Origin of the sequence: Allomuricauda sp. ANG21 (assembly GCF_040705235.1) — a bacterium.
GTDB classification, from domain to species: Bacteria; Bacteroidota; Bacteroidia; order Flavobacteriales; family Flavobacteriaceae; genus Flagellimonas; species Flagellimonas marina.
In genome coordinates this window covers 115,343-172,345 of sequence record NZ_JBFCVT010000004.1, presented here as the reverse complement: position 1 = coordinate 172,345, position 57,003 = coordinate 115,343, and the positions used below count along the sequence as shown (strand labels likewise).

The window sequence follows — 57,003 nt, the reverse complement described above, 5'->3', positions numbered from 1 at the left end:
TCCACCATCCCACACGGGTCCTGTCCGGGTAGTAGACCCCTGCAATATAACTGCCCTGAAACGTTTCTCCGGAATAGTGTTCTTCAAAATTGGCACGTTGGCCCATGGCCCCGTTCCCCAAACTGAAAAGGCTTTCAGAAGATTCTACCTGTTCGCTGCTAAAACCCTCCTCTATAATGGACCAAGGGTCCGGTTTTATATAACTCTGATTCATATTTTTTGTATTAATTGATTGATGAAATTTATTTGTATTTCAGTAAAATCATTAAACCTATAGTGAGCTTTGGAAAGCTTATTGGATTTCCCAATCGCAATACTGGTCATCCCTGCCCGGTTTGCGGCCTCTATACCCGCCATAGAATCTTCAAAGACTATACAATCCTTAGAATCCATTCGAATCTGTTCGGCAGCAATCCTAAAAACTTCAGGGTCTGGTTTTGCTTCACTGACAACATTCCCATCCACAATAGCATCAAAAAAAGTATCGATACCAACCTGTGACAAAATTCTTTTGGCGTTTTTACTTGCCGATCCAATCGCCATTGGAATGCTCTCCGATCTCAAAAAATTCATTACATTCATAACCCCTGGAAGAATTACCGTTTCATCAACTCGGCTAATCAGCTCAAGGTATATCTTGTTCTTTTCTACAAGCCACTTTTCGAATTCATAACTTGTAAACTCATAATTGGAATTCAAGAGCAAAATTTCAAGGCACCTCACACGGCTCACCCCTTTAAATTGTTCAATAAGTTCGTTACTAAATCCGATCCCTAGTAGTTCTGCAAGTCTTTTCCATGCCATAAAATGATACTTTGCAGTATCCACAATAACTCCGTCCAAATCAAAAATAAACCCCTTACTAGTCATAATTAACTTGATATGAAATTGCCTTTTTATTCTTAATAGTTAGATTTAAAAGACCTGAAATAATCAAACTAATACCAGCGATAACCATAGCATTTATAGCATTGTCACCCAGTAATTTGTACAAAAAATTAATTCCCCCAACTGCTGCAATAATTTGCGGTATTACAATAAACATGTTGAATAAACCCATCATCATACCCATTTTTTGGGGATTTACCGAACTTGACAACATAGCGTAGGGCATTGACAAAATGCTACCCCAAGAAATCCCAACCAATGCGAAGGATAAGATTAGATAACGAGGAGAGGGAACAAAGTACATGGAAATAAAACCAATTCCGCCTAATATCAAGGATATCATATGTACTAGCTTCCTGTTCAATCTGCTTTTAGAAGTATAGTATGCCAACAGCAAAGCAAAAATCATGGATGAAAGCCCGTAAACCCCCATATACGAACCAACCGAATCGGCTGCGCTCTGATACTTTCCATTGGCAATTTCAAATGTAGAAACCTGCCCTGTACTGGATTCAAGAGCAGTGCCTTGAACAGGAATAGGTGCATCAAACACATGCTCAGTAAGTGCTGGTGTTGCAAGGCTCCACATTGTAAAAAATGCAAACCAGCTAAAAAACTGTATTGCACCAAGCTTCCGCATTGTAGGGTTCATATTCCTTATGGAGTCAACAATCTCATGAAAAAAATCAAACTTTCCTTTCCCTATTGATTTATCCCCTTTTTCAGGAGGGTATTCAGAAGTTGTAAGAATCGTATATAATATACTAGCTATGAATACAAATGCTCCTATTGAAAATGCGACCTTGACCGATGGAGGAACAACGCCGGGAGGGGCGTCGTTGGGAACACCCAGATTCGTAACCAGCCAAGGCAGATTACTTGCCACCCATGTGCCAACCCCAATTATCAATGTTTGGACAACAAATCCAAAGGAACGTTGTTCATCAGGTAACTTATCGGCCACCAAGGCCCTGAAAGGTTCCATTGAGATGTTGATGGACGCATCCAATATCCATAGAAATCCTGCCGCCATCCACAAATGAGGAGAATAGGGAACGAAGAATAAAGCCGTTGAACTTAGAATGGCACCAATCAAAAAATAAGGCTTTCTTCTTCCCCATCGGGGGCTCCAAGTATTGTCACTCAAGTACCCTACAATTGGTTGGACCAGCAGACCGGTAAGGGGTGCGGCCAACCAAAGAAAAGGTATTGATTCTTGATCGGCTCCCAATGTTTGAAACACCCTGGACATGAATCCACCTTGTAGGGCCATCCCAAATTGAATCCCAAGAAATCCGAAACTCATGTTCCAAATTTCCCAGAAACTTAGTTTCTGACGTTTCATTAAAAAGAAATTATATATGCTTAGAAAAAAAGCGAGAAAAGAATAATCTTCCCTAGCAAAACTTAATATGGGTGAGAAGAAAAATTAAGTTCTGACATAGCAAATATAAATTTTTTATTTAAATGTTGAAATTTTTGTTGATTTTGTTGTTTCCCGTTCTATGATTGAAGTTTTGACAATTTGCGTAGAAAAACCGTCAGACGATATTTCATCATCCAGCCTATTAATTAACATCTGAGCCGCTATTCTACCAATCTGAACAGCGTGTTGGGTCACTGTTGATAATGCAGGCGTAACAGATTTTGATAAAATACTATCGGTAAAAGCAATGAAAGAAATATCCTCCGGTATTTTGCGCCCTTGTCTTATAGCATTCCGCATACCCAAAACCGCAAATAGTTCATTTACTGAAAAAACGGCATCAAAGGTCTGGTTTTCAAATAGTTTCTGTATTTCCTCTTCACAGTTATCAATGTCTTCTATTTTAAGAATCAATTCTTCGACAACCGGAATATCATTTTCAGCTAATGCCTTTAAATACCCATCGGTTCGCATCTTGCCAACGTTTATATAGTCAACCGTAGTTAAAATGGCAATCCTTCTACAGCCTGTCTCCAAAAGATGGTTGACCGCATAATAGGCCCCCATCAAGTCGTCGACCACAACCTTATCACACAACACATTTTCAACAACTCTATCAAACATTACCAAAGGCATTCCTTGGTCAATCACTTCATAAAAGTGATGGTAATCCTTCACCTTCATGGTTTCCTTAGCTACAGCCACAATGAACCCATCTATACTCCCGTTGGCCAACAACTCCATATTCACAACCTCCTTGGAGAAGGATTCATCTGATAAACAAACAATTACGTTGTACCCTCTTTCTTCAGCCAATTCTTCCACCCCTTTGACAACAGTAGAAAAAAAGTGGTGGACTATTTCGGGAATGATAACACCAATATTCTTCGTTTTTCTGTTTTTTAGACTAATGGCTATACTATTGGGTTTATAGTTCATTAGTTTGGCAAATGCTTGTATTTTTTGGGTTGTTTCCGGTCCAATCTCCTTCATGTTTCTTAGAGCTTTTGAAACAGTTGATATGGAAACATCCAACTCCCTGGCTATATCCCTTATGGTTACTTTCTTACTCATTCTCGTTTACCGTTTCATAACATTGCATTGGACAATCCAAAAAGTAGGTTTTTTCTTACTATAGTAATGTTTTAATAAAGGTCTTGTTTTTTTGCGTAAAACTCAATTTTATAACAGATATATTGCCTTTTTATTAAAAAACTTATCCACACGAAAACGGTTTTCTAGTGTTTCGAAAACGGTTTTCTTCAATTAGCGGGTCAAAATCGCTTTCTCTTAACACTCTCTTTACATACTTTTAGACCGTGAGAAGACAAATTAGTAAGGCAAAAATTAACTAACCCTAAACAAACTAAAATGATTAAAAAAATTAGAAATAAGTTATTTCTACTTATATTTTTTACCTCCTCTTTGGGATATACCTTAAGTGCCCAAAGTACGGTATCAGGTACGATTACCGACGAATCTACAAACCAACCTATTCTAGGAGTAAATATTGTTGTCAAAGGCAGTTCAACAGGTACTACTTCAGATTTTGATGGCAACTATGCCATATCTGCAGAGATTGGTGACATACTCATTTTCTCCTACATAGGTTATAGGACGCAAGAAATCAGTGTATCAGATGAAACACTTAATGTAGTCTTACAGGAGGATACCGCCAATTTGGACGAAGTTGTTGTTATTGGCTATGGAACCACTACAGTTCGTGATGCAACAGGAGCCATTGAAAAAGTAGATACGGATGAATTCAATAATGGAGCTATAACCTCTCCTGAACAATTGATTACTGGAAAAACTGCTGGGGTAAGTGTAATCCCTCCTGGAGGACAGCCCGGACAAGCAGGTACCATTAGAATACGTGGGGGTAATTCTTCACTCTCCGCCAACAACAATCCTTTGGTAGTAATTGATGGTGTTCCTGTGGACCAAGGTACAACAAGAGGCAGTACAGTATCTCCTTTGAATACAATAAATCCAAATGATATAGAGAGTTTTGTTGTTTTAAAAGATGCATCATCGACGGCCATCTACGGTTCCCGAGCATCTGCAGGTGTAATTCTAATTACTACCAAACAGGGGGCTGTGGGCTCCCCCCTTCGTGTCCAAATAGATGCTAATGGTTCTGTAGGAACAGTTGCAAGAACTACAGATGTACTATCCGCACAAGAATATAGAGAAGCGGTTCAGCAAAGCAATAGCCCAAATGCAGCATTGGCCCTCCCCTTATTGGGTAATGCCAATACAAACTGGCAAAATCAGATTTTTCAAAAAGCTATAGGGACGAATACCAACTTGACCTTATCAAAGGGATACCAAAACTCATCCATACGCACTTCCATCGGGTACACCACTCAGGAGGGCCTTGTAAAGACCTCTAAATTCGAACGGACCTCTGGATCCATCAACTATAGACAATTTATGTTTGATCGCAGTCTCTCCATTGAAATGAACATAAGGGGAGCTTTGACGCAGGATGACTTTGCCAATCCAGGTGCCTTGGGAACCGCAGCCCAATTCGACCCAACACAACCTGTGTACAGTGGATCGGAGAACTATGGTGGGTTCTATGAATGGCTACAACCCAATGGAGATCCAAACAATTTAGCTCCACGGAACCCTTTAGGTCTATTGCTTCAATATGAAAACATTTCAAAGACTAAAAGAGCCATTGGAAATGTCAAATTTAACTATAATGCCCCCTTTTTAAAAGGTCTAAACGCCAATGTGAATCTTGGGTTTGATTATAGCGAAGTGGATGGAAATACGGATACCCCGGCATCTTCAGCTGCTGGATTTCTTGCCCAAGGAACAGTTACAAATTATGGAAGTCTCCGTAGGAGTGTTTTGGCCGATTTCTTTTTGAATTATGATCTGGAACTTGAAAAGCTTAAAAGCAAAATAGAAGTTATGGCTGGACACACGTTCCAAAAGTTCTATCGATTTAATTTCAATAACAATCAGCCTACTTTAGGGACTCCAACTTCATTCGAATTCGCCACACATAATGCGATAGAGTCCTATGTTGGGCGGTTGCGTTATTCTTTTGATAGTAGGTATCTTTTTAATTTCACCTTCAGAACTGATGGGTCTTCCCGGTTTGGTGGGGACAACAGATGGGGTGATTTCTATTCTGGAGCTTTTGCATGGAACATCTCAGAGGAAAAATTCCTTGAAAATTCCAAGGTTATTTCAAACCTTAAACTTCGATTGGGGTATGGGCAGACTGGCCAGCAGGAAATAGGCGTTGACTTTGGATACTTACCTGCTTATGTGAACGGTGCTGACGATCAGAGGTACCCTTTGGGAGATACCTTTTATAACACGGTCAGACCTTCTGGGTACGACTCAAATATAAAATGGGAAGAATCAGAAACCTATAATATTGGTTTGGATTACGGTTTTTTTGACAATAAAATTTCTGGAAGTATCGAATACTTTACCAGGGAAACAACAGATGTTTTAAACCTAATACCTGTAGCATCTGGAACAAACTTGACAAATCAGTTGACAACTAACATCGGGGATTTGGAAAACAATGGTGTTGAATTTACCCTTAGCACCTTATTGGCAAATAAAAAAGATTTTAGTTGGACTGTTGATTTTAATGCATCTTATCTAACCAATAAGATTTTAAAACTAAATATTGTGGACGACCCAAGTTTCATTGGCGTTCCAACGGGGTTTATTGGAGGAGGAATAGGCAACTCAATACAAATCCATCGAGTTGGCCACCCGCAAAGTTCATACTTGGTCTACAAACAGGTCTACAACGAAAGTGGAGTGCCAATTGAAGGCGTTTATGAAGATCTTAACGAAGATGGAATAATTGATAGTAATGACCTCTACATTAAGGAAAACCCTGCAGCAGATTATCTCATGGGACTATCCTCCTATACAAGGTACAAGAATTGGGATTTGAGTTTTACGCTTCGAGCAAGTATCGGAAATTATGCTTACAATAACGTTGCATCATCGTCTGGGAATGCATTCGGGTTACATTCATTAAATTCCAACAGAAATGTCCATGTTTCGTTTTTAGAAACTGGTTTTCAGAACAACCAATTATTTTCGGACTACTACGTACAGGAGGCATCGTTCTTGAAAATGGACAACATTACTTTGGGCTATGATTTTGGTGAATATCTCGGAGATGATATTGGACTGAGAATCAACGCAACGGTGCAGAACGCATTTACCATTACAAACTATGATGGCATTGATCCTGAAATAGCCAACGGAATCGACAACAATTTTTTCCCAAGGCCAAGAACCTTCCTTCTTGGATTAAACTTGAATTTTTAAAAAAACTATGATGAAGAATCTTATAATTAATTCCAAATATAAAATAGTATCAATACTACTATCACTTTTTCTAATAACAGTTTCTTGTGAAAATGAGCTTGATTTACAACCTCTGAGTTCACAGACAGGTGACATTACATTTGAGAATCCTGATGCTTATAAGCAGTTTTTAGCAAAAATTTATGGCGGTTTTTCATTAAGAGGACAGAATGCCAGTGGTAATCTTGATGATATTTTAGGTATTGACGGTAATTTCTCCAACTACCTTAGATTACTTTTCACAGTCCAACAACTGTCTACGGATGAAGCAATTATTGCTTGGAATGACCAAACCATACATGATATTCACAACCATGTATGGACATCTTCCGATATTTTCCTTACGGCTACCTATGCTAGGATATATTTCCAGATTGGACTGGTTAATCAGTTTATGAGAGAAACAGAAGAAGGAGTACTGGATAGCAGAGGTGTTGACGAAACCTTAAGACAAGAGATTGCAGGGTTTAGGGACGAAGCAAGGTTTTTAAGAGCATTCAGCTATTGGCATGGTATAGACATGTTTGGTGATTTACCACTTGTAGATGAAACCGACCCAGTGGGAGCCTTTTATCCTGAGCAAACCTCAAGGTCCGATGTATTTGACTATTTGGAGTCTGAACTGTTGGACATCGAAACAAGACTTCCAGCGCCAAGACAAAACGAGTATGGCCGGGCAGACAAGGCATATGTTTGGATGTTGTTGGCCAAATTATATTTAAATGCGGAAGTGTATACTGGCACCTCACGATATGAAGAAGCCATGGAATACACGAACAGGATAATCTCCTCAAATTATTCTCTGGCTCCTGAATACAGATATTTATTTCTTGCGGATAACGATAGTAACGGAGCCCAAAATGAAATCATATATCCTTTCCGGTTTGACGCAAGTACCAATGGAGCATTCGGAGGAACCACCTATTTAGTACATGCTGCAATCGGTGGTGATATGGATCCGGCAGCCTTTGGGGTCAATGGAGGTTGGGGAGGTATTCGAACTACCAGTGCCTTTGTGGACAAATGGGATGATATTTCAGGCTCAACGGATTCGAGGGCTATGTTCCATACAAGTGGACAGACCCTGGAAATCAACAACCCATTTGATTTTACTGAAGGATATGCTGTAACAAAGTATAAAAACATTGACATCAACGGAAATCAAGGCTCAGATGAATCAGGCAATTTAGTTGATGTGGATTTTCCAACATTTAGATTGGCCGATGCCTATTTGATGTATGCAGAAATATTTCTACGTGGTGGTGGCGGTGATGGCACAACGGCACTAGGCTATGTAAATGATTTAAGGGAAAGAGCTTTTGGCAATTCAACGGGAAACGTTACTTTATCCGATCTTACTTTGGAATTCATATTGGATGAAAGATCTCGTGAATTATATTGGGAAAACCACAGAAGGACAGATTTGATTCGGTTTGGCCAATTTTCAGATCAAGGAGTCTGGCCATGGAAAGGAAACATAGCCTCAGGGAGGACGACCGAGAAATTTAGGGACCTCTATCCGATACCGAGCGCTGAAATCAATGCCAATCCGAACCTCATTCAAAATGAGGGATATTAAACTTCAAAATTGTTTTACAATGAAAACTATTCATACAAAAATACTTGTTATACTTTTTGCAGTGGCGGCTCTTTCTTCTTGTGAGGATGACTCAGCAATTACAGTGATGAACGATTCAGCTGAAACAGGTCCTGCTCAATTATCTATTTCTAACCTGGTTTTACAAAAGGAAAGTGAAGATGAAACCGCTTTGACCATTGACTTTTTGGAACCTGATTTTGGTTACAATGCCGGTTCAATTGGTTATCAACTCCTATTCGATTTGGAAGTAGGTGATTTCAGTGCTCCAGAAATAGTTGATGGAGGCAGCGAATATTCCGTTAGTCTTACGCATGCAGAATTAAATTCAATTGCATTAAATCTTGGTGCTGAGCCTGGGACTGAAACTTCGCTTAAAGTAATGATTGAGACAGTTCTATCGACGGATTCAAGTCTTTATTCAGAACCAAGCGCATTAACCTTAACACCCTATGCCTCCATTTTGGATCTCTCATCTATTTGGGGCCTTGTAGGTAGTGCAACAGTCAATGGTTGGGACGGTCCTGACATGCCATTTTACAAAACAGAAACTACTGACGAATTCGTGGCATATGTCACTTTGGTCGACGGGGCTATTAAAATAAGAGCAAATAATGATTGGACAGTCAATTATGGTGACAATGAATCCGACGGAACATTGGACTCTGGAGGTAATGATATTTTGGTTACTGCTGGAACTTATAGGATTCTCTTTAATGCATCAACGTTATCTTATTCCATTGTATCCTATTCATGGGGTATTGTGGGTTCTGCCACTACAAATGGATGGGATGGTCCGGACATGCCATTGACCTATGACTCATATTCCGATCAATGGCGGGCCATTGTAAAACTTAGTGCGGGAGAAATTAAAATTCGGGCGAATAATGATTGGGTAACCAATTACGGTGATGTAGAACTTGACGGAATATTGGACACTGAAGAAAACAATAATATATCGGTAAGCTCCGGAAACTACATAGTTACGGTTAACTTTAACGATTTGACCTATTCCCTTGAGCCCCTAGATAACATATGGGGGTTGGTAGGTTCTGCCTATAACAATTGGGGGGAAACACCTGATGCTCAATTTACTCGGGATTGGAGCACTGAAAATGATATTTGGGTATTAGATTCAGTCACTCTCTTGGAGGGAGATTTCAAAATTAGGGCAAATAATGACTGGGCCATAAGTTATGGTGATGCCGAACCCGATGGTATTCTAGATACTTCTGAAAACAACAATATTTCAGTAGTTGCAGGAACATATACTATTACATTGGATTTTTCAAACCCCAGTAATCCGACTTACACTATTGAATAAAAATAAGACGGATGATCATCATCTGTTTTTACTTGAGTTAGTTTAGTTATTTAGCAAGATTGGGGTTGCATGTAATTGTGCAGCCCCTTTTTCTTGTCTCAACTTTGCTTTTTTTTGTATTTTTAATTCAAAATAACCGTACACGTTTTTTGGCAAAATACACCCTAAACAGCATAAAATGAGGGGTTTGGTGGAACTCATAACCCGAAGGTCACTGGTTCGAGTCCAGTCCTCGCTACAATTAAGAAAAAGCTTCGTCCAATAGATGAGGCTTTTTTGTGTAATACGACTGTACTAAACTATCAGACTGTATTCTAGGCAAACAGGTTTATCCAGAGTAAAGTTGAAAGGATTCCAGCTGCCATCAGTATTAAACAGCTAATCTTTATCATATCTCTTCTCGCTCTGCAATCATTACCATACCATTTTGAGGTCAAGTACAGAGTGATTCTTTTTTCTTTTTTCGTTCCTCCGCTCTTTGAACATATAGAATGGCGATTCCAATACAGGCTCCTGTAAAAGCCAATATTGCACCAACCACACTCGCATAGGTAACTGAAAATCCAAAAATCATAGGAACTCCACCTAAATAAGCTCCAGAAGCATTTGCCATATTAAAGGCGCTTTGATTCATTGAAGAGCCGAGTTTCTCCGCTCCTTTTGCCGCCCTAATAATTGATATCTGAATAGGGGCTGCCAACGAAAAAGTGATAATCCCAACTATAAAACTAACGATAAAGATGGCAATGTTGCTACTGGCCAAAAGGGAGTTGATCAAAAGTATGGCGGCCATGCTTAATAAACTAATGACAACCGATTTTTGCGCTGTGAAAATTTCTACCATCCGGGCTCCCAGAAAATTTCCGAAGAACATACCCACTCCTGCAACAATCATTACATACCCTACATAGGCTTCAGGCAGCTTGGTTACATTGATGACCAAGGGTGCTATATAACTGTACCAAGCAAAGAAGCCGCCCGTTCCAATGGTGGTCAATGCAATTAAGGCCCATAGTTTTTTACTTTTTATCCCAGCTGACGGTTCCTGATTTTCATCGGGTTCTGATTCTTCCAAAGACTGTTTCGGCATCCAATAGTACAAACTTGTCAAGGTAGCAATGCCTGCAATACCAACAAGCATAAAGGAATAACTCCAATGCCATTCTTGGCCAATATATGTGCCAAGAGGAACACCTACCACATTGGCAACGGTAAGCCCAGAGAACATAACGGCCATGGCTTGGGCAGCCTTTCCAGGTTTGGCCAAGTACCCTGCAACCACCGCACCGATACCAAAAAAGGCCCCATGGGGCATCCCTGATAAAAACCGGAACAACAGCATAACCCAATAGTTCCCCGAAAATGCTGAAAGTGTATTGAAAACCGTAAACCAAATCATCAAGAACAGTAGTGTTCTCTTTGGAGGCAATTTTGAGGTCACCTTCGCCATAAAGGGAGCACCAATCACCACACCTAAAGCATAAATAGCAATAAAATGCCCTGCTTTGGGGATGGAAATTGCCATGGAATCAGCAATATTGGGCAGAATCCCCATAATCACGAATTCTGTTAGGCCAATACCGAAACCACCTACGGCTAAGGATAACAAGGCTTTGGTGTTTGTTGAATTGGAAGGTGTATTCAATTGTTTCTCTTTTTTGGTCTTAATTAAATAAGCCACAAAGGTACAGGGTAATGCTTGTTCAAGATGCAAGTATTTTTACATAAATCTATTTGGATTTATCTACCTGATCCGTATGTGGCCTTCCTCACCCTTCCATCCTGTCCCATTATCATTGTATCAGGCCTTGTTTTCCCTTGCGGATGTAGCATAAAATCTCTAAGTAACTTCATAAAATACAATGAAACACATCAGTACTAAATTGATGAAAACCAACCGTTCAACACTCTTTAACCCCATAAAACCGAAATCCTTGACCTTAAAAAGATGACATTTGTTACATTTGGTTATATACACTAAAAACATCATGAGACACACATTATCAGCCTTCTTCTTCTGCTGCTTTTTACAGATTTCCATGGCTCAAGAAATCTCCGTTGAAAAATTGGAGGACGCCCTTTCTGACTACACCTCCAAAATTGAACATGCAGCCGTGCTCCAAGATTGTGGGCATGCTTTTGACGGGCCTGCCTTTTTTTATAAGCAAGTGGAAAACAACTGGTTGGATTTTGCGCTAAACATTTCCAGTGATTCCAAAAAAAACATTGGAAGGGATATGTACAATAGATATGCTGCCCTTGGTCAATTGGACAACTCTCATTTTGCCAAGCCAAAAGTTGAAGAAATATTGCAACGTATTGTTAAAAACGTGTCCCGCAAGGATGTATCCTATCGGATAAGCATCTTAAAATCTGAAGAAATCAATGCATTTGCTACTTTGGGCGGTTACCTATACATTACCACAGGTTTACTTAATTTTATTGATTCGTATGATGAATTGGCATTCATCATAGGACATGAAGTGGCCCATGAGGACAAACTCCACACGCAAAGAAAAGTTACTAAACTTACACTCTCAACAGACCTTGAAGGAATGACCCGCATGGAAGGTTTCACCGATATCGCCAATAAAATAAATAGAACCTTTTCACCCCCTTTTGATCAGATTGATGAGTATGAAGCTGACAAAGTTGGGTTTGAATTGGCCAAAGCTGCTGGATATGATGTAAACAGATTTGCAGATTTCTTCAGGAAATTGGAACGTTACCAAAAGCAAGACCTCCTTAAGAAGTTAACTTCCACACACCCTTTTGCGGAACATCGCAAAAAATGTATCCAATCTTACATCACTCAATAAAATGACATCCGAAATGTACCTCATCTGTAAAGGAAAGGCCATTCCGCTGCCTAAAAATGAAATTGTTACCATTGGAAGAAAGGGCCATGGCGCCCATGTTGAGATAGACAGCAGACTTGCTTCCAGAAAACATGCACAAATTGAAGCAAGGACGGACGGGATCTATATCATGGACCTTGAAAGCTCAAACGGAACCTTGGTCGGTCAGCAGCCAATAGCCACCAACACTTGGGTCAAGATTTTACCTGAAGAAGTTTTCAGTGTCGCATCGCAAAAGCTACAGGTTGTTACTGATGTTCCAAAAGAGAAGACGCCAAAATCCTCAGAACCCCATAAAGAGTTCAAGGGTTTCAAACAAAAAATTGTTGCTAAAGGGGCTTACAAAATTGGCCGCCTTGAAAATAACGATATTGTTCTGGACGATCCTACGGTAACACGGGAACACGCCATAATTTCCTATTCGCAAGGTGAATTTTGGATTGAGGACCTGGGTTCCACCAATAAGACCTATCTCAATGGCAAGGAGGTAAAGTCCAAGACCAAGTTCAAGGAAAGTGATACGGTTACCATATCCTTTTATAGCATTACCTTAAAAGATGGTGCCAAAGATCTTCGAAAGGAAAGTAGTGCCATAAAAGCTTTGGCCATTCAAAAAAAATATCCGAACAATAAGATTGGATTGCAAGATATGTCCTTGAACATTCCCCATTCCACTTTTGTGGCTTTGATGGGACCTTCGGGTTGTGGAAAATCCACTCTATTGAAATGTTTGAACGGAGAAAATCCTGCTACCTCCGGAGAGGTGTTCATACATGGACTCTCACTGGCCGACAACTTTAGTCTTATTAAGAAAAAAATCGGTTATGTCCCCCAAGACGATATCATCCATAAGGAGTTGACCGTCTATAAAACCTTGTTCTATGCGGCCAAACTCCGTTTGCCCGATGATACCGCCGTTTCAGAAATCAATGAAAGAATTGATAAGGTAATCAACGACCTGAATTTAGATCAGGACAAGGAAAAAGACATTAGAACCATAAAAGTGGGGAATCTTTCCGGTGGTCAGCGCAAACGTGTGTCCATTGCGGTAGAGCTTTTGACAGAGCCCACCATCCTGTTTTTAGATGAACCCACCTCTCCCTTAGATCCAGAGACCATTGAAAGCTTTTTAAAGAGTCTTAAAAAGTTGGCCCATTCTGGAACCACAATTGTAATGGTGACCCACAAACCGGAAGACCTCAACTACGTGGACCAAGCCATATTTTTAGGGGTTCAGGGGCATTTGGTATTTCAAGGACCTGCCAACGCATTGACTTCCCATTTTGAGGCTCAGAATATTGTGGAGGTCTATAGTAAAATGAGCGATATAGACACAGTGACTTCTTACTACCAAAAACCGAACAAGGTTGGGTTCAAGGCTGTCAACAATCCAGATGTAAAAAAAGAAAAACCCGACTCGTACTGGCTACAATTGTATTGGTTGGTCTCAAGGTATTTCAATATCAAACTAAACGACAAAGGAAATCTGGTCTTGTTATTGGCCCAACCCGTAATCATAGCGGGTTTGGTCTGTTTGGTGTTCAACAAATTTCAGATTGGAGTCATGTTCTTGATGGCCATTTCGGCCATTTGGTTTGGGGTGAGCAACGCGGCCAAAGAAATTGTGGGTGAACTTACAGTATACAAGCGAGAGCGTATGTTCAACCTGAACATCAACACCTATATTCTTTCAAAATGGTTGGTACTTTCACTCATTGCATTGGTACAGACCGTACTATTTGTGAGTATCATTTACCTCAATTTCAAATTAAGCCCATTTGAAGGTTTTGAGGAAGTGTACCTGAGGCTTTTTGGTCATAGCATGTTGTTCATGTTCTATGTTTCCATTTCTGCTTCACTTATTGGATTATGGCTTTCTTCTGCCTTCAATACCACCGAAAAAGTGATGACCGTAGTGCCCATTGCTTTGATGCCTCAAATCATGTTGGCCGGGGTAATGACAAAAATCAACAATACCTTGGTAGAAATTTTGAGCTTTTTCACTTTGGGCCGATGGGGCACTGAAGGTTTTGCCCGCTTACAGGACGATGCCTCTCCAGCTTCTGAGTTCAATCCAGACACGGTTGAAGCTGTTCTAACCTCTGTTCCTCTCCCTGCACCAGAAGTGGGCTCGCAGACCGCATCGACTTCAGCAGTGCAACTACTCGACCTGTATAATAAAAAATTGGTTGAGGATGGAACCTTAATTGGTGATGTCTTCAACAGTTTTGACATGAACGTTGCGGTCATCGCAGTGCTCAATGTCATGTTCTATGTTTTGATTTATGTTTCGCTTAAAAAGAAGGATAGTATTTAAACCCAACACCATGAAAAAAATAGCACTAGTACTTGGCACATTCCTTTTTTTTATGTCATGTAGCAAAAAACCAGAATTTGTAGCCATAGACCATGTTACCATAAAAGGTCTCACGGAAAATGCCCTAGTGGTGGGAATGGATTATGTTGTATACAATCCCAACAATGTAAAAACAAAGCTGAGGCAATCCAGCATGGAGATTTTTTACAAGGATTCTTTGGTGGGAAAGGGCTTTTTAAACGAACAAATGAGCTTGGCGGCCAATGATACCATTCGGATACCGGTAACCTGTGAGATAGAACTCAAAAGTCTCAACTCTTTTTATCCCGAGCTATTGGCATCAGATTCCACTGAATTTGCCCTGAAGGGCAATGGCAAGGTGAGCTTTTTGCTAAATTCTTTCACCATTGCGCTGGATGATAAGATACATCTGAACACCAAAAAGGCCATTTTAGAGGAAATCAGTAAAAATTTGGACTATGGCAACAATTTTAAAATTCGGTCCATTTCCAGTAACAGATTGCCTTCACTGAGCAAAACCCATTTGAAATTAGGAGTTGAAACTCTCAACAGATTGCCCATTGCCTATACCATCAATACCATGAAACTTGAGTTTTATTTGGATGAAAACAAAGGACATGTGGCAGCGTGGACCATGGATGAACCGTTTTTTCAAGAAGCATTACAATCTACTACTATTCCCATTGATGTTACCCTGAGCAATTTTGATATTTTAAAACAAATGAAGTTCTCATGGCTTACCAACCAAAAAGCCAATTTTACTATTTTAGGCGAGGCCCAAATAAAAATTCAGGAGTATGAATTTAACGTGCCCATAAAAGATCATGTGGAAATAGGATTGTAGCCATTTCAGAAAAAACCTCGATGACCGACCAAGAACTGATAGATCAATTAAAAAAAGGAAACGAGAATTGCCTACAACAGCTGTACCAGCACATGGGCATGGTAAAAAGTTGGGTAGGGCAGAACAACGGTAATGAAGATGATGCTTTGGACGTTTTTCAGGAGGCGATTATTGTGTTCTACAAAAACGTGATGGCCGGAAATTATGAACTCCGAAGTAAAATAAGCACCTATCTGTTCGAAATTTCAAAACGGCAATGGCTCAATCAACTCAACCGAAGAAAAAAGTATGAAAACAGACAGAGTGAGGTTGGTGTTTCACAAGAAGGCCATGAATCCATAAGCCCCGAAATTACTCGAAAGGGGCCTAATCTTAGGGAGTATCTTGAAAAAGCCCTGACCAAGATTGGAGAACCCTGCAAATCGGTTTTAGAGGCCACCATATTTTTGGGGATGCGCATGGAGGATATTGCCGAAAGGTTCAACTACTCCAGTGCCCGTTCTGCTAGTCAACAGAAATTGCGGTGCCTTCAAAAATTACGGGGCGAGGTTTCCTATGATGTCATAATCCGTTTAAAACAGCCATGAGGGAAGAATTGCGACATATTGATTTGATTGATAAACACCTGACCGGGCGTCTCAATGATGATGAAAAAAGGGAAGTTGAACGGTTGCTCGATGAAGACGAAGAATTTGTAAAGGAACTTGAAATTTTTAAACAGATTTACAAGGGCATTGAATGGAAGGAAGACGTAAAACTCAGGGCCAAACTAGACCTTTTATACGCAGATTATAAGGAATCAAGGGAACAAAAACCCAAGGGCTTGTACCGAAGATTGATCATTTACAGTGGAGCTGCAGCGGCATGCATTATTTTGGGAACATTGTTCTATCTCTTCAGGTCAAAAGTAGAAGGTCCCATAATCAATGACACCCCCCATGTGGTTGATGCGGATTCTATACAAAAACAAGCGGAGGATAGTGTCATTCTGAAAAAAAATAACACCCAAATAACGGATAAAGAAGACTTGTCCGAAGACGAATGGGACGGTAATCCCCAAGATGAGATACAATTCGCTTTTTCAGATGGAAAATCTGTTCCGGCAGAATCCATACGTATGGTAAAGCAGCCTTCGCCTCTCTCCTATTCTTTTGATGGCCAGCAACTGGTCCTATATGGAGATTCAGGGATTTCCGGACTTCAATTACAAATAGGGAAGGATGAAGCAGGGGAGTATTATCTAAAATATGGGGACAAATTGTTCAATTTGACCACTTCGCCAGAGAGAAATCAATTGAAAGAAGTCCAAGAAGGATATACGTTTGGAGAAGTACAGGATGAGAACGTACAAGTGAAAGTAATGCCCCTTATGGAAAATTCGCTGCCCTATTCTGGTTTTACCGTATCGGTAAGGGAGAATGCATCGGTCGACAAAAATTATTTCTTTTTGGAACAGGATGGCAAAAAACACTTGGTCATAGATGCAAACATGAATAGTGATTCTGTTTCTGTCATCGTTGTTTCAAAAAGTGAAGGCAACTCCTATTATTTGATTCATAACAATGCGTTATACCCGCTGAACATTGACGCCACTGAAAACACCCCACTCGAAGAAATTGATTTTGCCAAGAACAACGAGACTCGTATGTTCATGGACCGTCCATCCTTCCCAGTACGTGTGTACCAAATAATTTTTTAGAAAAAATCTTATAAAAAAGATGACATTGACCATCTACGGTTATATACCCATAGAATGTATAACCAAAACGATTAAAAATGACATCCAAAAAAGTACACACCTTTATTCTCATTGCCTTGTTCTGTGGGCTTGTAAATGCACAAAATTCAGATGCTACCAAAAGAAGAAACCGAGGAATGACCAGTAAGACCGCTGATCAAATAGATCAAGTGGACCAGACCGTTCAAAACACCAACAATGATATTGACCAAACGGTGGAAGGCATTGACAATACCATTGAAGGTACAAAGGAAACCGTTGAAAAAGTAGGCCGTATCTTGTTCGGCTCAAAGAAGGAAAAAAGCAAGAACAAAATCTTGATTTTCATAGACTCTGTTGCTTATGGAGATGAAAATGTACAAACCCTGTACAATGAACTCTCAAAGAAAAATGGGACAAAAAAAACCTCCAAAACCTTTTCGGATGGAGTTGTTACCATTCAAATTGAATCCAAACAAAATGCAGATGCCATTTGGCAAGAGGTCCCACAAAATGTGAGAGCATCTTTTAAGGTCAATGCTATGGGTGAAAACAACATTTCGGTTGAATTACCAACCCTGACAGAATAATCCTTAAACAAACCAGCCACAATGTTATTATTATGTAAATACGAAAACGTATTTGACACCAAGGCTTAAAAATGTTGGTATAAAAAGTTTCATATGCCTATTTTTAGTGCTGACTGTCGAATAGGTTCAGGCACAATAAGATATATCATTACTTTCAACCTTAACACTTCATCACAAAATGAAAAAATTACTATTCCTGATTGCCTTGCTCACCTTGATTCCAAACCTGGCTTCTGCTAGACGGGTTGGTGGACTATTTGGAAAGAGCGAACGAATCCAAAAAATTACCGACGTTGATATAAAGGGCGCCAATGGTGAAGACCTTTACTTGGCCCATAAAACTACATCCCTATTCATCTTTATGGGAGTCTACATGACAGACGATGGTTATGTATTGGGCGTAAAAGGAAGTATTAACACCTATTACCCCTTGAGTGGCGAACAGCTAAAAACCTTTCAGGCCAGCGGTGCTTTACCCACCCCTCTGCCAGCCTACAAAATAGAATTTACAGAATGGCTGTGGGGGTTTTCCTTATGGATACTGCTTGCTGTTATTGCCGTAATTTGGTTCTTCCCCAAGAATAAAGAAGCCCTTTTTGCCCAAGGGTGTAAATATTACTTCGGCAAAAACACCCCGGTAAATTACCCAAAGGCGATGCGTTACTTCGAAAAATCGGCCAAAAAAGAATATGGCCCTGCTGTATTCAACCTAGGGGTAATGAACCTCTCTGGACAAGGCACGGAAAAAGATGTGGACGGCGCCATTGAATTACTGAAGAAAGCCTCCACGTTAGGGTACGTAGATGCCAATGTAACCTTGGGGAACCTCTATTATAATGGCAATGAAGTGACCAAAGATATGATCAAGGCTGAAGCTTGGTACAAAAAAGCCTGTGATCAGGGGCATGCCAATGCCTGCAAAATGGTGAACCATATCCAACAGGCCAGTTAATTAAAATCAACACCAAACAGTAACCAAATTCAATTACACCGAACATCATGAAACTATCACATTACGAATGGGATCCCGAAAAAGACCTTATAGCAGAAGGTGGGTTTGCAGAAGTGTTCAAAGCCAAAGATTTAAATGCTGAAGGAAGATATGTAGCCCTTAAAATCTATAAAGAAGCTGTGTCAAGAGGCACTTCTGGGAGCACTGGGCAGAAAAAATATAGTTTGGAACAGGAATTTTCCAAAATAGATGGGCTTTCGCACACCCACCTCATCACCTATTATGGTCTTGAGTACATTACCCATAAGGACGCCATGGGCAGAAATGTCAGTTATCCTGTATTAATCATGGAATATGCCGGGGAGGGGACCTTGGGTCAGGCCATACAGCGAAAACTCTCTTTGGATGAAGGAAAGAACATAATTGTGGAAGTAGCCCAAGCAGTGGACTATCTACACAAACAAGGTATTATCCATAGGGATTTAAAACCTGGGAATGTGCTATTCTCCAAAGACCGAAAGGGAAACAAAGTCTCAAAGGTGACCGATTTTGGTATCAGTCAAGATATATTATCCGACAAGACAATACAACAGTCCATGACAGAAGGTGTGGGAACACCACACTATATGGCACCTGAACAATTCTTTAAAAAGAAATTTGGACTGAATGGGGAGATTAGTGAGCGCACCGATATCTGGGCCCTTGGCATTATGTTCTATAAAATATTAACGGGAAAGTTGCCCTTTGGACATGATAAAAAAGATTACGAGCTCATTCGAGATGGTATAGTTGGGGAAGAGCCTAATTATTCTGAAGTTCCGGAAAGATTCAAAAACTGCATAAAAACCTGTTTGCAGAAAAATGCTTCTGACCGGTATGCTTCTGTATCCGATTTCATCCGGGATGTGAACGGGGAAAGCAATGAAAGTGGTACGGTGTTTATGGGAGGAAATGAAACACAGTTTTCCAAAGCGGAACCTAAGTCCAAAAAGAAGAAAAAAGTCTGGCCCATTGTGCTGGCCACTGTCTTGGTTTTGGGTGCAGGTTATGGGGGATATGCCTTTTTCAAAGCTTCTAAAATAAAGTCGTTGTTAGCTGATGCATGGGAATCCTACAAGACCGGGAACCATGAGAAAGCCTACGACCTCTATCAAGAAGCCGCAGAATATGATTCTGGTGAGGCCAACTACTTTTTAACCACCATGAGCAATTATGGATATGGCACTGAAGTGGACTATATCAAAGCACGGGAATATACCAATAAATCAATGGAATCGGGTTTCGACATGGCAAACTTTCAACACGCATGGGCCTATCAAAATGGCTTTGGTGTGGAAAAGGATACTGCAAAGGCTTTGGAATATTTTAAAGAGGTTCTGGATGAAGTCAAAAAGCGAAGTCAGAATGGTGACCCAGAAGCACAAAATGTATTTGGTCTAATGGAATGGAATGGATACGCTGTGGAAAAGGATCATGTTAAAGCTGAAGAACATTACAAAAAGGCTGCTGATCAAAATCACCCTGCTGCCATAGAGAATCTGGCCATCTTATATAGCATGCAGAAAAAGTATGAGGACGCTTTTAAAATGTATGAAAAGGGAAAGGAACTCAACAGGTATTCATGTTACCGCGGTTTGGCTGAAATGTACCGGAGTGGTCGTGGTATTGCCAAAGATACTATAAAGGCTTTTGAACTGTACACCAGTGCCGCCGAAAACAATGATGTGGTTTCGCAGTATTCATTGGGGAAATTCTACTACAATGGAATCTTGACCGAAAAAGATAGGTTGAGGGCAGTGCAATGGTATACAAAAGCAGCTGAGCGTGGCTATTTAAATGCACAAAATGAACTCGGTATCATCTTTTATGATGAAAAGAAATATGTTGAAGCCAGAAAATGGTTCCAGATGGCGGCCGATCGAGAGAATGCTTTTGCAGCTTATAACTTAGGGTTAATCCATTCTCAAGGACTGGGTACTCCAAAAAATATCGCTGAAGCAAAAAAATGGTTCCTGGTCTCTGCTAATAAAGGGTACTCACAGGCACAATACAAAATGGGAGACATTCTAGAACATGGGGATGATGGTAAAGTTGACCTTGAAGGTGCCATACGGTGGTACGAGTTGGCCGATGGCCAAAATAATGTCTCGGCTCAATACGCTTTGGGTAGATTGTTTTATGATGGGAAAGGAAAAATCAAAAATCGGAAAACCGCCAAGGAATATTTCATCAAGGCTGCCAATCAGAATAGCTATTTAGGGCAATATATGCTAGGTGTAATGTCTGAAAATGGCATAGAGGGGCCTGTAGATTATAAGGATGCAGAAAAATGGTATAGATTATCGGCTAATCAAGGTTATCTTAATGCCCAAAAAGCATTGGGTCGTTTGATCTATAATGGAAAAATTTCTGGACAAAAAAAGATAGTGGCACGCACATGGTATAAAAAAGCCGCTGACCAAGGTGACGCCGAGGCTCAATATATGGTAGGATTGATAGATTATAATGACAAGTATTACAATTTGGCCAAAAGATGGTTCACAAAAGCCGCTGATCAAAATAACGCCAACGCACAAAATTATTTAGGTGTTATGTATGAACTTGGAAGGGGACCTTCAATAAACCTGAAAACCGCTTTCAGTTATTACACACAAGCTGCCAACAATGGAAATTCTTTGGCCATGTATAATTTGGGGTTGTGCTATTACTATGGCAAAGGTGTATCCACCAACAAGGTTATAGCAAAGACATGGTTTAATAAATCCTGTACTGCAGGGTATCAATCAGCTTGCAATTTTGTAAAGAAGAATTATTAAATAGATTTTAATGAAGCTTTTTTCACCCGTGCATTGCCATGAAATTGGGCAGCGATCAAACAACGAGGATACCATTTACCCTTCAGTAGCGACAGAACATACCAGATTATTTATAGTATGCGATGGTGTAGGTGGCCAAGCTAAAGGGGAAGTGGCCTCTTCGATGGTCTGTCGGGGTTTTTCCAACTACATCCTTGAAAACCCTTATGAGAACATTGAAGATGAAACTTATTTAACTTCTGCACTTCAACAAGTTGAACACAATATGGGCGACTATCTTGAATCACACCCTGAAGCTACTGGAATGGCCAGCACATTAACACTTTTATTAATTCCCGACAAGGAGGAAAAGGCTTTAATCGGCTGGGTTGGCGATAGTAGGGTATACCACATACGGGATGGTGAAATCCTTTTCCAGACCAAAGATCATTCTGTAGTACAAAGTATGGTAGACATGGGTGAAATTACCGAAGAAGAGGCGCAGACGCACCCCAAGCGGAATATTATTACCCGAGCGATAAATGGCGCCAATCCAACAAGGATTGATCAAAAAATAGTCTCAGAGGTGAAGAAAAATGATTTTTTCCTCTTGTGCACCGACGGTATTCTGGAAACCTTGACCAAAAAAGAGATTTTGGAATGGTTTAAATCGCAAGCATCAGCGGAGGAAATAAAATCAAAAATTCTTGCCTATGCCAAAGACGTCACCAAGGACAACTATTCCATGTATCTCGTTAAAATAGCGGAATAAGGCTTTTAAGGCTTTTAAAATTGCTTCCATCAGGAAACAGTTCAGTATTGAAACGCGTTTCAGTTTAATTTCAAATTATATTACCTGCCATCCTATAGAGGTCTTCGTCCTGAAATAATATTATATAAAACGGCAATAATGGCAATTACCAAAAGAATATGTATTAGGCTGCTTGTTCCAATTCCGGCTACAATGCCAAAGAATCCCAAAACCCATACAATAATGCAAATAACGGCTACTAGCCAGAGTAAAGCTCTCATAATCTTAGGTTTTTCTATTATACCTAGTAAATATAGCTCTTCCAAGTATCGCCCGTTGATTGAATTAATGTATTTTTTAACTCAAAAGGTGACACCAAAAATGGGTTGACTTTCTTTAAAGAGTCATTTATTTGGAATTCGTTTAGCCCCGATGATATGTACAATTTACTCATAGGTTTTCAACCTCAGCCGGGCAAATACCGGTAAATGATCGGAGGGATATCTGCAATCCTTGGAATCGCTTAAAATTGCACTCTTTAGTACCTCAACACGATCGGGAGATACAAAAATATAGTCTATTCTTCGCTCAACAGGTTTAGTGATATCAAAACCATTGAAAGTCCCATCAGGTCCAAAGGCGTTCTTCCCCGCGGCAATATGGGCATCTTCCATTTCTGTTAAGATAGCCTGAACGCCCCCACTTTCACTTTCCAGATTGAAATCACCTGTTACCACCACTGGATATCCATCAGTGTTCAACTCCTTTACTTTTTTTAGAATCAATTTGGAACTTTCTTCGCGTGCCTTTTCTCCAACATGGTCAAAATGGGTGTTGAATACCATGAATTTACTGCCGTCCTCTTTATTTTCAAAAAGTCCATAGGTACATATCCGCGGTAAGGCTGCATCCCATCCTTTGGATGGAACCCCAGGTGTTTCAGAAAGCCAAAACGTACTTTCTTTCAAAACTTTTAGTTTATCTGTATTGTAGAAAATGGCCGTAAACTCACCCTTATCGTCCCCATGATCTCTACCCACACCAAAATAGGTGTAGTTGTCCATACCTTCATCAATGGCCCGTAATTGATGTACAAGTCCTTCCTGGGTTCCAAAGACATCCGGGGCATAAAAGTTAAGCTGTGAAATGAGAAAATCCTTCCGATTCTCCCAATGATTTGGTTTATCGTTGGGGTTGTCATATCGGATGTTATACGAAATAACATCGATGGTCTGGGCATTAGTGCCAAAAATTGCACTTAAAAGGTATAAGATCAAAAAGCTTCTTTTCATTGTTCTGTCACTTGATTATAGCCCTGCAAGCTATTCAATTTTTAACAGATTAAGGTTATCCTATCTTTATGTTCCTCATTGTCAATAGTGTGTCCATTTAAAACTTAAAGTTGCTGCCATTTCCCAAATAAATTGTATTTTTCGCCCTGTAAATTACCTAAACGCCCTTAGGTATTTTATTCCAGAGCAACGACAATAAGGGCCCATGCCATAAGAATTGATAATTCTTGCAAACAATGTATGCACGTTACTCTGAACCTAAATTTTCTTTATTTACACTTTTTACACTTCTTTTCTTAGTCGGATGTAGTTCCGAGAAAACTGAAAACCCTCATAGCACTTGGACTCATTATGGCGGCTCTCCCGACCAGTCCAGATTTTTTGATGCTTCCGAAATCACCAAAGAAAATGTTGGTGACTTAGAGGTTGCATGGGTTTATCCCACTGGCGATGAGTATAACTTTTTCAGTCCCATTGTTGCTGATTCCACCATGTATGTTCTTGGAAAAAACAGCTCCCTGATTGCCTTAAATGCCAGAACAGGCGAAGAAATTTGGATTCACGCCAATCTTAAGGGAATTACCAGAAGAGGAATCAATTATTGGGAAAGCGCCGATAAAAAGGACAAACGCTTAATCTTTACTTTAAACAGCTCCCTCCAGGCCATTGACGCCACCACAGGAAAATCCATCATGGATTTTGGAGAGGATGGCTATGTAGATTTAAGGAAAGATTTAGGTAGAGATCCAACAACCATCGTTCGGATTCAGGCCATGATGCCTGGCGTACTCTATGATGATTTGCTCATTTTGGGATCCTCAACAGGGGAAACGTATTTCTCACCACCTGGTCATATTAGAGCTTATAATGTAATAACTGGAGAACTGGAATGGACATTTCATACCATTCCGCAACCCGGCGAGTTTGGATACGATACATGGCCCAAGGACGCCTATAAATATGTTGGCGGCACCAATGCGTGGAGTGAAATATCCGTGGACGTGAAGCGCGGTATCGCCTATATACCTCTTGGTTCTCCCACCTATGATTATTATGGGGCAGACCGATTGGGGAGCAATCTTTTTGCAAATTCACTGGTTGCATTAGATGCACGGACCGGGGAACGCCTCTGGCATTATCAAACCATTCACCACGACCTTTGGGACTACGATCTTGCCAGTGCACCACAATTAATTACGGTTCAACGGGATGGAAAATCCATTGATGCTGTTTCCATTGCCACCAAAAACGGGTTCGTTTTTGTATTTGATCGGGTGACAGGTGAACCCGTCTTCCCTATTGAGGAAAAACCCTTTCCTCCTAGCAATATGCCTGGTGAAAAAGCATGGCCAACACAACCCATACCATCATTACCAGATTTCACCAGACATGAAGTCAATCTAGACAATCTTAATCCTTACTTTCCAGATAGCATAAAGCAGGCTTGGGTAAAACGTTTGGATTCCACAAAGTCCCAGCTATATCTTCCTCCATCCGACCAATATGAGATAGTTGCCATGCCAGGGGCACTGGGCGGGGTTAATTTCGGAAATACCGCTGGAAATCCAGACAAAGGGATGATGTATATCATGACTCAGGAATATGCCTCGACCTATCGACTAAACAAGGTGGAACCCCCCAAAGAAGATCTTTCCCAAAATGATGTAGAAAGGGTAAAAAACCTGTACAGTTCCACATGTATTGCCTGTCATGGTCAAAACATGGAGGGTGGCGCCGGACCATCACTATTGAATATTGGACACCACATGGCTTATGACGATTTCAAGGAAGTTGTAGTCAATGGCAAGGGTCAAATGCCCGGACTGGTGCATGTAGATGAAGAATCCTTGAAAGCACTGTTCAAATTTTTGGGTGGGAATCCCGTAAGTAGGCCTTTTAGAAGAGCAACTGCTGAAGAAAGCATGCCTGAAGGGCCAGTTGTTGCATCTGGAGGCGCACCAATAAAACCTGATTTGCAGAGAGGGGCTCCCATGAGAGAATATCCCGAAGGTTCTGACCATCCTGATGCCCAATACACCACAGAATATGGGCTGGATTGGCCTGCACTTATAGACCCACCTTGGTCATCGGTAGTTGCCTACGATCTTAATGAAGGTACTATTAAATGGCGAAAACCTGTAGGCATCGATTCACTTTATGCCAAAGGTGACCCGAGTAAAGGGGCCCCACAGGGGGTTCAGCGAAAAGGTATGGTCGTTACCTCAACAGGTTTGGTCTTTGCCACTGCCAAGGGTGCAAAATTATATGCCTTCGATCAGGAGACTGGGGAAACCTTGTGGGAGACCACAATGAACCATGAATCCAATGCACAGCCCAGTATGTATACTTTAAATGGCAAACAATATCTGGTAGTGAATGCAAATTCAAACTTTTTTCGAGGCACCTATGACCAATCCAAGAAACCCGGTGCTTTACCTAGGGGGTATGTGGTGTATGCCTTACCAGAGGAATAGTTCAGTCATCAATTGTTACACATTTGAATTTAAAACCAAAACATTCCAATAGCATGAGAGCACATATTGTAATCTTTTTAGTCGTACTTACAGGCAGCCTTTCGGCACAGTCAATACAGAATCGTATCATTCATAATGACCCATCCACCTATAGAGATTTAACCTCGGTACATGCAGGTGCGGGCAGTATGAGATTCACCGAGCTCATAGGCAGAAAAGAACTATCCTCAAATTTCCTGTACCTGCATACGGGTACTATTGCTGGTAAATCTGGAATTGGGCACCATTTTCATCACGATATTGAAGAAATGTATGTGCTGTTATCAGGAGAGGCCGAGTTTACCATTAATGGCAGAACCTCCAAAATAGAAGCCCCGGCCATTGTTCCTTGTAAAATGGGGGACTCACATGCCATTTACAATGCTACGGACCAACCTGTGCAATGGCTCAATTTTGCGGTCAGCACGGTTAAAGCACGTGGAGGCGCTTTTGATTTGGGGGATGACCGCGTTGGCGCTACCCTAGATCCAATACCCGTCTTTGTTTCAGGAAAATTGGATAAAGCATTGCTCAAAACAGAAAGATCACCAATCACTGGAAAAGGAGTGTCTCATAGACGGATTCTGAATCCTACTGTCTTTTCCACCGATTGGAACTCTGTAGACCATTTGACCATTCCAGCTGGCACCAAAACCAACCCGTATCAACTGGAAGGTATGGAAGCTGTTTACTACGTAATTAACGGCTCCGGAACGATAACGGTAGATGGTAAATCGGGAACATTTGGCAAGGACGATGCTTTTTTTGGAAGACTTGGAGAACATATCACGTTCAACAATACTGGGAGTGAAGAAGTGGAATTGTTAGCCATTGAAATCTCCGCTTCCAAGAAATGGAATATTAAAAGGCCATTAAAAGAGCCCAAAGCCATGGTTTTGGAGATGGATTTTGTGGTAGAAAAGAAAAATGCGCAAGCTTTTGAAGAAATGTACTATTCCATCTACGTACCCGCCATGATCGTACAGGATGGGTATTTAAGCTCAAAATTATTGCGGCTTTACTCTCCCGATGAGGCCAAGGAAATCCAAGCAGAACCCACTACCTACAATTATCAAATCCTTATCTCTTTTGAAACTGAACAAAAAAGACGGAATTGGGTAGCGAGTGACCAGCATCAAATTGCGTGGCCCGCTGCAACTGCCTTGGCCAAAGAGTTCAAATGGCGAGGCTACTTTGTCATGGGCGATGATAATCAAAAATAATTAGGATATGCTCCAACTTTTGGAAGGCTACAGGTATTGCACAAAGCCTTCCATGTTGGTTTGTATCCTATATACTTTATCATAACTTACCATATATAAGGTTTTCATATCCTCACCTCCAAAACAAAGACTGACTGGAAAACTCGGTAAGTTAATCATCCCCACATAGTTTCCTTCAGAATTAAAGATTTGTACCCCATAATATGTGGCCACGTAGATATTTCCCATGGTATCAATGGCCATTCCATCTGCACTTGATGATTTTCCCTTACGGTCCAAAACAGGTCCGGTCAGGAACAATTTGGCAAATTTGCGCCCGTTGGCAATGGTGCCATCCTCATTCACATCATAAGCCCATATAAAATTTTCTTTTTCACTGTCTACGGGGTACCACTCCTCGTCGTCATAACAATTGTTGATGTAAAGTGTCTTTCCATCCGGAGATAAAAGAATTCCATTGGGCATGGCAAATTCGTTGGGCTCCACCAATCGTTTTACCTCATTGCCATCAGGTGTGACGTAGTACACCCCCCTGCCCGGCTGAAACTTTTCGGCTTCCATTGTAAATTGCGGGTCGGTGAAGTAAATACCACCCTTGCCATCAGTGATGATGTCATTGGGCCCGTCAATGGGTTTTCCATCATACGAATCAGCAATAACGCGAACAACTTTACCCTCAGTGGTCATTTCCAGCACCCGATGCCCCATCATATCACAAACAAGCAAGTTTCCATTTTTGTACGGATATAATCCATTGGCCTGCATTTTACCTTTGGTAATAGTACGGTAAGAACCGTCTGGGTCCAGTTCCACAATGGAGCTTTGGGCAGGGTCACCGTTCCAATTTTGGTCAAAATACATATTGGAAAAATAGACCTTCCCATTCAACCATTTTGGCCCTTCACTAAAGTATAATTTGGGTTCCGTCTTGGAGCCATCCACCAATAATTCCGGTTTTGCATCCTTTGGAATGATTTTGTGGTAGGCCTGTAGAGAAGCCTTGTTCTTTTCCAAGTAATCGTTGCGCACAGGCCAGAAAATGTCCAAGACATCAGAACCCACATCGCTTACCGAAGCACTGTGCACCATATTGCCGGGCACTAAAAGCGCATCCATGACATCCATAGCCACGGATGTATCCATAGCTTTTCCAGACAATTTTCCGCGCAACACATAGGTAATCTGCTCCTGCGGGTGAATGTGCGGTGGCGATTCGATAAGGGGGTCCATGGCAACAAAACTCAGCTGCATGTTTCTCCCAGAAATGATTCGGGCATAGGCCCCTTCCCCAATCTTTGTGAATTGAATGTCATAAAAGTCATACACCTTTCCGGGTTCAATGTTTGGTGGATACATTTCTTCTAAATCTTTCAAGCTTGAAGGCAAGTTTTCCACGCCTGCTTTTTCCAGATAATCCAAACGATAAGGGCTATAAATTTCCATGATTTTAGCTCCATCAGCTCCCGCTTTGATAGCGCTTACACTCCCTTTTTCCAAGAACACAAAATCCGTTCTTGGGGTAACACTGTGGGTCCCATCCGGTTCTTCTCGTTCACGGGACATCATAGGAACAAACTCCCCGTTGATTAATTGTTCAATGGTACCGTCCATTACAAAAAGAAAACGGTCTGCGGGTAATTCTTCCTCTTCCACGGTGGCATTTGGTTCCAAATCCAGAACGCTTGTAAGGGTTCCCTTAGACCAAAAAACCGTACCACTGACACCGGGTTGAATTTCCAAAGGATTTAAATCTCCAAGATTTACCGCCTCCCCTATTTTAAGGTTCGGGGCGATGTCATTCTCTGGTAAATCGGGTAAATTTCTTACCTCCAACTCATGCTGCGAAATCAGTTCTTGGTTTTTTGCAGACCATTTTGGAGTATTGGAATTTTTGCATGCTGAAAAGATGGTCAGTGCAGTCACGGGCACCAACAATGCACGCAAATTCATTACGAATAAGCTTTTCATTGTACTCAGATTTTGATTTTGATTTTAACTACGCTTGTGAAATTACGCATTTTATCATAACTCTTAGGCTCTAAAGTAAAGTCCTCCAACTTTAATTCCTTATTTAGCACATGAAATAAATTGACTGCCAGCATCAAGTCAAAAACAAAGACTAATTCTCTATTTATACTTGTGGGACTTTTGAGATGATTTTACCCAAAATTTGCCTCCTTTACTTCCAAGACATTAATTTATTACCCAATACCTATACTATATTATCCTTAAAATTGCATGAATGGAAAAATGTTAGTACTTTTTTACAAAGCAACGGATAAAGACCTCCGAACATGAAAATTTTACCTTTTAAAATTCCAAAACCAGAGCAAGAAGCTCTGGTGTACCAAGAAGATTCTGGTATTCTTTTTTACGACAAGCTTCATCAGCATGAAGAAATTCAGATAAGCTATATTGTTTCCGGCGAAGGCTCCATTGTGGTGGGTGATACCATTAGTGACTTTAAAGCCAATGACATTCTTGTAATCGGTGAAAACGTTCCCCATGTTTTTAGGAGCGATTCCAAGACCTCTGCCAAATCTGTTATGTATACCTTGTTCTTTACCAAGGAGTCTTTTGGAAAAGAATTCTTTACCCTTTCTGATATGACGCGGCTTCAGAATTTTTTTGAAGAGTCTGGATATGGTATGAAAATACTCTCCCAGAACGATAGGCTCACTTTGCTTTTCGACAGCTTAAAAAATCAAAGTCGTATACAGCGGATTGCCACCCTTTTGAATATACTGGACATCATGATTTCTTCGGAAAAACAACCCTTGTCAACCTTTGTATACCGCAAAAAATATACTGAAGATGAAGGAAACCGAATGAATACTGTTATTGACTACGCACTGAGTAATTTTCACGAACCCTTCTCTTTGGAAATGGTAGCTGAAAAGGCCAACATGAGCAAGAATGCCTTTTGCCGATATTTTAAAAAACGTACCAACAAGACCTTTTTCCAATTCTTGATTGAAATAAGGATTGAGCATGCGTGCCGATTGCTGTTCAAAGATAATGATTTGCCCATTTCAGAAGTATCAGAACAATGCGGGTTTTTGAACATTGCCAATTTTAATCGCAAGTTCAAGGAGCTTAAAGGTGTTACCCCTACCCAATACAGAAAGTTTACCATTGAAAAATGGAGGGACAGATACTCTAAATCTGCCTAAGCATAAGTTTTTTTGGCCAGAAAAATCTCTACATTTTGGATAGCTCCCTAAGCCATTCATAATGGAGCAATACTAATAACCAAGATTTATGCTTGTGCCCAATTATGGTTTTGGAGGATCATAGAACTTCCATTTGGCTTTGTAATTCTTGTTGATTTTCTGATCGGTCATAATGGCCTTGATCATCTCAACCGGCATGGCGTTCATAGTAATAATCCGGTCGTGGAATTCTTTGTTGGTCATTTTGCCGCTAACAACAAGTTCTTGGTGTAAAGCATAGAACTGACGGCCTCCAGTAAGGTATGCTAATTGATACAATGGAGGATAATTGCCCACAAAGGAACGTCTAACCTCACCTTCGGCATTGGCACGCTCATGTCCAACACGATCTACCAAGAAATCGATACATTCTTGTGGTGTCCATTTACCCAAATGATAATTCAATGAGAAAATAATACGTGCACAACGGTGCATATGCCAGAACAACATTCCTATACGATCCTCAGGACCTTTGGGAAATCCTTTGTCCCACAATAAAAGCTCCCAGTACAAAGCCCAACCTTCGGTCCAAAATGGTGTACGGAAATTACGGTAGGTACGGTGACGGTTGTTCATAAAACCTTGAAGATTATGGCCCGCAATCAATTCGTGGTGTACCGTTGCCATGGAAAAGTGAGGATTGTTACCACGCATACTCATCATGCGTTGCTCATAGGACATCTCATCCGTAGGGTATGATATGCTAATAGAGGTCCCACCAGTAAAAAATGGATTCACCAATTGACGCTCAGGAGACATCATTCCCATGCCCCAAACTTCTTCAGCCAATGGTGGAACAGTGATCAAATCGTTCTTTTTTAAGAAGTCAATGGCTTCGTTATAAAGTCGTAAGATCAACTCCGGTTGTTTTCCCGGCTCAACGTAAGCGTTCTTTACTTTTTCTTGGGCCGCTTTCCAGTCATTGCCAAATCCCATTTCTTGTGATGCTTTTAGAAGTTCGGCATCGCACCAAGCAAATTCTTCATTGGCCAACTCTATCAATTCTTCGGGAGTATAGTCGATCATTTCATACTCCAATTGTTTCATCAACTCTTCCCTACCTACTGGATTCCCCACAATACCGCTTTCATCAACAGGTTTTCCTTTATTGACCTTATTTTTGAACGCTTCGGAATAGGCATCGAAGCCTTTACCCATCTCATCATAAATCTTGGGTATCCACCAAGTAAAAAGTGGGTCGTATCCGTTGTAAAATGTGTAGATACTTTCTGCGGAGTTTTTCAAGTCGTCGATGACTCTAACTGCCTCTTCTACCTCATCTTTACCCAAGGACGGTGTGCTCTCAAGCTTTGTTTGCAAGCTCTGCATTTGTTCCACAACTGAATTCCAGTCCTTAGCCATCTTTGTAGCATCTGGCTGATAACCTCTTCGCCGAGCTTTTAAATAGGAATATATATGGTCTGAAAAGGGAAACCATTTTTTAATTTTTTGATAAACAGCTTCTTGCTCTTTTGCCTCGGCATTCTCCTTTTCCAAGTCTCTTTTGAACAATACATAATCGGCCTTACACTCCTGTGGCAAAGCATTGAAGTCCAATTTTTCTAATTTGGCTAAATAGTCGTTTCGCAATTTGGTCATTCTTTCCCTTCGTTCTGGAGAACCACCGGGATCGTTTGTTCTTCCCCAGTAACCGCGGGATACAGGTGCATAAAAACGAACCAAAGAACTGTAATCCGCACTGTATTTGGTCATTAAATCTGGCATTTCCTCGCATGGCACATACAGTGCTTCTTGTTTTGCCTGTGCATTTAAAGACAATGGGATTGACCCTATCATTAAAATTGAATACGCAATCCATAAAATTCTTTTAGTTCTCATTCCGCTAGTCAGTTTGATATTAAAATTATGTCGAACCCTGTAAAAATGATTCATTGAAAATTATCAATTGAGTCATTTTGGGTATTTCAGATAACTTACATTGAATTAAAACACCTTAAAGGTATTGCACATTGAGGCCGCTCCATAATATCATCTTAACAGTAATTGATATTATGTTGTCTAATGTGGTCTGTGTTCATCTATTTGGCATTGAACCCATTAACCCAAACTTGTTGTGTTGGCTTCAAAACCCATACATGTATAAAATCTCATGTACAGTGCATCCCCGGTTTTCTCACATTAAAGTATTGCTTCGTTGATTGAACTCCAGAGGATTCAGGATTTTGGCCAACCAAACTAAAAAGGGGCGCAATATAAATTGATTTTTTTTTTTGGGGGTAAGGCTTTCTTTTCCAATAAATCAACATGCTTTTTTTACCTTTCTTGTGATGGGAAACGATTGTTATTGTCCCAACTCACGAACCTCAAAAACCGTTAATTCATGGTGCTCAAATCGGGCAGTGACTTCAATGGGATTGCAACAAACCTCACAATCTTCCACATAGGTTTGGTCAGACACGGAGCTATCCAACAGAAAAGATATCTCTTCCCAGCAATAAGGGCATTGAAAAAAGTGTTCGAACACGGTCTATAGTTCGGTGTTAAGTAATTGTCCTGTTAATTGAAGTAATTGGAGTTCAGCCAATTTCGCATTGTATTTTGCCAAATTCTTGCTCGTTTTGGCATTTAAAAGATTGATTTGCGCCTGACGAAGCTCAACAGAGGTGATTTGACCCAACTTATATCTTTCGTTAGAACGCTCATAATTATTTGTGGCCGTAATCACATTATTCTCCTGAAGGCGATAAATGTTAAGCCGATTGACGTAGTTTCCCTTTGCGTTGGCAATATCGCGCCGTACTTCCTGTTTTAATTGCTCTTGCAATAAATCTTGGGAATCCAATAGAATTTTGGCGTTCTTGATTTGCGTTACACCTCTTCCTCCATCAAACAGGTCCCAAGTTAAGCTGGCCCCTAAACCAAAAGAATAGGTGGTGTTGTTCACTCCCGGAAAAAAGGCTGATGGCGCACTTTGGTTTAAATTCCATCCATAGGAGCCATTCAAGCCAATGGTCGGAAGAAAAACCGACTTAGCGGACTTTAATGAATAATCGTTAATGGTCATATTGGATTCAGCTTGAAGTAGGCGAACGTTGTTTGCCTCAGCATTTTCCATAATGTCATCAAGCAAAAGCGGCTCAACAAACGTAATCGTGGTATCCACCGTAAAGTTGTTTTCCAATTCCCGGTTCAGCACCACATTTAGATCCCGTTTTGTGTTCTCCAGCAATTGGCGTTCGTTCATTAAACTGATACTGTCATTCACCAAATCAACCTCAGCGTTCAATACATCCAATTTGTTGTTTTGTCCATAATCAAAGGCATATTCAGCCCTTTGCAACCGTTCTGAAGTATTTTGATAGGTTTCCTCCAAAACTTCTATATTTTCAGTGATTCTAGCTACCTCGTAGTACACAGAGAACATTTGCACGATTGTGGTTTCAATGGTTTCCCTGGCTTGTAGTTCTGTGAGTTGGTACTGCTCTTTCAATACCTTGTAATCGTAATATCTTCCCAGACCGTCAAACAGGGTGTAATTGAGATTCAATCCAGCATTATAACGTTGACTTTCCGCCTGATTGATTTCCAAATCTTCTCTTGGAGAGCCATCATCATTGAACTGACCAGGAAATTCAATGACACTGTCATCCCGATTGTAATCAGCTCCTGCATTTGCCGTGAGCGTTGGTAAAAATCCTGAATTCAGAACACTTTTATTGTTTTCAGCCACGGCAACTTGGTTCTGTGCGATCAAAATGCCAAAATTATTCTCCAAGACTAGTTTTGTTGCCTCATTCTTGGACAATTTGTCCAATTGGGCATTGGCAGATGTCGCCAATATTACAAGTAATATGGTGACAAACGCTTTAGTGTACCCCATGTTCTTCCAACTTTATTTCTTTAACGGCCCGCTCCACTTCTTTTGGAGCTACTTTTTTTCCGGTAAACAGCCATTTGGAACCTACCTTGATGTTATTGCTGATGGAAAGTAAGACCGGTAACATTAACAGCGTTAAGAATGTGGCCATGGCAATTCCGTAAGAAATAGAAATGGCCATGGGTTTTAAAAACTGTGCCTGACGACTTTTTTCCAAAAGTAAGGGCGCCAATCCCGCAATGGTGGTTAATGAGGTCAAGAATATGGCCCTAAACCTCGATTTTCCGGCCATTAATATAGCTTCAGCGTAGCTACTTCCCTCTTTTAAATAGCTATTGAATTTCCCGATGAGCACCAATCCATCATTCACCATGATTCCTACAAGTGCTATAATACCCAACATGGACAATACATTTATGGGAAAACCATGGATGAAATGTCCCCAACCTACCCCGATTAAACTAAATGGAATCATCAATAGCAGTAAGAAAGGCTGACTGTAACTTCTAAAGGTAAATGCAATTACCGCATAAATTAAAAATATGACCACAGGGAATACCTTTCCTGCGGAAGCAGAGAGTTTTCCCGCCTCCCTGTTTTGTCCTTCATACGATACTTTTACCGTTGAGTAAATGGACTGTATTTCTGGAACAATGCTGTTTCGAATGCTTTCAAGAATGTCCGTGGTACTTTGGTTGGGGTCTTTTAAATCCGCTTCCACTCGAATTTCACGAACACCATTCAAGTGTTGAATGGATTCGTCTCCGCGCTCCACATAGTAATCAGCAATTTCAGCCAATGGCACCCTGCTTCCATCTGGTGTAATGATGCGCATTTTATCTAGATTGTCCACAGAAGACCGATTTTCAGCCGTATAACGAACCCAAACCTTGATTTCATCCTGTCCGCGTTGAAAACGTTGCGCCTGAAATCCAAAAAAACCAGCCCGTACCTGACCAATCACATCTTGTAGGTCCATGCCCAAGGCATAGGCATTTTCTTTGAGTTGTAGCCGTATCTCCTTGATTCCTTCTGGGTCGGTGTCCACTACATCCTTCAGCAACGTATTTTTCTCAAGCTCTGCCCGAAGCATATCTTTAGCCCCTTTGAGTTCTTCAGTATTGTTGCTCAACAGAGATACCGATATTGGGGCTCCTCCAAAATTCCCTCCAGAACCAAAGGTCAGCCGTTCCACACCATACACCAGTCCAACAGTATCTCGAATGTTATTGGAAATCAAAAAGGATTCAAAATCCCTTTCCTCTCCAGGCAGCAGGTTTACATCCAAGGATGCCTTGTTCGTACCCGGTCCGACTCTTTTTATAATATTTTCGACCACGGGTTTATTGTCAGTTTGCATTTTGGTAAACTTCTCGTTCACTTTCCATGCATTTTCCTCAACCATGGTTATGATGGAATCCGTAATTCTTGGATTGGTGCCCTCGGGCATCAATAGATCAATGGAGACCCGATCACTGGCGATACTCGGGAAAATTGTGGTTCCTATGATTCCACCTCCAATGGAACCGATAGTCAATACCAACAGTACCGCAAAAATGGCGAACCCGAATATTTGGTTTCTCAGAAAGAATTTGAGCGTGGGGCCGTACCACTTATCCCTCATGTATTCCATAATGCGATCTCCATATTTGTTGATGGAGCGCATCTTGGCAAAAAACTTTTTGATCCCATTTTCCTCTTTGGCCTTGTCTTCATCCAAAGGGACCAAAGCTTTTGAATGCGCAATGTGCGCCGGCAGTATTATCAGGGCCTCAAACAAGGAAACCACCAAGGTAATAATGACCACCGTGGAGACTTCGGCAAAAAACTCCCCTATTCTACTATCCAAAAACAGGAAGGTGGAAAATGCCAAGACCGTGGTTAAAATAGCGGATAATATGGGAGGCATTACTTCAATGGTGCCATCAACGGCTGCATTCACCCTTGATTTCCCCTTTTCATAATGTTGATAGATATTTTCGGCAATTACAATACCGTCGTCCACCAAAATACCGATTACGATGATCATTCCAAAAAGCGAAAGTACGTTTATGGTAACATCAAAAGTACCCGCAAAAATGAACATCCCCAGAAAAGATATGGGAAGGCCAAAGGCTACCCAAAAAGCCAATCGGGTGTTCAGAAATACAGAAAGGAATGCAAGTACCAAAATAATCCCGACCACCGCATTTTCAGATAGGAGTTGCGTACGTTGCTTTAAGGTGGTGGAGGAATCCGAAACAACATCGAGCCTAACATTGTTATACTTTTGATTGAATTCCTCAATATAGGCATTGACCTTGTCCGCAGTGGGAATTAAATCTTCACTGTTGGTGTTATTGATGGTTACCCTTACAGCGAGATTGCCGTTAAAATAAAGTGCGTTAGGGTTCTCTGCAAAACGGTCCCGTACCTCAGCTACATCGCCCAATCGTATTTTACTCCCATTAGGCTGTGCTTTTAATATGATGTTATTCAAGGCGTCTCCATAGTAGGAACGATTGTTCACACGAATCAAATATTCCTCTGAATCGGTTTTGATATTCCCCCCCGTAACCAACAGATTGTTACTGGCCACGGCTTGTGCAACTTCATTGAAGCTTAGATTATAGGCCAAAAGGTCCAACTCGCGTACCGCTATCTCAATTTCTTCCTCAGGAAACCCTGTAATCTCCACTTTGGACAAGCCCTCAAAACCCCTGAGATCATCTTCAACATCCCTTGCAATGCTCTTGAGCGTGGCCAAGGACACATTTTCTCCACTTACCGTGAAATTAATAGTTTCACGGACAGCTTCCTGTTTCCCTACAATCAATGGTTCCATGCCAACAGGGAACGTGGGTACTTGGTCCACGGCATTTTTTACCTCTAGCAGCATGAAATCTATGTCGTAGCCTTTTAAGATTTCAACAGTAATATTTCCTCCATTTTCCCTGGAGGTGGAAGTAACCCTATCTATCCCCTCTATTCCTTTTAGGTTATCTTCAATTTTTATGACAATGCCTTCTTCAATTTCTTGTGGTGCTGCTCCCGGATAGGTTACATTGATGGTGATTATTTTGGAGTCGACAAGTGGAAAAAAGGAAGATCGTAACCGCAAGGCCCCAATAACCCCAAAAATAACGAAGGCCAGGATGATCACGTTTACCGCTACCCCGTACTTAATAAAATATTGAATGACTCTTCTCATTGATCTAAGGCTGTATTTTGAGGCGTGTTGGCATTCCTTCTGCTTCGGTCACCTATGCGAATGACCATGCCCGGGTAAGCTCCTGGCACTGGTTCTGCCAACAATGCCGTTCCATCTTGTAGACCCTTCAAGATCACGTTCTTTTCTGTAAAATAAATAGGGGTTACTTTTTGAACATCCAATATGGAGTCTTTGACCACAAAGACCTCGTTGTCATCCAACAATAGTTTTCTTGGTACTTCAATGGCATTTTCTTCTTCCTTAGCATTCACGGATGCCTTTAAATACATACCTTCTTTTAAGTCCTCCGCCTTTACTTCAACAAAAGCACTTACCGTTTGGGTTTCTGGATTTACACGTCCATTGACCCGTACCACCGTTCCATTCCATTTTTGGGTTCCTTCCAAATTGCTCAGTTCCACGGGCTCACCCACCTCTAATAAATTTCCGTAGGTTTTGGTTATGGCAACTTCCAGTTCGTAGGTACTGGGGTCTATAAACTCTCCAAGCTTTTGTCCATTTCTAACCAAGGTTCCCTCATTCACCAAAGCTTGAGTCAAAATGCCATCAAAAGGCGCCCTAATTTGAAATTTGGACAAACGGTTTTCCAAGTTTTTGATATTGTAATAACTGGACACAATACCTCTTCCGTTAATAAAATAATTTTCTTTATCGGATGACATTTCTGGAAGCTCGGGCAATACTTTGTTCACATCCAAACTATTTAAATAATTACGCCACTTTGGTGCTACTTCGGGAAAATCGAGGTTTAAATCGGGAATGGTTGCCGCCAAAAGATTGTAGAACTCGCTTTTTTGCGCTTTTACAGAGGAGTAAAATTCAGTATCGTCTAAACGAAGTAAGCTCTGCCCTTTTTTAAACAATTGCCCTGGTTTAAAGGGTTTGGAACTTGACCGGAGAACTCCCTGCACTTCAGAATACAGTTCTACTCTATTTTTGGCAACAAGGTTTCCATTGGATTCAATTATTATGGGAACGGATGTATTTTGAACGGAATCTACAAAAACGGTTTTTATGGATCGTTGCACCTGCGACTGAGGTCTTTTTTTATTGGCAATGATCTGTTTCGCCACAAAAAAAGATAGCAATATGAGAACGACCCCCAAAATGGAAAGTAGAATTTTACGCATGTTTCGGAAAATTAGTCCATGCAAAGCTATTCCCTAGACCTTTCTTCAATGGTTAAATATTTCATAATTATTGACAAAAAAAAGGGGATACACGCCTGTATCCCCAAACCAAACAAACTAAAGTATTAACTAACTACTCATTTTCGTCTTCGAATTTTGTATCTGCCATTCGCGTGCGCTCAAACTGAATTTCCTTGAATCGCGGCGATAGGCTTTTGTCATCGGAATCGAATACCAAAAACTGATCGGTATTCATTGTTTGAAGTCCGGTATATGAATCGAATCTATTATTCTGAATCTGGAGTATCTGTAAGCTTGCCAGCTGACCAAATTCAGCAGGGATTTCACCTCCCAATTGATTATTGGCCAACACCAACTCCTTCAGTTTCCCCAATTTCCCAATTTCTTGTGGAATGGTACCTTCCAAGCTATTCTCAAAAAGTCCCAAGGTTTCCAATTTCGTGAGGTTTCCGATAGCCGTGGGTATAATGCCTTTTAAATTATTACTGGATAGATTAAGCTCTTTCAGGTTTTTCAACTCTCCAAAAGATTCAGGTATGGGGCCAGTCAAAAAGTTATTGAACATGGAAAAAACCTGAATTTGACGCAATTTCCCAACACCACTGGGAATAGAACCTTTAATGCGGTTCATTTCCAATCGTAGTTCAATAAGGTTCTCCAACTTCACAATATCTTTGGGCAGAACCCCTGTAATGCTATTGAATGCTAAATTAAGACGGGTAAGGTACTTTAGTTTTCCAATGCTTTCGGGAATAGTTCCCTCCAAGTTGTTCATGAACAACTTAACCTCCACAACGTGTCCATCCTTTACCTCCACACCTTTCCAGGTATGCACAGGTGCTTCCAAATCCCACGTGGTGTTCCATTGAGTCCCATTGGTACTGTTGTACAAATCTATTAGGGCATCCTTCTCCTTCTGGGAAACTTCCACATTGGCAGTAACTTGACTTTGGGATGACATCAAGAATATGAAAAAAATGGCCAATCGAATCATTGAATACTTATTTACGTATAAAGAATTTACTTACAAAGTAAGAAGAATACGTAAAAACCTACAAATAAAATCGGCGAAATGATAGTAAATTGTTGTGTATTAGCTAAAAAGTGTGGTTTAAAAACTGTATTTGGTGTCAGTTCAACAATTCTAAATCGTGGGAAAGCTTCTCCCAGTCCTCCATCAATGACTCCAAATTCTTCTTTTTCTTTTGGTAATTATCAAAAAAGTTAGGCTTGGCGATGGTTTTATCGTAATCCATGAGCAGCTCATGATCTATTTCACTGATTTCCTTTTCCAACTCTGAAATCTTCTTTTCCACCCCACTAAGCCTGTTTTTCAATGATTTTTGCTTTTTTTGGGTGTGATAATCGCTTTCTTTCTCTTCTGCCTGAACTTTTGCCTCTACTTTTTTCTCACCTTTCTCAATTTTTCTGAAATCCTCGGCTTTGCGTTGCTCCAGATAAAAATCGATATCTCCCAAATATTCCTTGATGTTGCCATCTTTGAACTCGTATACCCGATTTGTAAGTCCTTGAAGGAAATCTCGATCATGGGAAACTAAAATCAAGGTTCCTTCAAAGTTCTGTAGGGCCTGCTTTAGCACATTCTTGGATTTGATGTCCAAGTGGTTGGTAGGCTCATCCATGATTAACACATTGAACGGTTGCAGCAACATTTTGGCCAGTGCCAATCGGTTTCGTTCCCCACCGGAAAGCACCTTTACATATTTTTCTACCTCATCCCCCCGAAAAAGAAAAGATCCCAAAATATCCCGAACCTTACTTCTGTTCTTTTCATTGGCGGCATCGGTCATGGTATCCAGAATCGTTTTGTTCCCATCCAAATATTCAGCTTGGTTCTGTGCAAAATAGCCCAATTGCACATTGTGACCTATTTTCACGTCACCCGTATGGTCCAATTCCCCCACAATTATCTTGGCCAGAGTGGTTTTTCCTTGTCCGTTCTGACCAACAAATGCGGTTTTACTGCCACGTTCAACCAATAGATCTATGTCTCGAAGCACTTCATTTTTTCCATAGCTCTTGGACAGGCTATCCAGCTCTACCACCACCTTCCCTGGGTTAACAGAGACAGGAAAGCGGACATTCATAACACTGTTATCCTCCTCGTCCACCTCAATCCGTTCCATCTTGTCCAACTTTTTTATGAGCGATTGTGCCATGCTAGCCTTACTGGATTTGGCCCTAAATTTTTCAATGAGTCTTTCGGTCTGTGCAATCTGCTTTTCTTGGTTCTTCTGTGCACTCAGCTGTTGTTCCTTGATTTCGCTTCGCAATTCCAGAAACTTGGAATACGGTTTTGGGTAATCATAAATTCGACCCAAAGAAATTTCAATAGTGCGGTTGGTGACATTGTCCAAGAACATTTTATCGTGGGATACGATGACCACGGCTCCCGGGTAACTTTTAAGAAACTGTTCCAGCCAAATAATGGATTCTATATCCAAGTGGTTGGTGGGCTCATCCAACAACAATACGTCATTTTTTTGAAGAAGGAGCTTAGCCAATTCAATCCGCATACGCCATCCACCGGAAAACGTATCGGTCAACTTGTTGAAATCGGCACGTTTAAACCCGAGGCCCAACAACACTTTCTCTGTATCCCCTTGATAGTTGTAGCCGCCCAAAATCTCGTAGTGGTGGGTCACGTCGTTCAAGTCGACCATCAATTGGTGGTACGAATCACTTTCATAATCCGTCCGTTCAGCCAAAGCTGTATTGATTTCCTCCAGCTTGCCCTCCAAGGATTTGATTTCAGCAAAAGCTTGGTAGGATTCATCCAAAACGGTTCGGCCCTGTTCAAAATCAATATCCTGCTTTAAAAATCCAATCTTAATATCCTTTTCCATGGCGATGGTTCCTTCATCCGGAGCCATTTCCTTCGCCAATAATTTGAGCAATGTAGATTTACCGGCACCGTTTTTTCCGATAAGACCAACCCGGTCCCCTCCGTTTAAACGAAACGCGATTTCCTCAAAAAGATATTCACCTCCAAAGGCTACTGAAAGATTATGAATATTTAGCATTTAATGTGACTTGAATTACACAGCAAAACTCGGTGAATCCGTATTTTTGCATCAAAATCGCTGCAAATGTTAAAAAAAGGAAGCAAACTGTACAGTATTTTAACAGGAAGTTGTCCCAAATGCCATGAGGAGAGCATGTATAAAAACACCAATCCTTATGCCCTTTCCCAATTATTTAAAATGCACGAACGTTGTTCGCACTGCGGCACAAAATACAAGATTGAGCCCTCGTTTTTCTATGGTTCCATGTATGTGAGCTATGGGGTTGGGATTGCGTTTGCAGTAGCCGCTTTTGTGATTTCGTATTTGTTTCTGGCGACTTCATTGAAGACTGCCTTTATTGCCATTGTTGGCACCCTGGTGGTGTTTATGCCCGTAATTATTCGACTATCGCGAAATATTTGGATCAATTTCTTCATCAAATATGATTCCAGTGCTGCCAAGAGCAAAGCTGTTTTGGAACATGAAATGAAGTAATTCTTTTTCCATCAAAAACTTAACTCCCAACATCTGATTACCGTAGGAAAGTCCTTCCTTCGGAAGAAGCAAGTTCTCGATACCTGCCCGTCCGGCAGGCGGGCTTTTCCTTCGGAAAAACTCGAACTGAGGATTAAGTCAGGGGTTGTAGTATTTCTTTGTGAACCGTTTGATATCGATTTCAGGGTCTATTGAGTCTTTGCGTTCGATAAAATTGAACAACTGGGCGGAAGTGTAGGGTGCTATAAGCACACCGCGTGACCCAAATCCGTTGAGCACATAGAGGTTTTTGTGTTTTGGATGTTGACCGACCAAAGGTCGTCTGTCCACAACGGTAGGGCGAATGCCGGCCACATGGTCCACGACCTCAAAATCACATTTTAGAAACGTTTTTAATTTGTCCAACAGTTCTTTTTTGGATGCTTCGGTAGGTTCATTGGTCTTGTCCTTCCATTTGTAGGTAGCACCAATTCGGTAAAGGTCGTCACCCAATGGAATACTGAAAACCGAAGATTTTATCACATTTTCTTCGTTGTAGTCTGGCGATTTTATCGTCAACAGCTCCCCTTTGGTCCCATTTAGCGGGAGATAGTTGAAAAATGGGTTGTTTTTGAGGCCATAGCCGCATGAAAACACAATCCGCTTGGCTTGTATCGATTTGTACGAAATATGCCCCTCTTGATGCTCAAAACAAGAAAAATCGAAAGACTCTTCAGTCAAAAGACCTTTCTTGTTCAAATACCCTTGGTAGGATTCCACCAAAGTGGCCGTGTCAATCCTTCCAGTGTGCTTTACCTCACCAAAACCGAAGGGGGCATCAATACTTGAATTTTTGTTTTGAACGGTGGTAGTGGACAAAAAGTGGTCGAGACCGGGCTTGTCAGAAGCTTCAAACCATGCATTCTGTTCTTCGATGGAGGCAAACCTACGCAGCACAGGAACTTTGTAGTCCAATTTCTGACCCAATTTTTGCTCCAAATCTGCATAGAAGGGTTGGGCCAGTTCCATTTGTACTTTGGCCTTCCACGCCAAGGTGAACCGTTTTAAAATGACTGGGTTATAGAGCCCTCCGGCCACTTGGGAGGCCTGCTGGGAACTATCCGAAACCACGGTAAAGGTTTTACCTTCTTTTTCCAACACCTCACAGAAGGAAATTCCGGCCAAACCCAAACCAACAACCAAGTAATCATGCATGGTGCAAAAGTAGGAATCTCAAGTAGATGTTGCTTATTAGGAGGTGGGTCTTTTTATGGTTGGACACGAATTAAACCAATCGTCACGAATGTTGGATGTTTGAGTGATAAGTAATGGGTGCAACAGATAGGTGATTTTGTTGTTTTTATTCCGATTGAGCAAACAATTCCGATACCTGCCAAATTTTATTTCCTTTCTTTTCCATATTTATCCATTTTACAACCACAATTTTCGCAGGTATTTCCACCCCATAAAATTTCCTTCCATCCTTTTGGCTTTCTAATTTTTGGTTGTTCAGTATTACATTTCGGACAGTAGACAGTTTTTAAGTTAATTCCAAAGTCTTTAATTCTAATGCTCATAGTATTTTAATTTTTAATTGAGTTTTTTCAACATTTCTGGCAACGTTATAAGATATGATTCGTTTTAATACTTCGGCTATTTGCCTTTAGGCAGAGAAAATTGAAGTTAGCATTTTTCAAGGAAAAAATCCAGCTAGAATTGACGAACGAGCACTGTACTACCTATTACCCCTTTCCTATTCCTTAAACTTTCCTCTTATTCAGATTTCTCGCTTTTGTCTTCGACTCCGCTCAGACTGACAGCTCGAAATGACAGTTTTATCTTGAATGCAAAAAAAACGCCGCACTTTCGTGCGGCGTTAGTTGTATTGAATTGGAAATTATTTGGTGGGAATCCCGATTTTCATCGGGATTAATTCTGCTAACAACTTTGATTCCCCAGTGGGCTTTCAAAGTTGAGCATTATTAATATGCCCACATATCTTGCTCCCTATCTCTTATGTGCTCTTTAATTCGTTGAGCTTCCAAGAGCTGGAACAATGCATTGTCAAAAATATAATCGTCTATTTCACGATCTTCGTGAACGTTTTCCTCTTTGTAGATCACTCCGTTGAAACGGCGTGCATTCAACAACATATCAAAGGAAATGGGTCTTGCAGAGTTCTGCTGGTTATAAACTTTGGCATCGTGCAGAATTTGTCTTGCTGCAGGGTACCAAACCCAGAACAATTCTACTTTGTTCTGCCCTGGATTCATGGATTCATCATCGATGAAGTTTACATCGGGTGCAACGGGTGCAATTCCCAATAAACGATATTTAAGCTCTCCTTGGCGTTTATCGAAATACCAGATTCCTTTGATTCGGTACTCTTCAATATCTGCGGCGGTAAGATCTCTTTTGTTGATAAACTCAGGAGAAATTTGCTCACCGGCATTGTACTGCTCGTACCCAAGGTCTGTGGTATCCACTTTGCTCAAGGTTGCTGATAGGTCCTCCAACTTTCGCTTTTCCGTAAAGTAAGAGTCGGTGTAGACCTCTGTCAGTTTACCGTTTCTGATGTTTTTCATCAAAACATGGTAGAGCGACCTTCTGTCCTTACCAATACCTATGGTATCGGTAGGGTAATATAGTGGAAAGTTTACTCTCTCGTCAAGATCGATGATTTCCCACACGGTCTTGGACCAAAGGATATCCCTATCGTCCACATAACCATAAGGCAGGGGTTCATCAGCATCTTGCTCAATTTGAGCTTTGGTCTTCTTACCGATATCCTCGGGCAACTTGGCATTTAAAATATTTGCCTGTCCCATCATTGATACGGGTAATACCGCCAACAATCCAATTACTAATGCATTTTTCCAATTCATGATCACTTGTATACTTTATTAGTTTGTAATCTCAACCACAACAGGAGATACCTTTTTCAACTTGTACGTCTTGTTGTTGGTGATGTAAGCTTGGATATCGAAAATCTGAACAGCATCACCTCTACCCGCTCTACTCAAGGCAGATTTAGCTCTGTTGTCCAATTTGTTACCGTTAACCACTACTGTAGGTTGACCTGGCACTTTGAACTTGAACTGGCCAACGGCTAGGTTCAAATCAAAATCAAAGTCTTCCAACATGGCTCCGATGGTAGAAATCTCCAAGTTTCTTCTTGGCATTTGAATACTACCTGATTCACCACGTACAGTACCTGCTGGTCTTGGAATATCCTTAATACGGAACTCAGACTTGGTAGAGATACCTTTACCATCAGGCAACGTTCCTGAAGCGGTAATGGTTACACTTCTACCCGTACCTGGGTTCATCACATACTGGCTTCCGCTTCTTCTGGTCAGACCAGGCGCAGAAGCATTCACTTTGTTATCAGGAATACCAGGGATGGAGATGGTCATTGGGTTGGCCACACCACGGTATACTACGTTCATTTTATCAGCAGAGATAACCGCTGCGTTAGGCATGGAAATGGTTGCAAAAGTATTGTTCACTTCTACAGGCACCTCGTTACCATCTTGCATGTATGTCATGGTTCCTTTAATGGTATGATCACCAGGTGTACCGGCACTGATCAACATTTTGATCCCACCAGCTTCCAATTCGTAATCTTTACCTTCGGTCAATGGTCTTCCGTCCAAAGTCAACTCAGCTTTTACAGGAGTGGACGTCTTGTCAGTTTTGCTAACAATGATCTTACCATCATACTTTTCGCCTGAATAGTAAGCCGTTTTTGGAGCAGACAATGCACTGGCAAAGTTGGTCAAGGATACAGCCTCGGTCAACTCACCTTCCAAAAGGGTTTTCAATACCTCTTGCTCAGTGGTTTTAATGTCAGCCTGCAACTGGGTCATCTTTGTTAAAGAGGCTACCAATGGGAAACCTTCGTAGTGATAGTTGATCCAATCCTGACGTGTACCGTCTCTTTTCTCAACTTTACCATCTTCATCTCCAGTAGCAAAACGAGCTTTTACAGCAGATTTCAATGCTTCAAACTCACCTTCTGGCAAAGCGTTGATCACACCTTCACGGTAGGCATTGATTTGGTCCATGAACTTCTTTCCTTCTGGACCCAAATTGTCGCCCTGGAAAAATTTCTGGTCCAAGTAGTCTGATTTATCCATAACCACATAGTCTTTTGGATCTTCCAAATCTGCGGTCATTTCTTTCTTCAGTCCTTCCAAATAGCTGTAGTAGTTATCTGAAAGTTGTTTGATCTCTTGAGCGTCTTTGTACAGTTCGCCGTACTCCTCCTCGTTTTCTGAAGCTTTGGTTTCCAAGCTTGCAAAAAAGTTAGAGTTGTTTTCGTCCATGTTTGTGTTGGAAGTTTCCAACTTTTCATTCATAAGTCCGAAAGCGGCAAGTACTTCCTTGCTCATATTAAGGGCCAACATCGCGATGAAGATCAAATACATAAGGTTGATCATCTTCTGACGTGGCGTTTGTTTTCCTGATGCCATGTTTATCTAATTAGAATTATAAATTAATTTGATTTGGGGTTTGGTATATCAACTAAAAACCCTAATTAGTTTCTTCCGCCCATGGCAGTTAGCATATTACCGTATACTCCGTTCAAAGAAGATAGGTTGGTAGCTAAAGATTCCATTTGCTCTTTTAAAGCACCAGCATTCTGAACTACTTCCTCGTTGATGGAAGCTTGACGGCTAGCACTTTCCAATTGAACTTTGTAAAGGCTGTTCAAAGATTCCATTTGAGCAGCGGCATGAGACAATTCCTCAGAGTATTTTTTGGTGTGCTGGATTGCATCTGTAGTTGGAGCAATATTCTTGGCGGCACCTTCAAAACTCTTGATACTTTCACCCAAGCTTGAGAAAAGCTCAGAATCAATATTGGCCTCTTTTAAAAGGTCATCCAATTTTCTGGAAAGGATTCCTTCAGCTTCTTTGGCGTCTTTAGCATCTTGCTTTCTTTTAGAATCTGCTTGACCACCAGACAATTCTGGGTATACCAAAGACCAATCGTATTCGTCGTCTACTGGTTCAAATGCAGAGATCGCAAAGATCAATGCTTCAGTAATAAGTCCAACTGCAAGAAGAAGTCCACCTGTAAGTGGTCCAAACTCCCAGTGAAGGATCTTGAACAATGCACCAATAATTACTACCGATGCTCCAAGCCCGTAGGCCATGTTAAACAGCTTTTTTGTTGATTTTGACTGTGCCATAATTCTAGTTTTAATTAAGTTATATAAATAAGTATTTGGTTACTGGTTTATTTATATAGTGTTCTTTTTTTCTTTTAATCTCTGTTATAATCCGCTTCGTGCTCCGTTTGTGGAGTCTTCCTCTCCCATGTAATCCTGAACAGTTCTGAACCCGATGTAGCTTCTTGCTGAATCTTGGTACTCATAATCACGTGTACTTACTTGCAGGAAGTAGGCCACATCTTTCCAAGATCCACCACGAATCACTTTTCGCTGATTGTTCTGGGAACCGATGTTCGGGTTCATAGTGGACAAATATTCGTAAGCACCTGCATCAAAACTTGAATTTGTCCATTCCGATACGTTACCGGCCATGTTGTACAAGTTGTAATCGTTGGGCTCAAAAGATTTTGCTTCCACGGTATACAATGCAGCATCTGCTGCGTAATCACCACGTTGGGGCTTAAAGTTGGCCATAAAGCATCCCGTATCACTAATTACGTACGGTCCACCCCACGGGTATGTTCCTCCTTCAATACCACCTCTAGCGGCGTATTCCCATTCGGCTTCGGTTGGCAACCTAAATTGGTTCACGAATTGCTTTCCTCGGCTTTTTTGGTCATCGTTCTTAAACTTGGTCCTCCAATTGCAAAATGCTTTGGCCTGCATCCAGTTTACCCCCACAACAGGATAATCACTGTACGCATCATGCCAAAAATAATCATTGTGCATGGGTTCGTTATAGGAATATTCAAAATCCCTGATCCACACCGTGGTGTCTGGATAAATTCCTAACTCCTCATGTTTTATGAAGTCCTTTCTACTTCCGGTTCTGGCACGGGCGGCAGCCTCAATGTCCATCCAGCTGTATTTGTACTTCAATTTGGTAACGTCTATAGATCTTAACCCATTGTAGCTTTCTTCTTCTGGAAGATAAATGGAATCCATTACCTCGGCATAGTACTCATCTGGGTATTCAGAAGTATCCCATACCAAATCAACATCAGTATTCAATGCTCTGCCTTCATATCCTGTGGCTCCCATTCCGGCATAGTTATCGAGCATATATTTGTCATACACAGAAAGCTCGGTGGTGTCCGTATCCTTAAAAGCATACTCACCAATACCTTCATCTTCGGGGCCTATGCCCAATTCATCAGCCAAAATGGCCAATCTGGTTCTAACAATGGAATCTTTTACCCACTCTACAAACTGACGGTACTCACTATTTGTGATTTCCGTGTCATCCATATAAAATGAACGTACGGTAACCGTTCTTGTAGGTGCGTTCAAAACTTTTGCTTGATCCTCATCGGCTTTTCCCATTACGAAGGCGCCTCGAGGAATCAGTTCCATTCCATATGGTTTCTCTGGATGCCATTTTTTTCCAGGGGCCCCAACTAACTCACCTTTTGACCTTGATTTAGACCCACAACTGCTGAGTAAAAAAACAAGTGCTATAGATGATAAGAATAGCTTTCTCATACTTTAGGTTAAATTATTCGATTCAAGATTATAAACTGCTCTACACAAATTCATTACTCTCAAAACTACTTTTTGAATGAATTATTGTGTAAAACCAATTAATGCTCAAAAATTAATTTGTTTAGTTAAAGCCCTTTCTGTAGGCCTTGAACCACCTTTCTGGAATGTTTTGGTTGCAAGCATCCAAATAGTCCCCTTCGGTGCAAGGTAATAACGCAACCGAATTTGTTTTAGTATGTTCAGGTAAAATTGATGGGACTTCTACCCACCACCTTTCGGTAACATGGCTTTTATAAAACACCAGTTCCTCGGTATCGGTGGGTACGGTGAACTTTGTAAAATCCTCACTCTTTGAAGTTGGGGTTTCCTTGACCCTAAAGCTCAACCCCTCTATAAAGTACCAAATGATCTGGGCAATCATTTGAAACGCCTGATGGGAATTCTCCCCTTCGTAGATGCCAAACAAGGAGACACGGTCACTGATACCAGCATATCGGGCAATGGTACAGATTTCCCTTCCAGTAAAACCATTGGGGGAAAAGTTTTTGGACAATCCCATTTCGCAGGCGCGAATGGCACGTAAATCCAAACTAACAATATCCGTGCTTCGTAAAACCGGTTCGGTCAGCTCCAAATTGGCAGCAATGTCTCCCAGGCGATAGGCATCAAAGAACAGGCGCTCCATCAAATCTATCTCTTCTTGTGCATTGAAATAGCTCTGGTAACCAATGTTGGAAAAATTAAAAAGATTATTGGGTTTATCCGTAATAATCTTACTCATATAGGAATGCGAAGAAATCAATTCGTCATCTTCGCCAAAATCGAACCGACTATCTATGGAGACCAGATTCACCATTTCCTTGATCTTGTCGAAAGCGCGATAGGTGGGAAAGGTGATGTCTTGGGTGCAACCAATTATAATAGGTATGATGTTCTCTTCAAGTAGGCCTGCTACAATCTCCTTCACCACAAAATAGGTGTCATCCACGGTATCACCCTCTTCCACATCCCCAATATCGATGATGGTGGAGTTCCAATTGCCCATCATAAGGCGGTAGAGCTGAATCCGGATTTCATCCACATTCAATAGCTCGGTTTTTTTCTCAAATGCATTTCTGGATTCCAATACGCCAAAAATGGCTACATCGGCGTGGGCAAACACTGGGAGTCCATCCTTTTCGGTATGTACGTGGATGTTTTTGCCCAATGACTGTTCTGGCAGCAACTCAGAATGTGCCAACACTTTATCCTTCACAGGAACCAAAAAATCGAATGCCATATTATTTCTTAGCTTTTGACTTGGCTTTTTTCTTAGGAGTTTTCTTTTCCAATAGGGCCTTGGCTTCTTCCAACGAAACTTTGGTGGCATCCACATCTTTGGACAATTCCACTTTTACCCTACCTTTAATAATATTATGTCTTCCCCATCGGGCCTTCTCAATCCTAATTTTTTCATCTGGCCATTCCTGCACCACCTTTTCGGCTTCTTTTTTCTTTTTGTCCTCAATGAGCTGTTCAATATCGGATTGGGAAAGATTATCAAAATCATATTTTTTGTTCACATTGATGAACATTCCATCCCATTTGATGAACGGTCCAAATCGACCTTTACCTTTGGTAACTTCCTTCCCTTCATAACTTGCGATAGGGGCATCTGCTTTTTCCTTTTCCTTGATCAATTCAATGGCCCTATCCAAATCTACATCAAAAGCACTTTCTCCTTGACCGAGTGAAATGAATTTTTTCCCAAATCGAACATAAGGACCATAACGGCCTACATTGGCCTCTACCTCTTCTCCTTTATATACACCGAGCTTGCGTGGCAATTGGAAAAGTTCCATGGCCTCTTCAAAGGTGATGGTATTGATGGATTGATCGGGCAATAGGCTTGCGAACAATGGTTTTTCTTCTTCATCCACAGTTCCAATCTGGACCATGGGGCCAAAACGACCCAACCTTGCAGCCACTTGTCGGCCCGATTTTGGGTCCGTACCCAACACACGTTCCCCGCTGGCACGTTCCGCATTCTCCTCAACTTCGATCACATTGGGATGAAACTCCTTGTAGAAAGACTTCATCATGTGTTGCCAATCTTCCTCGCCCGAAGCAATCTCGTCAAAATCTTCTTCGACCTGTGCCGTAAAATTGTAATCGAGGATTTTGGTAAAGTGACTCACCAAAAAATCGTTCACGATCATTCCGATATCGGTTGGCACCAATTTTCCTTTGTCGGAACCCACCATTTCAGATAGTTTCTTTTCAGCAAGTTTGCCTTCCTCCAAAATCAATTGAAGGTAATTGCGTTCGGAACCTTCCACGCTTCCTTTTTCCACATACCCCCTGTTTTGAATGGTTGAAATGGTCGGTGCGTAAGTGGATGGTCGTCCGATTCCCAATTCTTCCAATTTCTTTACCAAGGAAGCCTCTGTGTAGCGATACGGTGGTCTTGTGAATCGTTCGGTGGCGGAAATGAAAACATTTTGCAATGCTTCGCCCACTTTCATGGCCGGAAGCATTCCCTCTTGTTCCTCAGCACTGTCTTCGTCATCGGTTCCTTCCAAATACACTTTAAGGAAACCATCAAACTTAACCACCTCTCCATTGGCCGTAAATTCTTCTTGGTGGGTATTGGCCTGAATCTTAACATTGGTACGTTCCAACTGGGCATCACTCATTTGCGAAGCAAGGGTACGTTTCCAAATGAGTTCATATAATTTTGACTGGTCCCGCTCCAAGGATGGGGACTGCAATTTCATATCTGTGGGGCGAATGGCTTCGTGCGCCTCTTGTGCCCCTTTTGTTTTTCCTGTGTAGTTCCGCACCTGACTGTAATCCTCCCCATAATTCTCCAAAATGGCATCCTTGGCCGCGGCCAAAGCTTCATTGGAAAGATTTACACTATCCGTTCTCATATAAGTAATGAGACCCGCTTCGTACAAGCGTTGGGCCACTTGCATGGTTCTGCTCACCGAAAAGTACAGCTTACGGGAAGCTTCTTGTTGCAAAGTGGAAGTGGTAAATGGTGGTGCCGGCGATTTCTTGGCCGGCTTTTTATCCAAGTTGGCCACTGAAAAATCAGCGCCCATATTTTGTTTCAAGAATGCTTCTGCTGCTTCCTTACTTGGAAAGGTCTTGTTGAGCTTTGCCGAAAAAATACTTCCTTCTTCTGTTTTAAATTCAGCTTTAATTCGGAATGATGCTTCTGGGTTGAAGGCATCAATCTCGCGTTCACGTTCCACAATCAGCCTCACTGCCACCGACTGTACCCGACCTGCGGAGAGTCCCGGCTTTATCTTTTTCCATAATACCGGAGAAAGTTCATACCCCACCAATCGGTCCAAGACCCTTCTGGCCTGCTGGGCATTTACCAAGTTGTAATTAATTTCCCTTGGATTCTCTATAGCTTTTTGAATCGCTGATTTGGTAATGGAGTTGAAAACAATCCGCTTTACCTTATCCTTGTCCAAATTCAGTGTCTCCGCCAAATGCCAAGAAATGGCTTCTCCTTCCCGGTCCTCATCACTGGCCAACCATATGGTATCGGCCTTTTGGGCAAGGTCCTTTAGTTTTTTCACCAAGGCTTTTTTCTCCTTGTCAACTGTATATTTTGGCTTAAAATCGTTTTCTACATCAACCCCAAGTTCTTTGGACGGAAGGTCTACAATATGTCCAAAACTGGATTCTACTTGGTATTCTTTTCCTAGAAATCGTTCTATGGTCTTTGCCTTTGCGGGGGACTCAACAATAACTAAATTCTTTGGCATGCACTAGGTTTTGTGGTAACAAAAGTATATCAAAAATTCGATTTTGAATTTTTTACAAAACTCTTATCAAAAAAATATCCCGCTAAAAACGGGATATTTACAATTGATATTGTGCTTTTTAGTTAAGCCCTATCTGACTGATGAGCCTAATATCGTTGTCTAAATATTCATATTGATAGAGGATGCCGTCACCCACCATTATCAAATGGTTTTCCAAAGGAATGACATCAAACGTAACAATATTTTCAAAATGATTTAACTCCACTAAATCCATGATATCGGTTTTATCATAGACCTTGAGTCCAGATTCTCCATCGCACACAAAGATCTTTTCATCTTTGATGCCCAAGCCATAAGGACCATCCATTGGATATTGTACCACTAATTTTGGATTTTCAATATTGGAAATGTCCACAATGAACAAGCCACTTTCTGTAGCACCGCACCCATTGCCACCCCTAAGGGTAACATAGGCATAATCTCCATCCACAACAACGGGGTCGCAGGCCGTGCCATGCTCAAATTCTGAAATCAAGGACGGTGCAGCGGGGTCGGCAATATCATAAATATACATGCCGCGCATACTTCCCAAGAACAAATAGGTGCCGTTATAAAAAATGGTCTCTATGTCGAAACCGGCATAGACATCATCCAAATTCTGCGGATTTTCCAAATCAGAAATATTGAACACATTAATATTATGACTGTCTACAGCGTAGAGATAATCATTTACAATTTTAAACCGTGCTAAAGAACCACCTTGCCCTGTACCTCCTGACGCATCATTGGCAAGGGCAAAATCCTCCCTAAATACAAACCCTCCGTTTTGTGCCTCAACTTCTGAAATCAATCTTCTTTCGGTAGTGGTCTCCCAGCCAATGATCATCTCAGACTCATAATCAAAATTAGTGTCTTCCACCAAATCGGCTTCAAACGGAAAGAAAACATTTCCATATAGCACATTTTCCAATCGGTTGACCAATGCTATATTGTTGAGGTCTGAAATATCAATAACCACCAAGTCCATGAGACTATCTGCGTACAAATAATCATCCTTCACCGAAATATCCACGTTCCCGGGAATTGTTATAAAGGCAATCTTTACGGGTTGTGAGGGATTACTGTTATCAATCACATGGATACCTTGGTACATATCATTGATAAAAATATAATCCTGATAGGTGTAAACCTTTCCAGATTCATTAACTGGCCTTGGGGCAACCACATCAACACTCGTAGCAAACTCGGCCTTGCTGATTACCAGCGGACGCGCCACCAGGTAATCGGCGTATTCGCCATTGGAATCATCTTTGTCGCAGGAGAACAGTACGGTCAAAGAGAGTAGAAATAGGATTTTCGTTTTCATTTGCGTTTGTTTTTTCTGATTGAAACTGTGGTCATTAGATAAATTAAAGCTAAAAAAGTTGCGTTACATTTTTGGTTAAATTTTAACTGCCAAATTGTCACTAAAATGGAATAACCATTATCTTTGCAGCCCATTGTACGAATATGATAAAGGACGAAAGCGTAGAAAAAATAATAGACGAAAGCCAGCAAGGAAGCACTTTGACCTTGGAAAATAACCATAAGAACACCCGTAAGCTCTACATTGAAAGTTATGGGTGCCAGATGAATTTTTCCGATAGTGAAATTGTGGCTTCCATTTTGGCCAAGGAAGGATTCAATACCACCCAAATATTGGATGAAGCCGATTTGGTTCTGGTGAACACCTGTTCCATTCGTGAAAAGGCCGAACAGACCGTTCGCAAACGCTTGGAAAAATTCAACGCGGTAAAAAAGACCAATCCCAGCATGAAGGTGGGGGTTTTGGGCTGCATGGCGGAACGACTCAAGAGCAAGTTCCTCGAAGAGGAAAAAATAGTGGACATGGTGGTAGGCCCCGATGCCTACAAAGACCTTCCCAACCTCATCCAAGAAATTGATGAAGGCCGCAATGCCGTGAACGTTATCCTTTCCAAGGACGAGACGTATGGTGATGTGGCTCCGGTACGATTGAACTCCAACGGCGTCACAGCCTTTGTTTCCATTACACGTGGCTGTGATAATATGTGCACTTTCTGTGTGGTGCCGTTTACCCGGGGAAGGGAGCGCAGTCGCGACCCGCAATCCATTTTACAGGAAGTTAGCGAGCTATGGGAAAAAGGATTTAAGGAAATCACATTGCTTGGGCAAAATGTGGACAGCTACCTTTGGTATGGTGGTGGATTGAAGAAGGATTATGAAAAAGCTTCGGATATGCAGAAGGCTACTTCGGTAAACTTTGCCAAACTTTTGGAACTGGTGGCAGAGGCCCAGCCCAAAATGCGAATTCGTTTTTCCACTTCCAATCCACAGGACATGACCTTGGATGTCATCGAGGCCATGTCTAAATATGAAAACATCTGCAACTACATCCATTTGCCCGTGCAAAGTGGAAGTAATCGTATTTTGAAGGCGATGAACCGTCTGCACACTCGTGAGGAATATTTTGAGTTGATCGACAACATCAAAAAAATAATTCCCGATTGTGCCATTAGTCAAGATATGATAACGGGGTTCCCTACAGAAACCGAAGAGGACCATCAGGACACCTTGAGTTTGATGGAATACGTGAAGTACGACTTTGGTTTTATGTTCGCCTATTCCGAACGGCCCGGTACCCTCGCGGAGCGAAAAATGGAGGATGATGTTCCTGAAGCGGTAAAGAAAAGACGCCTCACGGAAATCATCGAACTACAGCAAAAGCACAGCCATTATCGCACCCAACAACATTTGGGAAAAACGGAAGAAGTCCTAATAGAAGGTACTTCCAAAAAATCCGATGCGCATTGGATGGGCCGTAATTCACAAAACACAGTGGTGGTCTTTCCTAAAGAACACTACAACATAGGCGATTTTGTTCATGTAAAGATCAATGAATGTACCTCCGCGACCTTAATCGGTGAGGCAGTGGGGTACTCAAAAAATAATTAAGAATCGTTTGTCATTCCGCTGGGATACTGAGCGTAGTCGAAGTACCGTGCGGAATCCAAAAACAAAACAATAAAGATTCCTGCTTTTTCAGGAGTACCATAAATGGAAAGTATTCAATCAATAAAACAACGATTTGAGCTCATTGGCAACGATGTAAAGCTCAACCGGGCATTGGAAAAGGCGATGCAGGTAGCCCCTACGGACATTTCAGTTTTGGTGACCGGAGAGAGTGGGGTGGGAAAGGAAGCCATTCCAAAAATCATCCATTCCCTATCGCACCGCAAACATGCAAAATACATTGCCGTTAACTGTGGTGCCATCCCCGAAGGAACCATTGACAGTGAATTGTTTGGTCACGAAAAAGGCGCCTTTACCGGAGCCACCCAGACCCGTAGTGGTTATTTTGAAGTGGCCGATGGCGGAACCATTTTTTTGGATGAAGTCGGGGAGCTTCCCTTAACAACCCAGGTTCGTTTGCTTCGGGTCTTGGAAAATGGCGAATTCTTGAAAGTGGGTTCTTCCCAAGTGCAAAAGACCAACGTTCGCATTGTGGCGGCTACCAACATCAACATGTTCGAGGCCATCAAAAATGAAAAGTTTCGAGAAGATCTTTATTATAGATTGAGCACTGTGGAAATCAATATCCCACCACTTCGGGAACGTCAGGATGATATTCATTTGCTGTTTCGAAAGTTTGCCTCGGATTTTGGACAGAAATACAAAATGCCCACCATTCGGTTAGAAGATGATGCTGTTCACTTGTTGACCAAATACCGCTGGCCGGGAAATATTAGGCAGCTCCGAAACATTGCTGAACAGATTTCAGTGCTGGAAGAAAATAGGACCATTTCCGCATCAACATTGAACAGCTATTTGCCCAACGCCAGCACCTCTAATCTACCTGCCGTGGTAGGTCAGACCAAAAAAGAGGGAGATTTTAGCAACGAGAGGGAGATTTTGTATAAAGTTTTGTTCGACATGAAAGGTGATTTGAACGATTTAAAAAAACTCACTCTGGAATTGTTGAAGCACGACAATTCTGAAAAGGTTCAGGAAGAAAATGAAACCCTTATCCGCAAAATTTACGGAAATAAGGAAGAAGAAGACATAGAAGCCGAAGAAAGCATGGCCGAAGTCCTCCATTTACCCGAACCCGTGGTAGAGAAACCGGCGCATATTCCCCAGCCCCAAGAAGACCGCTATCATTTTGCGGAAGAAATTGAAGA

42 protein-coding genes (1 of these 42 running past the window's edge) are annotated in these 57,003 nt (G+C 41.3%); 18 read left to right on the top strand and 24 right to left on the bottom strand.

The annotated features are described in order from the left end of the window. The 4 genes from AB1A65_RS07785 to AB1A65_RS07770 all read right to left on the bottom strand — a co-directional run. On the bottom strand, window positions 1–214 hold a 214-nt coding region (locus AB1A65_RS07785; RefSeq protein WP_366587506.1), incomplete at its 3' end, for a hypothetical protein. Continuing rightward, on the bottom strand, window positions 211–870 hold the full coding sequence (pgmB, locus tag AB1A65_RS07780) for a beta-phosphoglucomutase (RefSeq protein WP_366587504.1): 660 nt from the start codon (window positions 868–870) through the stop codon (window positions 211–213). The genes pgmB and AB1A65_RS07785, both read right to left, overlap by 4 nt. Then, a complete protein-coding gene (locus AB1A65_RS07775) occupies window positions 863–2,233 on the bottom strand; it encodes an MFS transporter (protein WP_366587501.1) in 1,371 nt (456 codons plus the stop codon). The genes pgmB and AB1A65_RS07775 overlap by 8 nt, the downstream gene beginning before the upstream one ends. Before the next feature lie 114 nt (window positions 2,234–2,347). Beyond that, window positions 2,348–3,388, bottom strand: a complete 1,041-nt coding sequence (locus AB1A65_RS07770; RefSeq protein ID WP_366587498.1) for a LacI family DNA-binding transcriptional regulator — start codon at window positions 3,386–3,388, stop codon at window positions 2,348–2,350. A 297-nt stretch (window positions 3,389–3,685) separates the two neighbouring features. On the opposite strand from AB1A65_RS07770, the gene AB1A65_RS07765 reads away from it, so the two are divergent. The 3 genes from AB1A65_RS07765 to AB1A65_RS07755 are packed head-to-tail and all read left to right on the top strand — an operon-like array spanning window position 3,686 to window position 9,594. Then, the gene (locus tag AB1A65_RS07765) at window positions 3,686–6,634 is read left to right on the top strand and encodes a SusC/RagA family TonB-linked outer membrane protein (RefSeq protein ID WP_366587495.1); all 2,949 of its coding nucleotides are present in this window, start codon (window positions 3,686–3,688) and stop codon (window positions 6,632–6,634) included. 7 nt (window positions 6,635–6,641) lie between these two features. Next, entirely contained in the window at window positions 6,642–8,252 is a 1,611-nt protein-coding gene (locus tag AB1A65_RS07760; RefSeq protein ID WP_366587492.1) for a RagB/SusD family nutrient uptake outer membrane protein, read from the top strand. 19 nt (window positions 8,253–8,271) lie between these two features. After that, a complete protein-coding gene (locus AB1A65_RS07755) occupies window positions 8,272–9,594 on the top strand; it encodes a SusE domain-containing protein (RefSeq protein ID WP_366587490.1) in 1,323 nt (440 codons plus the stop codon). A gap of 433 nt (window positions 9,595–10,027) precedes the next feature. Here AB1A65_RS07755 and AB1A65_RS07750 read toward each other — a convergent pair whose 3' ends face one another. Continuing rightward, window positions 10,028–11,239 (bottom strand): MFS transporter, encoded by a 1,212-nt coding sequence (locus AB1A65_RS07750; RefSeq protein WP_366587488.1) that lies wholly within the window; start codon window positions 11,237–11,239, stop codon window positions 10,028–10,030. 343 nt (window positions 11,240–11,582) lie between these two features. Here AB1A65_RS07750 and AB1A65_RS07745 point away from each other — a divergent pair, with 343 nt between their 5' ends. The 9 genes from AB1A65_RS07745 (at window position 11,583) to AB1A65_RS07705 (ending at window position 22,460) form a co-directional block, all read left to right on the top strand. Next, the gene (locus tag AB1A65_RS07745) at window positions 11,583–12,413 is read left to right on the top strand and encodes a M48 family metallopeptidase (RefSeq protein ID WP_366587486.1); all 831 of its coding nucleotides are present in this window, start codon (window positions 11,583–11,585) and stop codon (window positions 12,411–12,413) included. 13 nt (window positions 12,414–12,426) lie between these two features. Next, the gene (locus AB1A65_RS07740) at window positions 12,427–14,769 is read left to right on the top strand and encodes an ATP-binding cassette domain-containing protein (protein ID WP_366587484.1); all 2,343 of its coding nucleotides are present in this window, start codon (window positions 12,427–12,429) and stop codon (window positions 14,767–14,769) included. Between the two features lie 10 nt (window positions 14,770–14,779). Further along, window positions 14,780–15,634, top strand: coding sequence for an LEA type 2 family protein (locus AB1A65_RS07735; protein WP_366587482.1), 855 nt, complete (start codon window positions 14,780–14,782; stop codon window positions 15,632–15,634). Between the two features lie 20 nt (window positions 15,635–15,654). Further along, on the top strand, window positions 15,655–16,221 hold the full coding sequence (locus tag AB1A65_RS07730) for a sigma-70 family RNA polymerase sigma factor (RefSeq protein WP_366587480.1): 567 nt from the start codon (window positions 15,655–15,657) through the stop codon (window positions 16,219–16,221). Next, window positions 16,218–17,333 carry a hypothetical protein gene (locus AB1A65_RS07725; RefSeq protein WP_366587478.1) on the top strand — a complete coding sequence of 372 codons (1,116 nt, stop codon included), beginning with the start codon at window positions 16,218–16,220 and terminating at the stop codon, window positions 17,331–17,333. The genes AB1A65_RS07730 and AB1A65_RS07725 overlap by 4 nt, the downstream gene beginning before the upstream one ends. A 77-nt stretch (window positions 17,334–17,410) precedes the next feature. Next, window positions 17,411–17,941, top strand: a complete 531-nt coding sequence (locus AB1A65_RS07720) for a hypothetical protein (protein ID WP_366587476.1) — start codon at window positions 17,411–17,413, stop codon at window positions 17,939–17,941. Between the two features lie 178 nt (window positions 17,942–18,119). Further along, complete coding sequence (locus AB1A65_RS07715) at window positions 18,120–18,893, top strand: tetratricopeptide repeat protein (protein WP_366587474.1); 774 nt, start codon at window positions 18,120–18,122, stop codon at window positions 18,891–18,893. Window positions 18,894–18,940: 47 nt separating this feature from the next. Beyond that, on the top strand, window positions 18,941–21,709 hold the full coding sequence (locus tag AB1A65_RS07710) for a protein kinase (RefSeq protein ID WP_366587472.1): 2,769 nt from the start codon (window positions 18,941–18,943) through the stop codon (window positions 21,707–21,709). Between the two features lie 10 nt (window positions 21,710–21,719). After that, the gene (locus AB1A65_RS07705) at window positions 21,720–22,460 is read left to right on the top strand and encodes a protein phosphatase 2C domain-containing protein (protein ID WP_366587470.1); all 741 of its coding nucleotides are present in this window, start codon (window positions 21,720–21,722) and stop codon (window positions 22,458–22,460) included. Between the two features lie 92 nt (window positions 22,461–22,552). Here the strand turns inward: AB1A65_RS07705 and AB1A65_RS07700 are convergent, their stop codons facing one another. Together AB1A65_RS07700 and AB1A65_RS07695 are read right to left on the bottom strand one after the other, a co-directional pair. Further along, complete coding sequence (locus AB1A65_RS07700) at window positions 22,553–22,720, bottom strand: lmo0937 family membrane protein (RefSeq protein WP_366587468.1); 168 nt, start codon at window positions 22,718–22,720, stop codon at window positions 22,553–22,555. Window positions 22,721–22,885: 165 nt separating this feature from the next. Next, the gene (locus AB1A65_RS07695) at window positions 22,886–23,731 is read right to left on the bottom strand and encodes an endonuclease/exonuclease/phosphatase family protein (RefSeq protein ID WP_366587466.1); all 846 of its coding nucleotides are present in this window, start codon (window positions 23,729–23,731) and stop codon (window positions 22,886–22,888) included. Window positions 23,732–23,967: 236 nt separating this feature from the next. Between AB1A65_RS07695 and AB1A65_RS07690 the strand changes: the two genes are divergently transcribed. Together AB1A65_RS07690 and AB1A65_RS07685 are read left to right on the top strand one after the other, a co-directional pair. Continuing rightward, complete coding sequence (locus AB1A65_RS07690) at window positions 23,968–26,205, top strand: PQQ-binding-like beta-propeller repeat protein (RefSeq protein WP_366587464.1); 2,238 nt, start codon at window positions 23,968–23,970, stop codon at window positions 26,203–26,205. Window positions 26,206–26,258: 53 nt separating this feature from the next. Then, window positions 26,259–27,467, top strand: coding sequence for a cupin domain-containing protein (locus AB1A65_RS07685; protein WP_366587462.1), 1,209 nt, complete (start codon window positions 26,259–26,261; stop codon window positions 27,465–27,467). Window positions 27,468–27,494: 27 nt separating this feature from the next. Here AB1A65_RS07685 and AB1A65_RS07680 read toward each other — a convergent pair whose 3' ends face one another. After that, window positions 27,495–29,435, bottom strand: coding sequence for an SMP-30/gluconolactonase/LRE family protein (locus AB1A65_RS07680; protein ID WP_366587459.1), 1,941 nt, complete (start codon window positions 29,433–29,435; stop codon window positions 27,495–27,497). A 326-nt stretch (window positions 29,436–29,761) separates the two neighbouring features. Here AB1A65_RS07680 and AB1A65_RS07675 point away from each other — a divergent pair, with 326 nt between their 5' ends. Continuing rightward, complete coding sequence (locus AB1A65_RS07675; protein ID WP_366587457.1) at window positions 29,762–30,640, top strand: AraC family transcriptional regulator; 879 nt, start codon at window positions 29,762–29,764, stop codon at window positions 30,638–30,640. Between the two features lie 102 nt (window positions 30,641–30,742). On the opposite strand, the gene AB1A65_RS07670 is transcribed toward AB1A65_RS07675, so the two are convergent. The 7 genes from AB1A65_RS07670 to AB1A65_RS07640 form a co-directional block, all read right to left on the bottom strand. Then, a complete protein-coding gene (locus AB1A65_RS07670) occupies window positions 30,743–32,518 on the bottom strand; it encodes a DUF885 family protein (protein ID WP_366587455.1) in 1,776 nt (591 codons plus the stop codon). 463 nt (window positions 32,519–32,981) lie between these two features. Continuing rightward, window positions 32,982–33,164: a CPXCG motif-containing cysteine-rich protein gene (locus AB1A65_RS07665; RefSeq protein ID WP_366587453.1), complete on the bottom strand. Its 183-nt coding sequence runs from the start codon at window positions 33,162–33,164 to the stop codon at window positions 32,982–32,984. A 3-nt stretch (window positions 33,165–33,167) separates the two neighbouring features. Further along, window positions 33,168–34,520, bottom strand: coding sequence for a TolC family protein (locus tag AB1A65_RS07660; protein WP_366587451.1), 1,353 nt, complete (start codon window positions 34,518–34,520; stop codon window positions 33,168–33,170). Beyond that, entirely contained in the window at window positions 34,507–37,707 is a 3,201-nt protein-coding gene (locus AB1A65_RS07655; protein ID WP_366587449.1) for an efflux RND transporter permease subunit, read from the bottom strand. The genes AB1A65_RS07660 and AB1A65_RS07655 overlap by 14 nt, the downstream gene beginning before the upstream one ends. Further along, a complete protein-coding gene (locus tag AB1A65_RS07650; protein ID WP_366587447.1) occupies window positions 37,704–38,858 on the bottom strand; it encodes an HlyD family efflux transporter periplasmic adaptor subunit in 1,155 nt (384 codons plus the stop codon). The genes AB1A65_RS07655 and AB1A65_RS07650 overlap by 4 nt, the downstream gene beginning before the upstream one ends. Before the next feature lie 133 nt (window positions 38,859–38,991). Next, window positions 38,992–39,873 (bottom strand): hypothetical protein, encoded by an 882-nt coding sequence (locus AB1A65_RS07645; RefSeq protein ID WP_366587444.1) that lies wholly within the window; start codon window positions 39,871–39,873, stop codon window positions 38,992–38,994. A 136-nt stretch (window positions 39,874–40,009) separates the two neighbouring features. Next, entirely contained in the window at window positions 40,010–41,923 is a 1,914-nt protein-coding gene (locus AB1A65_RS07640) for an ATP-binding cassette domain-containing protein (RefSeq protein WP_366587442.1), read from the bottom strand. Window positions 41,924–41,989: 66 nt separating this feature from the next. Between AB1A65_RS07640 and AB1A65_RS07635 the strand changes: the two genes are divergently transcribed. Continuing rightward, window positions 41,990–42,400 carry a DUF983 domain-containing protein gene (locus tag AB1A65_RS07635; protein ID WP_366587440.1) on the top strand — a complete coding sequence of 137 codons (411 nt, stop codon included), beginning with the start codon at window positions 41,990–41,992 and terminating at the stop codon, window positions 42,398–42,400. A 138-nt stretch (window positions 42,401–42,538) separates the two neighbouring features. On the opposite strand, the gene AB1A65_RS07630 is transcribed toward AB1A65_RS07635, so the two are convergent. The 9 genes from AB1A65_RS07630 to AB1A65_RS07590 all read right to left on the bottom strand — a co-directional run bounded on the left by AB1A65_RS07630 (window position 42,539) and on the right by AB1A65_RS07590 (window position 54,170). Next, the gene (locus tag AB1A65_RS07630; protein WP_366587438.1) at window positions 42,539–43,594 is read right to left on the bottom strand and encodes an FAD-dependent oxidoreductase; all 1,056 of its coding nucleotides are present in this window, start codon (window positions 43,592–43,594) and stop codon (window positions 42,539–42,541) included. Between the two features lie 185 nt (window positions 43,595–43,779). Then, the gene (locus AB1A65_RS07625) at window positions 43,780–43,956 is read right to left on the bottom strand and encodes a hypothetical protein (RefSeq protein WP_366587435.1); all 177 of its coding nucleotides are present in this window, start codon (window positions 43,954–43,956) and stop codon (window positions 43,780–43,782) included. Between the two features lie 405 nt (window positions 43,957–44,361). Then, window positions 44,362–45,264, bottom strand: a complete 903-nt coding sequence (gene gldN, locus AB1A65_RS07620) for a gliding motility protein GldN (RefSeq protein ID WP_366587433.1) — start codon at window positions 45,262–45,264, stop codon at window positions 44,362–44,364. An 18-nt stretch (window positions 45,265–45,282) separates the two neighbouring features. Beyond that, complete coding sequence (gene gldM / locus AB1A65_RS07615; RefSeq protein ID WP_366587430.1) at window positions 45,283–46,854, bottom strand: gliding motility protein GldM; 1,572 nt, start codon at window positions 46,852–46,854, stop codon at window positions 45,283–45,285. A 65-nt stretch (window positions 46,855–46,919) separates the two neighbouring features. After that, entirely contained in the window at window positions 46,920–47,576 is a 657-nt protein-coding gene (gene gldL, locus AB1A65_RS07610) for a gliding motility protein GldL (RefSeq protein ID WP_366587427.1), read from the bottom strand. A gap of 84 nt (window positions 47,577–47,660) precedes the next feature. Next, complete coding sequence (gene gldK / locus AB1A65_RS07605) at window positions 47,661–49,040, bottom strand: gliding motility lipoprotein GldK (protein WP_366587425.1); 1,380 nt, start codon at window positions 49,038–49,040, stop codon at window positions 47,661–47,663. 121 nt (window positions 49,041–49,161) lie between these two features. After that, window positions 49,162–50,319 carry a formimidoylglutamase gene (locus tag AB1A65_RS07600; protein ID WP_366587423.1) on the bottom strand — a complete coding sequence of 386 codons (1,158 nt, stop codon included), beginning with the start codon at window positions 50,317–50,319 and terminating at the stop codon, window positions 49,162–49,164. Between the two features lies 1 nt (window position 50,320). Then, the gene (gene topA, locus AB1A65_RS07595; RefSeq protein WP_366587420.1) at window positions 50,321–52,804 is read right to left on the bottom strand and encodes a type I DNA topoisomerase; all 2,484 of its coding nucleotides are present in this window, start codon (window positions 52,802–52,804) and stop codon (window positions 50,321–50,323) included. Window positions 52,805–52,922: 118 nt separating this feature from the next. Then, complete coding sequence (locus tag AB1A65_RS07590) at window positions 52,923–54,170, bottom strand: hypothetical protein (protein WP_366587418.1); 1,248 nt, start codon at window positions 54,168–54,170, stop codon at window positions 52,923–52,925. Between the two features lie 143 nt (window positions 54,171–54,313). Between AB1A65_RS07590 and miaB the strand changes: the two genes are divergently transcribed. Both miaB and AB1A65_RS07580 read left to right on the top strand, forming a co-directional pair. Next, window positions 54,314–55,777 carry a tRNA (N6-isopentenyl adenosine(37)-C2)-methylthiotransferase MiaB gene (gene miaB / locus AB1A65_RS07585; RefSeq protein WP_366587416.1) on the top strand — a complete coding sequence of 488 codons (1,464 nt, stop codon included), beginning with the start codon at window positions 54,314–54,316 and terminating at the stop codon, window positions 55,775–55,777. A gap of 102 nt (window positions 55,778–55,879) precedes the next feature. Further along, window positions 55,880–57,003, top strand: the 5' portion of a protein-coding gene (locus tag AB1A65_RS07580) for a sigma-54 dependent transcriptional regulator (RefSeq protein WP_366587414.1). Its footprint extends 148 nt past the window's final position; the window shows 1,124 of its 1,272 coding nt (coding positions 1–1,124); its start codon is at window positions 55,880–55,882; its stop codon lies off the right edge, out of view.

What these genes read in the sequence shown, in the direction of transcription:
- AB1A65_RS07670 (WP_366587455.1), bottom strand. Translation starts at nt 32,518, where the DNA reads ATGAGAACTAAAAGAATTTTATGGATTGCGTATTCAATTTTAATGATA.
- AB1A65_RS07635 (WP_366587440.1), top strand. Translation starts at nt 41,990, where the DNA reads ATGTTAAAAAAAGGAAGCAAACTGTACAGTATTTTAACAGGAAGTTGT.
- miaB (WP_366587416.1), top strand. Translation starts at nt 54,314, where the DNA reads ATGATAAAGGACGAAAGCGTAGAAAAAATAATAGACGAAAGCCAGCAA.
- gldK (WP_366587425.1), bottom strand. Translation starts at nt 49,040, where the DNA reads ATGAGAAAGCTATTCTTATCATCTATAGCACTTGTTTTTTTACTCAGC.
- AB1A65_RS07775 (WP_366587501.1), bottom strand. Translation starts at nt 2,233, where the DNA reads ATGAAACGTCAGAAACTAAGTTTCTGGGAAATTTGGAACATGAGTTTC.
- AB1A65_RS07745 (WP_366587486.1), top strand. Translation starts at nt 11,583, where the DNA reads ATGAGACACACATTATCAGCCTTCTTCTTCTGCTGCTTTTTACAGATT.
- AB1A65_RS07675 (WP_366587457.1), top strand. Translation starts at nt 29,762, where the DNA reads ATGAAAATTTTACCTTTTAAAATTCCAAAACCAGAGCAAGAAGCTCTG.
- AB1A65_RS07600 (WP_366587423.1), bottom strand. Translation starts at nt 50,319, where the DNA reads ATGGCATTCGATTTTTTGGTTCCTGTGAAGGATAAAGTGTTGGCACAT.
- AB1A65_RS07685 (WP_366587462.1), top strand. Translation starts at nt 26,259, where the DNA reads ATGAGAGCACATATTGTAATCTTTTTAGTCGTACTTACAGGCAGCCTT.
- AB1A65_RS07695 (WP_366587466.1), bottom strand. Translation starts at nt 23,731, where the DNA reads ATGAAAAGAAGCTTTTTGATCTTATACCTTTTAAGTGCAATTTTTGGC.
- AB1A65_RS07645 (WP_366587444.1), bottom strand. Translation starts at nt 39,873, where the DNA reads ATGATTCGATTGGCCATTTTTTTCATATTCTTGATGTCATCCCAAAGT.
- AB1A65_RS07710 (WP_366587472.1), top strand. Translation starts at nt 18,941, where the DNA reads ATGAAACTATCACATTACGAATGGGATCCCGAAAAAGACCTTATAGCA.
- AB1A65_RS07655 (WP_366587449.1), bottom strand. Translation starts at nt 37,707, where the DNA reads ATGAGAAGAGTCATTCAATATTTTATTAAGTACGGGGTAGCGGTAAAC.
- AB1A65_RS07640 (WP_366587442.1), bottom strand. Translation starts at nt 41,923, where the DNA reads ATGCTAAATATTCATAATCTTTCAGTAGCCTTTGGAGGTGAATATCTT.
- AB1A65_RS07650 (WP_366587447.1), bottom strand. Translation starts at nt 38,858, where the DNA reads ATGCGTAAAATTCTACTTTCCATTTTGGGGGTCGTTCTCATATTGCTA.
- pgmB (WP_366587504.1), bottom strand. Translation starts at nt 870, where the DNA reads ATGACTAGTAAGGGGTTTATTTTTGATTTGGACGGAGTTATTGTGGAT.
- topA (WP_366587420.1), bottom strand. Translation starts at nt 52,804, where the DNA reads ATGCCAAAGAATTTAGTTATTGTTGAGTCCCCCGCAAAGGCAAAGACC.
- AB1A65_RS07700 (WP_366587468.1), bottom strand. Translation starts at nt 22,720, where the DNA reads ATGAGAGCTTTACTCTGGCTAGTAGCCGTTATTTGCATTATTGTATGG.
- AB1A65_RS07755 (WP_366587490.1), top strand. Translation starts at nt 8,272, where the DNA reads ATGAAAACTATTCATACAAAAATACTTGTTATACTTTTTGCAGTGGCG.
- AB1A65_RS07770 (WP_366587498.1), bottom strand. Translation starts at nt 3,388, where the DNA reads ATGAGTAAGAAAGTAACCATAAGGGATATAGCCAGGGAGTTGGATGTT.
- AB1A65_RS07680 (WP_366587459.1), bottom strand. Translation starts at nt 29,435, where the DNA reads ATGAAAAGCTTATTCGTAATGAATTTGCGTGCATTGTTGGTGCCCGTG.
- AB1A65_RS07625 (WP_366587435.1), bottom strand. Translation starts at nt 43,956, where the DNA reads ATGAGCATTAGAATTAAAGACTTTGGAATTAACTTAAAAACTGTCTAC.
- AB1A65_RS07590 (WP_366587418.1), bottom strand. Translation starts at nt 54,170, where the DNA reads ATGAAAACGAAAATCCTATTTCTACTCTCTTTGACCGTACTGTTCTCC.
- AB1A65_RS07715 (WP_366587474.1), top strand. Translation starts at nt 18,120, where the DNA reads ATGAAAAAATTACTATTCCTGATTGCCTTGCTCACCTTGATTCCAAAC.
- AB1A65_RS07765 (WP_366587495.1), top strand. Translation starts at nt 3,686, where the DNA reads ATGATTAAAAAAATTAGAAATAAGTTATTTCTACTTATATTTTTTACC.
- AB1A65_RS07725 (WP_366587478.1), top strand. Translation starts at nt 16,218, where the DNA reads ATGAGGGAAGAATTGCGACATATTGATTTGATTGATAAACACCTGACC.
- AB1A65_RS07705 (WP_366587470.1), top strand. Translation starts at nt 21,720, where the DNA reads ATGAAGCTTTTTTCACCCGTGCATTGCCATGAAATTGGGCAGCGATCA.
- AB1A65_RS07720 (WP_366587476.1), top strand. Translation starts at nt 17,411, where the DNA reads ATGACATCCAAAAAAGTACACACCTTTATTCTCATTGCCTTGTTCTGT.
- gldM (WP_366587430.1), bottom strand. Translation starts at nt 46,854, where the DNA reads ATGGCATCAGGAAAACAAACGCCACGTCAGAAGATGATCAACCTTATG.
- AB1A65_RS07760 (WP_366587492.1), top strand. Translation starts at nt 6,642, where the DNA reads ATGATGAAGAATCTTATAATTAATTCCAAATATAAAATAGTATCAATA.
- AB1A65_RS07630 (WP_366587438.1), bottom strand. Translation starts at nt 43,594, where the DNA reads ATGCATGATTACTTGGTTGTTGGTTTGGGTTTGGCCGGAATTTCCTTC.
- gldL (WP_366587427.1), bottom strand. Translation starts at nt 47,576, where the DNA reads ATGGCACAGTCAAAATCAACAAAAAAGCTGTTTAACATGGCCTACGGG.
- AB1A65_RS07740 (WP_366587484.1), top strand. Translation starts at nt 12,427, where the DNA reads ATGTACCTCATCTGTAAAGGAAAGGCCATTCCGCTGCCTAAAAATGAA.
- AB1A65_RS07735 (WP_366587482.1), top strand. Translation starts at nt 14,780, where the DNA reads ATGAAAAAAATAGCACTAGTACTTGGCACATTCCTTTTTTTTATGTCA.
- AB1A65_RS07690 (WP_366587464.1), top strand. Translation starts at nt 23,968, where the DNA reads ATGTATGCACGTTACTCTGAACCTAAATTTTCTTTATTTACACTTTTT.
- gldN (WP_366587433.1), bottom strand. Translation starts at nt 45,264, where the DNA reads ATGAATTGGAAAAATGCATTAGTAATTGGATTGTTGGCGGTATTACCC.
- AB1A65_RS07730 (WP_366587480.1), top strand. Translation starts at nt 15,655, where the DNA reads ATGACCGACCAAGAACTGATAGATCAATTAAAAAAAGGAAACGAGAAT.
- AB1A65_RS07660 (WP_366587451.1), bottom strand. Translation starts at nt 34,520, where the DNA reads ATGGGGTACACTAAAGCGTTTGTCACCATATTACTTGTAATATTGGCG.